This is a genomic window from Vreelandella profundi (assembly GCF_019722725.1).
Lineage (GTDB): Bacteria > Pseudomonadota > Gammaproteobacteria > Pseudomonadales > Halomonadaceae > Vreelandella > Vreelandella profundi.
Genome location: NZ_CP077941.1, coordinates 1550138 through 1607808 on the forward strand (window position 1 = coordinate 1550138; position 57671 = coordinate 1607808).

The window sequence follows — 57671 nt, forward strand, 5'->3', positions numbered from 1 at the left end:
TCGCTGTTTATAGCCTTTCAATAGCTTTAGGGATCTTCATGAATGCAGTAATTCTGGCGGTGCTGGTGATGGTGGCGCTATCGCTGGCGCGTGTCTCTGTGGTTTTCGCGCTGGTGCTAGGCGCCTTAGTCGGTGGCTTAGTGGGTGGACTGACGCTTGAGCAAACCATGGATGCGTTTAATAACGGCGTAGGTGGCGGTGCCCAAGTTGCGCTGGCCTATGCCACGCTGGGCGCTTTTGCGGTGGCTATTTCACGCTCTGGTTTGCCGGATATGCTGGCGAATCGTCTGATTGCGTTACTGGGCAAACAAACGACGCTGGCACGTCAAACGCGAGTTAAAGTGCTGCTGCTAACGGCGGTTCTGCTGGTCGCTATCTCTTCACAAAACGCTATTCCTGTGCATATCGCTTTTATACCCGTGCTTATTCCACCGCTCTTAATCGTGATGAATCGCTTGAAGCTAGACCGGCGCGCGGTGGCCTGTGCGCTCACGTTTGGATTAACGGCGCCTTATATGCTGCTGCCGGTAGGTTTTGGAGCGATCTTCCTTAACGATATATTGCTGGCTAACTTAAATAGTGCCGGTGCGCCGTTAGGCTTAGAGATTACCCGTGGCATGGTGCCTATGGCCATGGCGATCCCGGTAGGCGGTATGGCGTTAGGGCTAATCGTCGCGCTATTTTGGAGCTATCGGCGCCCGCGTGACTATCAGACTCAAGACATTGCCAACGCGAATGTGATGGAAGGACATACGCCCGCCAAGCCTCATATGCTGGGGCTGATAATGTCGGGCTTTGCCATCGTCGCAGCGCTTGGACTGCAGCTTTATAGCGGCTCAATGATTTTAGGGGGCTTGGTCGGTATCGGTTTGCTCTCGCTTGGCGGAATATTCAAGTGGCGGGAAGCGGATGATCTGTTCACTAGCGGCATGCGAATGATGGCGCTGATTGGTTTTATCATGATTTCTGCGGCGGGCTTTGCCGAAGTGATGAAAACCACGGGGGAAATCGACACGCTGGTATCGGGCGCCTTTGCAATTTTGGGTGATAACCGAGGCTTAGCCGCGCTGGTAATGCTGCTGGTCGGGCTGTTCATAACGCTGGGGATTGGTTCATCGTTCTCAACCATTCCCATCATTGCCGCTATTTTTGTGCCCTTGGCAGTGCAGTTTGGCTTTTCGCCCATGGCCACGGTAGTGCTGGTAGGTACGGCAGCGGCGCTGGGAGATGCGGGCTCACCTGCGTCTGATTCAACCCTAGGGCCGACTTCCGGTCTTAATGTGGATCGTCAGCATGATCATATTTGGGACAGCGTCGTACCTACGTTCCTGCACTACAACATTCCGTTAGTGGGCTTTGGCTGGCTGGCGGCAATGATGCTGTAGGCATGCTGCTTTGACATGAAAAGGGACAACAGGCGTTGTCCCTTTTTTCTGAGTAATCATGCCTCACTGCTTAGGCAAATAAGACTCAAAAGCGCTTAGTAGGCCTCGCAGCAGAGAAAGCTCTTTGCGGCTAGGCTGCGCGCGGGCAAAGAGTGCTTGAAGCTGCTCTTCAGTGCGGGCGTGGGGTTGGGTTAAAAAGCCACTCTTTTGCATTAACTCCCCGAGATGCGCTTGGAAGTGTAGAAACTGCTCACGGCTAGGGGGTGTCGCTTCCAGCGGCCGTTGATATGCGAAATCGTTATCTGCGCTTTTACGCCATGCACGGTGCACTTCGTACGCTAAAATTTGCACCGCTTGAGATAAATTCAGAATGCCGTAATCGGCATTGGCCGGAATGCTGACCTGGTGGGTACAGCAGCGAATCTCATCATTTGTAAGCCCTGAGCGCTCTCGCCCAAACACTAATGCTACCGGCCCGGTTTGCGCGTTCTGAATAACGTCCACCGCCATATCATCGGGTTCATCATAGTGTGGCAACGGTAGGCTGCGCAGGCGTGCGCTTGCTCCCACCACTTGAACGCAGTCGATAACAGCGGCGTCTAGCGAGCTGACAACGCGGGCATTATCAAGCACATCGTTAGCGCCCGCGGAAAGGCGCGTGGCTTCTTCATCAGGGTATGAGCGTGGGTTAACCAGTACCAGCTCAGTCAAGCCCATGGTTTTCATTGCCCGCGCCGCAGCCCCAATATTGCCTGGGTGGAAGGTCTGTACGAGCACGATACGAATATGCTGCAACATGCGTTATCGCCCTATAGCCTTAAAAAATCGGCCTGATAATAGCACGTTGGCTTAGCTGAATGGACGATAAGTTATGCGGCAGAGTTACTATCGTTTAGGCCTCTATAACGCAACAACCCCGCACAGGGCGGGGTTGTTGGTGATGACATTAACAGCTAGTCATCTTGAGCAAAGGGCTCAGGGTTGCATTACATCATGCCGCCCATACCACCCATTCCACCCATGTCAGGCGCGCCTTCTTTCTCTTCGGGGTCTTCTGCGATCATGCACTCAGTGGTGATCATCAGGCCGGCAACAGAACCAGCGGACTGCAGCGCAGTGCGGGTTACTTTTGCGGGGTCAAGAACGCCCATTTCGAACAGATCGCCGTATTCGCCGGTCTGTGCGTTGTAGCCGAAGTTGCCTACTTCATCTTTAACGCGATTAATCACGATGGCAGCTTCTTCACCAGCGTTAGTCACGATTTGACGAAGCGGTGACTGCATAGCGCGTAGCGCCATGTTGATACCGTGGTTTTGATCTTCGTTTTCGCCAGTCAGGCCTTGTACTTTAGCCATAACGCGAACGAGTGCGGTACCACCGCCAGGCACTACGCCTTCTTCAACAGCTGCACGAGTAGAGTGCAGAGCATCTTCAACGCGTGCTTTCTTCTCTTTCATTTCCACTTCGGTCGCAGCACCAACGCGGATAACAGCAACACCGCCTGCTAGTTTGGCAACGCGCTCTTGCAGCTTCTCTTTGTCATAATCAGAAGACGTGTCTTCGATTTGCGCGCGGATCTGATTAACGCGAGCTTCGATATCGTTTTCTGCACCAGCGCCGTCGATGATCGTGGTGTTTTCTTTAGACATGGTCATGCGCTTAGCTGTACCCAGGTGATCCAGGGTCGCTTGCTCAAGCGTCAGGCCAACTTCTTCAGAAATAACCGTGCCGTTGGTCAGGATAGCAATGTCCTGCAGCATGGATTTACGACGATCGCCGAAGCCAGGTGCTTTAGCAGCAGCGACTTTAACGATACCGCGCATGTTGTTAACCACCAGCGTTGCAAGCGCTTCGCCTTCGATATCTTCAGCGATAATAGCTAGCGGCTTGCCTTGCTTAGCAACGGCTTCAAGAACCGGCAGCAGCTCACGGATGTTGGAGATCTTTTTATCCACTAATAGGATGTAAGGATCTTCCAGTTCAACCGTCATGGTGTCCTGGTTGGTTACGAAGTAGGGAGACAGGTAGCCGCGGTCAAACTGCATACCTTCAACAACTTCTAGCTCATCTTCAAAGCCACGGCCTTCATCAACGGTGATGACGCCTTCTTTACCTACTTTTTCCATCGCTTCAGCGATGATTTCACCAATACGCTTGTCGCCGTTGGCAGAAATCGTGCCGACCTGAGCAATCGACTTGGTGTCGGTGCAAGGTACGGACATTGCTTTGATTTCTTTAACAGCGGCCGCAACGGCTTGATCGATGCCGCGCTTAAGGTCCATCGGGTTCATGCCGGCAGTCACGCCTTTCAGGCCTTCAGCAATGATTGCCTGAGCGAGAACGGTAGCGGTGGTGGTGCCGTCGCCAGCAGCGTCAGAAGTCTGTGAAGCAACTTCTTTAACCATCTGGGCGCCCATATTCTCGAACTTGTCTTTCAGTTCGATTTCTTTAGCGACAGATACGCCGTCTTTAGTAACGGTAGGGGAGCCGAAGGATTTTTCCAGCACCACGTTACGGCCTTTCGGGCCTAGCGTTACTTTTACTGCGTTGGCAAGAACATCAACGCCACGCGCCATACGTTTGCGTGCGTCATCAGAAAATTTAACTTGTTTAGCTGACATAGTGGTTACTTCCTAAATTGAATTCAAAAACGTGAAAGTAAATAGTTGAAATGAGGATTAACCTTCAACAACTGCAAGAATATCGGTTTCACTCATGATCAGAACTTCTTCGCCGTCGACTTTTTGTTTCTCAACGCCGTAGCCATCTTTAAAGATCACGTTGTCGCCGACTTTAACGTCTAGCGGACGTACTTCGCCATTTTCAAGAATGCGACCATTGCCGACGGCTAGTACTTCACCACGGGTCGGCTTTTCTTGTGCATTACCAGGAAGCACGATGCCACCAGCAGTTTTCTGTTCTTCTTCAACGCGACGGACGATGACACGATCATGTAAAGGACGGATGTTCATTCACGTTCTCCTAAGTAGGTTGAAGCCCTGATTGGGGCAGCTAGCTAAAAAATGTTCTCGTGGGAGAGTCCCGCGAGACGTGAAGACCTTTCGGTCTTCATTGTTAATGGCGGCTGCTACATTAAGCAGTCACCGAATTTATGTGCTGGCTAAAAAGTGGGGGCTGCAGGTAGCCTTTCAAGGGGGAGGGCAATAAAAAATTGCTTTTTTGCAGGTTTTCTTCCAAACGACGCGTTATCGATGGCGCGAAGGCTCATCGCGACTAATGAAATCGCCCTCAATGGGACCGTCTTGATCAGGTGAGGCAGCGGCGGAGTCTTTCGCCCGCCCATCAAACCACTCGTCACCTTTGTCGGAGCGTGTTGAGCGTGAGTAGGCAGATGATGCATGCGGGCCTTGCTGTTGCCCGGCAATGGTTTTAATGCCTAGCCACGTTAATGCTTTAAACATTAAATGGCGCGCACTGGGAATCAGGCATGCAAGGCCTAGTGCGTCCGACAGGAAGCCCGGCGCCATCAGTAGGGCGCCGCCAAAAATAAGCGCAGCGCCAGTCAGAAGCTCGCTAGAGGGGATTTCACCTGCCTGCATGCGCTGGCGTGCGCGCGCGAAGGTTGAGACGCCTTCTTTACGAATAAGATGTAACCCGGCAAAGCCTGTGCCAAGCACTAACAATAGGGTCGTGATCAGGCCTATTTGGCTGCCAATTGAAAAAAGCACAACAAAATCTAGTAAAGTGAATAGCGATATAAAAATCAAAATAGGCATGGTCAACTCCAAAAAAACGACTCTATAACAGTCGTAGCCAGCTAATATGGTGCCAGAAATACAAATAACAAGCAGCTAAAGATGTGCGTTGTCGCGTTGGTTGCCCTCGGTTTAGGCTAGTAAATCCCGGGTTATGCGGCGCACATCTTCCTAAAAGGAGTCAGTAATGGTAGTTACCGATAAAGTCATTGCTATAACCGGTGGCGCACGAGGATTGGGCTATGCCACGGCCCTGCGCTTAGGCAAACAGGGCGCACGCGTGGCGCTGCTGGATATGAGTAGTGAGGCATTAGATCAGGCGGTATCTCAGCTGTCTGCTGAAGGGATTGATGCTCAGGCCTTTGTGTTAAACGTTGCGGAAGAGGCTTCCGTTATCCAGGCATTCGCCGACATTGCAAAACGCATGGCGCCGGTAAGCGGCTGCGTGAATAACGCAGGCATTACCCAGGACGCACTGCTGGTTAAAGCGAAAGATGGCCACGTTGAAAAGCGTATGTCACTGGAAAGCTGGCAAAACGTCATTAATGTTAATTTAACCGGCGTTTTTCTGTGCGGGCGTGAAGCAGCTACTCAGATGATTGAAGCTGGTAATGAGGGAGTGATCGTCAATATCTCAAGTATTTCTCGTGCGGGCAACATGGGGCAGAGTAACTATGCGGCAGCAAAGGCGGGTGTGCATGCGTTGACGGTAACCTGGAGTAAGGAACTGGCGCGCTATGGCATTCGTACCGGCACCGTTGCGCCTGGATTTGTGGCCACTGAAATGACCGCTGGTATGCGCCCTGATATGTTGGAGCGCATTACCTCTAGCGTGCCGTTAAAACGTTTGGGGGATCCCGACAATATTGCCCAAAGTGTCGCTTTCATTGTTGAAAATGATTATTTCAGCGGGCGCATCATTGAGTGTGACGGCGGATTGAGGCTGTAGATTTTACTGAGGTATAGTTTTTACACCGGCTCTGCCTGGGCGGCCGTTATGGCCGCCCTACAAGCATAATTGAAACGCCCGCAACATCAATTAGCAATTAAACAGCGCAAAGGTTTTGCATTAAAAAGTAGCCGCGGCTGATTTTGCCGTGCTCTCGGTTTTGCTTGAGTAAGTGCAGCAGCGCAACGAGCAGGCACAAAAAAAGCACCTCATGGGTGCCTGATATGTTGACTAAGCTATGCCTAAACTAGGCTATATAGAGACCATTTGAAGACAATTGGTAAAGCTAACTTCTTGAAAACTAACAAGTAATTGGTGCGGATGGGGAGACTCGAACTCCCACACCTTACGGCACTAGAACCTAAATCTAGCGTGTCTACCAATTCCACCACATCCGCGAAGACGAGGCGTATATTATCATTTTTATGATACAAGTCAACGCCTAGTTGGATATTTGTTTAAATGGGTTGAGGGAGCGCTATGTTTTTGAAGCAATACCTGCAAAGAGGAAATCATTGGATCAAGCAAAACATGCCGGGCTATTGCGACTTTTGCCTGGCCCCTGCGGCGCAAGGGAGTGGGTGGTGTGATGCTTGTGCCGATGAGCTTCCTTGGAATTTATATGCCTGTCGCCAGTGCGGTGAGCCGGTGACGCAGGGCCAGCGATTATGCGGGCATTGCTTAACAGAGCCGCCGGCATTTTTGGCGACTCAGGCGGGGTTGCTGTATCAGGGCGTCATTAAAGAGCTTATACATGATTTTAAATTCAACGCCTCACCGAGGGCTGGGGTATTGCTTTGCGAACTGATGTTAATGACCCAGCCCCAGCTAACTGGGCAAGCGTTCGTGTCAGTACCGATGCACCCTGCAAATGCCCGTGAGCGTGGATTTAATCAATCATACTGGCTGGCGAAACAGCTCAGCCACAGATTGGCTGTTCCATTACACACTGCTCAGCGAGTTAAGAGAAGCCGCTCCCAGCGCACGTTGAATCGCCGCGAGCGGGCATCAAATTTAGCCGATGCTTTTGCATTTCAGATGCCGCCACCGCAGCATTTAGTGATTATTGACGATGTAATGTCCGATACCTAAGGCACAACACTCTGTACTGAAACCCATCTCTCTATATTTTAGTATTATTTTCAATTGCTTATGGTTTATCGTTGAAGGCTGAACGGATTGCAGTGGTAATAAAAGAAGCCTAAGATGAATTCATGACTTTTGAGCATACAAATGGGAGCAAATCATGGTGATAGAAAGTGTTGTGGCTGGAGTCGTTGCCAATATTGTTTACGAAAGCACAAAAAAAGGGCTATCCCTTACAAAAGCTTACTTCGTGAGCGAGCTTGCCAAAGCAGTCAATGAAGAACAGGGCAAGCTTGATCACATCGCTGATGAACTAGTCAAGCTAGACCAAAGTGTAGATTTGGAAGATTTAAGTGAAAAGGGGATTATTAAAAGAATGGAGGAGTCTCCTGAGTTAGTGAAAGCACTGAATAATATTAAAACCGAAAACGTAGGTAATACGATTAATCAGTATCATTACGGTTCAGGCGATAATGTTGGTGGCGATAAAATTTGTTAACAAAAGGAATTGGTTGTGTTTAAAAATATTATAAAAATGACTCACTCGCTATTTGGGGAGAGAAAAAAAATTACAGGAAATAATGTTTCTGGCAATAGGTATGCACTTGAAAAAACATCACACAACCAACTACATAATGGCAATGGTGATAATGTTGCTGGCAACAAATATGAGTTAAAAGATTTAATGCCCGATGAGCTTAAGAGTTTATCTATAAATATTTTTAATGATGTCGGAAAAGGGGATTTTCCTAATGCAAAAAATAGTATAAAAGCTATTGAGAGTATCGGTAGAATCGGCAAAGAATCACAGCCCTATTTAGAAGCTTTAAAGCTAATTTCTGACTTAACAGATTCTTCAGAGGCAGAGATTGTTCATCCTAGAATTTCTAGAGCTTTTGCAGAATCAAACTCTTCTAAAGATAAAGATATGTTCTTAGCAGCCATGATTAGATTAAGGCTGCTACAAAAAAATAAAGAAGGTGCTATAGAGGTTTATAAAAATGAAAGCAATCCAGGTTTTTTATCTAAATGCCAATATTTTGAGTTTTTGGCAGTTGATGAAGAATTAGAGGTTGAAGCTAATGGCTCATTTAATAGCGATATAGAAATACTAGCAGTAATAAAAGGTTTTCTAAGGAATGAGAATAGCAGGGGTGCATTTAAGCTTGCGGAAAAAGCTAAGAGAGATTTTGGTGGTTACGAAACAGAAGTTGTATATTTACAATCAATAAGTGTTGAAATTGGTAATGATTTAGACGGAAGAGGATTTTGGTTTATTGAAAAAAGTCTAAAAGATAAAATAGTTAAAATTAGCGAGGAAGTTGCTAATTTAATAGATAAAGCCGAAGGGAAAGATAAAAGGTTATACAGTCTTGCTGTTCCAATTTTGACTTATTCTTCTTCAGCAAGTCAAGGGTTAAGCAATGCTTGTTGGAAATATATTGAGAAATGGGCGAATGACTTCCCTGAGTTTGCTGCCTTTTTATATGCAACTGAGAAAGAAGATTATAGTTATTTGAATGATGATATAAGAGAAGGCTTTCTTCTTAGAGAAAGTGGAGCTAGGCGAGATGAGCTTAGGGGCAAGGTGCTTTTATCTCAAGAGCTAGAAATAACTGATATATTATTGGTAATTGAATACCTTGATATAAGTGTAATTGATAAATTGATAGCAAAAGAAGATGAGATTTTTATATTAGGAGGTGATGATGCTACTAAGTCTTTTGTTAAATTATTGTTGTATTCAGCATCAAACACTTTGCATTTCGGATACAAAAGAAAAATACCTAGTTTAATTCGAGATTTTTACAATAATGATGGAGATTTTAGAGTAATCAATCCCTGGCTGTTAGAAAAATTGGTTAGGAATCTTCATAGGCATGATCTCTATATTGATTCATATAGCATATTAGAACCGATATTGCCCTTAAATAATCCTTGGTTATCACCAATAATGAAAGAATATTTGATTGCTTTGTATAATGGCAATCAATTTAAAAGCTTTCAAATTATTTTAAATAAACTTCATGCAGATGCTCAAGCGTCAAGTTTTTATTGGTCTGTTAAGGCACATTTTCAAGCAAATAAAAAGCAGGCTCCTGATTCTTTAAAATCCATTAATCGAGCTCTTAGTCTTGAACCAAATTCAACAAGCTTTCTACTTCAGAAAGCCAGAATTTTATTAACTTTCGATAAAGCAGACAATATTGAAGCCTTTTTAGATAATATTGATATTTCTGTAATTGATATTGATCATGAAGATTCAATTCAACTGCTAGCATTGATGTATCATTTTGTAAGATTTAGCAAGGTTGAAAAAATAGCAGTGAATTTGTTTCTTCGTGATCCGGTCAAAGCATCAAAAATAATTACGGATCTTCACTTTGGTCATACTATCTCAAGAGTAAGTTCTAAAGAATTAGAGCCAAGTTATAAAGATGTAGGAAACTCAATATCTGGTTTTGAGTTTTCACAAATGGATAACCGTAGAAGAGTTATTGTAATTGATAATTACAGGTATTCTTCAAATCAATACGTAGTTCATGCTGATACCAATTTAGGTAAAGCCTTGCTCAGCCTTAATGAAGGAGAAACAGATGATAGTTTAGTAAATGGTTTAACATTACATAAAAAAATGCCCCCCTATGTAGCTGCTTTTCAAATTTCTTGCACAATAAGGCATGAAATAAATGACGGCGGTGACTCTTTTTACATGTTAAAAGTCCCGGAGAATGGAAAAGATCTATTAGAACATATGGGAAGTATGCTTAAAAAGTTTTCATCAGAGAAAAATTTAAATGTATTTGGAGACCCAAATATACCGCTTTTAATGAAAGGGAAATCAATTAACTATAATGAGCCTGCTAAAGCTGCATTTGAATTATTTATTGATGCCTCAATAGTAAAAATGATTTTGCCTGTAGAAAAGCTAGCTGCACCGCCGATAAAATTTATTACTGATGCTTATACAATCATTTACGTAGCTCTCACTGGCATTGCGGAAAGCTTTTGTGAAACAGATTTTTATGTCACGGAAGAAACCAGTCTTATTATAAAAAATTATCGTGAAACTATCACGTCCGCAGATTATATGACAATTGCGGTGAATAGTGATGGTAGATTTTTAAGAACGTTTGCTAAAGATATTGAAAGAGAATTTGGTGTATTTTTAGAAGGGCTTGATCAAATTTTGAAGTCTGTAAAAGAAATTGAAAACAATGATATGCTGGAAGAAGACTTCCCTCGTGATCTTAATTTCTTGAAGGGCGGGATAGATGATTCAGTAATACATACAATCATTGCTGCATATTCAGTCAGTCTCCCATGGCTGACAATAGATAATGCCATAGGAAGCCTTGTTTCGAGGTATGATATTGATGTTTATCCAATGCATATTTTTGCTTCAAAATTGTCCAAGAACACTACATTAAGCAAAAAAATAAATGGGTTAAATTTACATGCATTTAGTGGTTTGCCTTTCCCTGTACACAATGAGGATTTGCTCAGCCTGCTGTTTGAATTTAATGCTTTAAGTCTTACCATTTTGAAAAAAATACTTATGATACACCAGGCTGCTATTCTTGAAGATGAAGGTCTAAATTATTGTCTGGATGGAATGCCGTTATATATTGTATTTAAACTAGAGAGAAACAGCCTGCCTTCTGTAGTTCAGGCAGCAATTTCTTTACTGAATACAGTATTCAGACTTCAAATATCACGGAAAAATAGGTATACCGCTGAGTTCAAATTAGCTCAATCTATTCGCTATTCTTTAATAAAAGCACATGAGGCGGGTGTTAATCTAAAAATATTAGATCCTATATATAATAATTTTATTTCTGGCCATTTTCTAGATGGTAGTATGGTGCTTAAATATTTGCATCAAGAAAATAATGTTTCTTATGATGCTGTCGAATAATTTATATCTATTCTGGAGACACATAACGATAATGTTAAAAAATAATGCTTACTCTAGCGAAATCGCTATCTTAAATATCTATTTTGGATATAGCTTATAATTAGACCCATTCGCATCGATAAAAAATAGAAGAAGGAATTCAATGATTTTTTTTGGTAACAAAGTAAATGGTAATTACCTTCGTGACGTATTGCCATCAAAAAATAGCGATGTTGAGTCTGTAAAAGCTGCCATAGCATATGGTAGCGATGCATCGACACTTCTTGCGAATTGCTTAGCCAACAAGTTCCGCCTCGATATTTGGATGCGGTATGACCATACAGTTCCTGTTTCACCTAACCTTTTAAGAAAATTGCTGACAAATGTTGGGAACAATATTTTCTGTAATTTGGTTCCCGATATTCTCCATTCCAAGGTTGTTTGGTGGAAGGGGTATGGGGCATACATAGGATCTGCCAACCTCACAGACCGAGCTTGGGTTACAAATATTGAGTTCGGTGTATTCCTTAGCGAAGAAGAGCTTTTAGTTGATAACTCGCTTGCTCAGATTGAATTATTTTTTGAAAATCTTGCTTCTTATGAAGAGATTTTTCCATTATCGGAAGAGGTTATAACCGAGCAAGAAAAGCTATATAAGCTAAGGCAAAGTCAGATGAAAGCTATTGACGAAGCTAGCCTGAAGCAAAGAAAGCATAAAGTGTGGGAAGGGCCTGCTACTCATACTACCCCTGAGAAAGCCTATGATGCTCATAGAAGCCGTTTCATTAAGGAGTGGGGCGATGGCATTAGCTATCTGAGAAATATTGCTAGCAAAGCTCCTGCATACCGGCCTGCATGGCTCAATGAAGGTGTGCCTGCTGAATGGCAAGCTGATCAGTTCTTACATGCCTACTACCACAACGAAGTGAAAGATGGTGCAAAGCACCCTTATGAAGACTTCTATAGCAAAAATAAAGCCGATCCAGCTAAAGCCTTGGAAGCTGGACTTCAATGGTGGTCAAGGCTTCCAGGGCCACCATCCAATGAAGATGATAACTGCCATCGTCGTGCTCCTGTCATATATGAATTGCTGTCAAAAGAAAACATAGGCAACTTGACCGTTGAGGGGTTTGCCGAAATCTGCAAAGCCAACCACTCTACTGCCGATCACGTTAAACGCATGCGGTTAGCTGTTCTATGCATTGATGATGCACATACTGGCTTAGATGGGCGAGTAGAAGCCTTTGCGGAATGGTTGTGGGCAAAGAAAAATAATTCAGGGCAAACCATCAAAGATCTACTGATTTACGTCATGGATTCAGGTAGGCCAGAAGACTTTGTCGATATGCTATTTGAAGCTGCGTATAGCGAGAACCGGAAGTTCCCGCATTTTGGCATCAATCAGATATCAGAAATGACCGGCTGGGCAAGACCTGAGCTATGTCCGCCTAGAAATGGTAGGACGAGTAAAGGACTGAGAGCACTTGGGTATGATGTTAAAATCCACTAAAAAATAATGCTGTTTTTAGGGGAGTTGCTGCTGAACTTACTACCTCAAGAGACTTTATAATAACCTAGAGTTTTTTTATCAAGGAGTGGATTGCTAAGAGGGCACTGAAAAGATGCATCAGTGGGTCTATTTCATTAATCGATGGCTCAAGCGTGGTTTGCCTGGCTATTGTTCATTTTGCCTGGCACAGGCATTAGCGGGGCGAGGGTGGTGTGCAACCTGTTTGTGCGAGCTGCCGTGGAACCTGCATGCCTGCCGCCAATGCGCTGACCCTGTTGCTCATGGTGCGAGCCTGTGTGCGCACTGCCTAATTGAACCACCAGCATTTTCTACGACCCAGGCGGGCCTGCTGTACCAAGGGCCTATTAAACAGCTAGTGCATGATTTTAAATTCTATGCCTCTCCGCGGGCGGGCACACTATTAGCTGAACTGATGCTGTTAACTCCGCCCGTGACCCAGGGTGATGCACTATTGTCGGTGCCTATGACCACTAGACATGCCCGCACGCGAGGGTTCAACCAATCGCATTGGTTGGCCGAACAACTCAGTCGTCAGCTTGGGGTGCCAATGGTGACTGCCAAACGAGTAAAGGATTCCCCCTCTCAGCGAACGTTGAATCGCCGCCAACGGGCTACCAATCTGGCGGGCGCCTTTGTATTTGAATCACTGCCCCCGGCTCATATCACAATAATCGATGAAGTTGTTACTACCGGTTCGACCGGACATGCGCTGGCAACTGCTGCGCTCAAAGCAGGTGCGCAACGCGTCGATATTTGGGCCGTTGCACGGACACCGCTAGGCACGAGTTGAAGCATCACCACGGCATGTGGTGATTATCCCAGCAACAAGTAAAACTATATAAGCTAAGGCAAAGTCAGATGAAAGCTATTGACGAAGCTAGGCTGATTCTAAAAAAGCAGAAATTATGGGGAGGGCCTACTACTCATACTGGTAAAGTAATAAAGGGCTTCGTTTTCTCGGATACACTGTAAAAAATTACTAGCACCCCAAAAATTTTTACTTCAGCTAACCAAAATTCTACCCACTACCTCAAAATGATGTTGAGAACTTCAATTACTGAAGTTTTAATTTTTTGTTCTCAATAAATCTAATAAAATCATTTTCTTAGAAGTGGGTTGTGCCGGTGGTGCTCACTTGCTCATTTTTTACAGTAGTGCCTTAGGTGCTGCAACGTTAGAAATAATTGATATTTTCTTTTAAAATCAGTGAAATAAAAGATGGGCCACTTACGTTTTGGTTAGTGTGGTGACTACCGGTGCTACTGGGCATGAAATGGCGTGTGCCGAGCTGGAGACAGGTGCTAAGCGCGTCGATATTTGGGCAGTAGCGCGGACGCCCCTGGGCAAGGGTTGGTAGAATAGGTTTTTTGCCGACCCAGGAGTGACCTATGTCACACCCGTTTAGCTCTCTTTCGCCCGATTTAGTGATGTCAGCAGCCGAGTCGCTTGATATTTGGCCAGCGGGAGAGCCTTTCGCGCTAAATAGCTATGAAAACCGCGTGCTAATGTTTCGCGATGAGGATGGCAAAAACTGGATTATTAAGTTTTATCGGCCTGACCGCTGGTCAGAAGCGGTAATTCAGGAAGAGCATGATTTTTTACAAGAGCTAGCTGACAACGATGTGCCGGTCGTGGCACCTTGGCGAAACGCTCAGGGCCAGTCGCTACATCAGTTTAAAGTATTTAATTTTGCGTTATTTCCTCACTGTCCTGGTCAGGCCCCGGAGTTAGATAACCCTGCTCACTTATTTGCGATGGGCGAGGTGCTGGGGCGCTTACATGAAATCTCCGCTAAACAAGCTTTTCAACATCGCCCGCGATTAGAGATGGCGAGCGGCATTCTTGACGCTCAGCAGCGTGTGCTGGCAAGTGAGCGATTGAGTGGTCATCAGCGTCGAGCGTATGAAAACGTCATTACGAAAGTACATCAGCAGCTTTCAAAGCACAGCGTACCTGCTAGTAGCATGATTCGGTGTCATGGTGACTGTCATTTAGGCAATGTGCTCGGCCGCGATGAGCAGTTTACGCTGGTCGATTTTGATGACTGTCTTATGGCGCCCGCGATTCAGGATATCTGGATGATGCTTCCCACCGACGACCCGCAGGGCTGGGGAGCACACTTGAATGAGATTACCGAAGGATATGAGGAAACGCTGCCGTTTCCGACGGAGCAGATGTCGTTAATTGAACCGTTAAGAAGCTATCGGTTGATTCGCCATACTGCTTGGCTGGTATCGCGTTGGAATGACCCCGCTTTCCCGCGGGCGTTTCCGTGGTTAGCGGATAGCGGTTACTGGGATCAGCATATCCGCCAGTTAGAGCAGCAGAGCCTGCAGTTAGAAGCCCCGCGTTGGCTGGCATAGCGCGGGTGGTGTATAGCCGATCAGCATGTGGGGCCGGATTATTTCTTCGCATAGCCTTGGCAATAGCGACGCTGCCATAAATGAGAGGCTTACGTTAAAATAGGTTATTCCAGACAATAATGGTTCAGCAGTCTTTCTAGCTATTTTTTGTACATTAACTGCTGGCCAAGACACGCGTAAATTTTATATTTAGACGGGTCTAATATTAATTCGCGTAAAGAAAGAATTGACGTAGGTGTCAGTTTTTTTGCATTTGTGCACCGTTCTTGATGAGGCTTAACATGTCCGATGATATTGCTCACCACTATCGCCAGATAATCACTGCTTTGGGAGAAGACCCCGATCGGGAAGGATTGCGGGATACGCCAAAGCGGGCAGCGAAAGCCATGCAGTTTTTGAATGCGGGCTATAATCAGTCGCTGGGGGAAATTATTAACGGTGCCGTGTTTGAGTCGCACACAGACGAAATGGTGCTGGTAAAAGACATTGAGCTTTATTCAATGTGTGAGCACCATCTGCTGCCCTTTATTGGCAAGTGCCATATCGCCTATTTACCTAACGGCAAGGTGCTGGGGCTATCTAAATTTGCGCGCATTGTTGATATGTTTGCACGCCGTATGCAGATCCAAGAAAATCTCACCCTACAAATCGCTGATGCCGTTCAAGAAGTCACGCAGGCAAAGGGCGTCGCAGTGGTCATTGAGGCTCGCCATCTTTGCATGATGATGCGTGGCGTAGAGAAGCAAAACTCCAGTATGACCTCGTCCGTTATGCTAGGCAGGTTTCGTAGCGACCAGGCGACCCGGCAAGAATTCCTAATGCTGATTAACTGAATCTGATGCCGATAGCCGATGATAAAGGCGCGCTAGAAACTTGGTTTATAGGGGTGTTTCGTCTTAGCATGAAGTGTTAACAAGCCTACACGGCCAACATTTGGTCAGGAGTCTTTCATGGAAGCGCTTAAAGAAACGCAGCTGTATTGTCCCTTTGCCTATATCGACGGCAGCTGGGTTGCGGCCGATAGCGGCGAGCAGATCACGGTCTTGAATCCGGCAACCGGTGAAGTTGTCGGCAATATTCCGCGGTTAGGTAAAGTTGAGACTGAGCGGGCGATCGATGCAGCTGATGCTGCCCTGCCTGCATGGCGAGCGTTGACCGCTCAGGAGCGCGCCGACTTATTATTAAAGTGGCACGATCTGATGCTTGAGCATCAGCACGACTTAGCCATGCTGATGACCTACGAGCAGGGCAAGCCGCTTAAAGAAGCCGCGGGCGAAATTGCCTATGCCGCAAGCTTTTTGCGCTGGTTTGCTGAAGAGGCCCGGCGCGTTTACGGTGAAACGATTCCCGCGGCAAACGCGAATCAGCGTATCGTCGTGACTAAGCAGCCAGTAGGTGTTGTGGGCGCGATTACCCCTTGGAACTTTCCGGCGGCGATGATTACCCGTAAAGCGGGTGCGGCACTGGCCGCTGGCTGTACGATTGTCGTCAAGCCTGCGAGCCAAACGCCGTTTTCAGCCACGGCATTAGCGCTATTGGCCGAGCGTGCGGGCATTCCGCGCGGGGTGTTCAACGTGGTGCCGGGTAGTGCCAGTGACATTGCGCAAGCGATGACGCAGTCGCCGAAGGTGCGCAAAATCACCTTTACCGGTTCTACCGAGGTGGGTAGTAAGCTGATGGCGCAGGCAGCTGAGCATATTCAGAAAATCTCGCTAGAGCTGGGTGGCAACGCGCCGTTTATCGTCTTTGAAGATGCGGATTTGGATGCCGCGGTAGAAGGTGCAATGGCGGCCAAGTTCCGCAATGCGGGGCAGACCTGCGTATGCACCAACCGCTTTTTAGTCCAGTCCAGTGTCATCAACGCGTTTTGCGAAAAGCTGGCGGCGGCGATGGTTAGCGAACTGCATGTTGGTGATGGCACCAAGGCGAATATCAATATTGGCCCGTTAATCGATGAAAAGGCGGTTAAGAAAGTCAGTGAGCACGTGCAGGACGCGATTGATAATGGCGCTGAGCTGCTGCTGGGTGGGCATCCCCATCCACTGGGCGGTAATTTCTTCACGCCGACACTGATTAGCTTTGCCACGGATAAAATGAAGGTCGCTCACGAAGAAACGTTTGGCCCGCTGGCCGCTGTGTTCCCGTTTGACGATGAGCAAACTGCGATTGAAATGGCCAATGACACTCAGTATGGCTTGGCCGCGTATTTCTACTCGCGTGATCTGGCTCGGGTGTGGCGCGTTGCTGAAGCGCTCGAATATGGCATGGTGGGGATTAATACCGGTTCCATTTCGAACGCAGCGGCACCGTTTGGCGGGGTTAAGGCATCAGGCTTAGGTCGTGAGGGCGGTCATCAAGGGTTGGAAGAATACCTTGAAACAAAATATCTATGCATTGACCTTGGCTAGCGCTTGGAGGGCTGTTTTTTAATTGACAGTTACCGTCACAAATAAGCCCCCACTGGCGCTCTGCCAATGGGGGCTTGCTATATGCTGGCTAGCCAGCGGTGCTACCGAAAAAGCTTAGTGGCGGAAGTGGCGCATGCCGGTAAATACCATGGCAATGCCTGCTTCATTGGCGGCATCGATCACTTCCTGGTCGCGCATTGAGCCACCCGGTTGAATAACCGCGGTAATGCCCGCGGCGGCGGCGGCATCAATGCCATCACGGAACGGGAAGAACGCATCCGAGGCCATGACCGACCCAGGCACTGAAAGGCCTTCATCTGCGGCTTTGATGCCCGCAATTTTAGCGGAATAAACACGGCTCATTTGTCCGGCGCCCACGCCCACCGTTTGACCATCTTTGGCATAAACAATGGCGTTGGACTTAACGAACTTAGCCACTCGCCAAGCAAAGGCTAGATCGCGCAGCTCTTGCTCGCTGGGAGCGCGCTGGCTGACAACCGTCAAATCCTCGCGTGTCACCATGCCCTCATCGCGTTCTTGTACTAATAAGCCACCGTTGACCCGCTTGAGGTCAAAGGCAGGCTGGTGTTCGCCTGACCAATGCTCGCTGACGTCAAGTAAACGAACATTCTGCTTGTTGGCCACAATGGCGGCAGCGTCATCGCTAATCCCGGGGGCGATAATTACTTCGACAAACTGACGGTCAATAATTGCCTGAGCGGTTTGTGCGTCCAGCGCTGTGTTGAAGGCAATGATGCCGCCAAATGCGCTGGTAGGGTCGGTGGCGAAGGCTTTTTCATAAGCCGCTAGCGCTGTTGAGCCAACGGCCACCCCGCAAGGGTTGGCATGTTTAACGATGACGCAGGCGATCTCTTTAAAAGCTTTGACGCATTCAAACGCTGCATCGGTATCGGCGACGTTGTTATATGAAAGCGGTTTGCCCTGCAGCATTTTTGCGGTGGCAACGCTTGGCTCGCTAGCCTGCGGATCAACGTAGAAAGCTGCCTGCTGATGGGGGTTTTCGCCGTAACGCATATCCTGTTTTTTATGCATTTGAAGATTAAAGGTGCGGGGAAATGCTTCGTCAGCAGCGTCAACCTTGCGGCCCAGGTAGTCGGCAATAGCGCCATCGTAGCCGGCGGTGTGTTCGAAGGCTTTGACCGCTAAATCGAACCGCGTTGCCGTGCTTACTTGACCATTTTGAGCGGCCAGCTCACCCAGCACGCGGGTGTAGTCAGCGGTATTCACAACTATCGTGGTATGCGCATGGTTTTTAGCGCAGGCGCGCACCATAGTAGGGCCGCCAATATCGATATTCTCGATAGCATCTTCCAGCGTGCAATCAGGCTTGGCTACGGTCGCCGCGAAGGGGTAGAGATTAACGACCACCATATCGATAGGGGTAATGTCGTTTTCGGCCATGACCGCATCATCCTGCCCGCGTCGTGCCAAAATGCCGCCGTGAATTTTGGGGTGAAGCGTTTTGACACGGCCATCCATAATTTCGGGAAAGCCGGTATGTTCAGACACTTCTTTCACCGCAATGGCATTTTCTTGCAATAGCCGGAAAGTGCCACCGGTTGAAAGCAGTTCAACGCCGTGCTCAGTCAGGCCGCGGGCGAATTCTACAATGCCAGTTTTATCAGAAACGCTCAGAAGGGCGCGGCGGACGGGAGTAGCGTTACTGTCAGTCAAGGTAGAGTTATCAGCCATGAGGATGCTCGTGTGCAGCGTTGTGAAGTCAACGTGGGTAAATAAAAACAACAACGCCCCATCGTTATGGGGCGTCGCCTTCGATAAGTCCGTAAAGCTTTAGCTTTTTACGCAGGGTGCCTCGGTTCAGGCCCAGTGCATCAGCGGCCCGGGTCTGGTTGCCGTCAGTGTGCTCCAAAACGCAGGCCAGTAAGGGGGCTTCTACTTCGGCCATCACCATGGCGTATAGGTCAGTTGCCTGGCTGCCATCGAGATGCTCGAAGTAGCGGCGCATCGCTGTTTCCACGGCCTCTCGTAGAGGCTGCGGCGGTGTGCTCGCCGCTGGGTTAGCCAGCATGCCGGTGAGGTGAGAAACAGTATCGCTAGAGAGAAGATCGCGTTCGGTCATGCAGCATAGCTTCCTTTGGCTAGCAAACGTGTGGCGGCATCGGGAGCCATCGCGTCGTTGATCCAATCAAATTGCGTTTCGGGTGATGCTAACGCATTGAACTGCTGCTTCAGCGCGTGCTGTTGAGGCGGCGTAAAGCGCGGATCGTCGCTGAGGTACCAGCCGACATGCTTGCGCGCTATGCGTACGCCCATGGTGTCACCATAAAATTCATGCAGCGCGCCAACGTGCCCATTAAGCACCTGCTGGCGCTCGGCTAGGCTGGGTGGTGCCATTCGCGTGCCATGCTGGAAATAGTGGTTAATCTGTTGAAATATCCACGGATTTCCTTGCGCACCACGGCCTACCATGACGGCATCAGCACCGGTATAAGCGAGTACGTCGGCGGCTTTTTCAGGGCTTGTTATGTCGCCGTTAGCAATCACCGGTATCGAAAGACGAGATTTGATGTCGGCAATCGTGTCGTACTCTGCCTGTCCAGTATAGCGCTGTTCGCGATGTCGGCCATGTACGGCGAGCGCTTGAATGCCTGCGGCCTCGGCCAGCTGAGCAATTCGCAGGGCGTTGTTCGATGCCGCGCACCAGCCCGTGCGGATTTTAAGCGTCACGGGAATATCAACGGCGGCCACTACCGCCTGCAAAATCTCAGCGACCAAGGCCTCATCGCGTAGCAGGGCAGAGCCTGCCGCTTTATTACACACTTTCTTAGCAGGGCAGCCCATATTGATATCAATAATCTGAGCGCCTAGTTCAGCATTCAGGCGAGCTGCCTGGGCAAGCATCTCGGCATCGCCACCCGCAATTTGCACCACGCGCGGGTCCGGCTCGCCCTGGTGGTCCATTCGCAGCTGTGATTTACGCGTATGCCATAGGCTAGGGTCTGACGTGACCATTTCGCCCACCACCCAGCCAGCCCCCAGCTGTCGGCATAGCTGACGGAATGGGCGGTCGGTAACGCCGGCCATTGGTGCCAGGATTACGCGATTTGATAATCGGTAGCGACCAATGCTGGGTAGGTTGTTCATAAGCGTCATGGAGTAGGGCTATATAGGTGCTGATCTGGCGACGAGTAAGCGCTTTCAAGGGTGCGTATGATACGCCTACTCGCCGTTAGGTTGAAGGCCGCAGGGTGCTTTAATCCGGGCGCTGGCCTGAGAGTCTCACCCAGCCTTCACGAATAATTGGCTCATGCATGATAATGCCCTGCGCCGTGTAGGCCTGCTGAACATCGTCGGCCTGGTTGGCTAAAATGCCCGATAGCGCAATGCGCCCGCCCGGGGCCAAGTGTCCGGCAATCATCGGCGCTAGCTCAACCAGTGGGCCCGCCAGTATATTGGCGGTTACCACAGGGTAACGAACGTCATCGCTTAACTGCTCAGGGTAGTAAAGCGAAAGCTGCTGTTCGGCGATGCTATTACGTTCTGCGTTATCACGGCTCGCTTGCAGTGCCTGGGGGTCAATGTCGGTAGCGTCGGCATGGTGTGCGCCAAGCTTTAGGGCGGCGATAGCCAAAATGCCCGAGCCACAGCCCACATCAAGCACAGGCTGCTGCGCTAAGTGGCCCGCCACTGCAAGTTCATCCAACCATTCTAGGCACAGCGCGGTAGTCGGGTGCGTGCCGGTGCCAAACGCAAGGCCAGGATCGAGAATCAGATTGACCGCGTCTGCCTCAGGCGGCTCGTGCCAGCTGGGCACAATCCATAGCCGCTGGCCCATGCGTAGAGGAGTGAAATCATCCATCCACTCACGCTCCCAGTCACGATCGGCGAGTAGCTCATACTCGATCGTGGGGCAGGGCTCGCTCGCCATTTGTTCCGACCAAGCAGCCTCGATGCGCGCTAGCATATCGTCAACGCCTTCAAGGTCATCATAAAGCCCTGTCAGAATCGTATCCTGCCAAAGCGGAGTGGTACCGCGCTCAGGCTCAAATACCGGATCATCGTGGGCATCTTGAAGGCCAATGGCGGTCGCGCCTTCTTCGAGCAGCAGCTCTTCAAGAAATTCTGCTTGCTCGGGTGCGACATGAGCTTTGAGTTGAAGCCAGGGCATGCAGATTCTCCGCAAGGCGATTTTAGAAATAGAGACAGTAAAGACAACTACAGTAAAGACAGTACCGCAAAGACAACTACGGGGTGGACTTGGCCACCCCGTTGGGTATCGAACATAGCGCTGGAGTGGCGTTAGCCGCCGAGTTTCTTTTCCAGGTAGTGGATGTTGACACCGCCTTCGCGGAAGTGGCTGTCACGAACCAAATCTTTCTGCAGGTCGATATTGGTTTTGATGCCTTCCACAAGTAGTTCATCAAGCGCATTGCGCATGCGCGTCAGCGCTATTTCGCGGTCTGCACCCCACGTGATCAGCTTGCCGATCAGTGAGTCGTAATGGGGAGGAACGGTGTATCCCGTGTAAAGATGCGAGTCCATACGCACACCTAAGCCACCCGGCGAGTGAAATAACGTCACTTTCCCGGGCGAAGGCATAAAGGTACGGGCATCTTCGGCATTAATCCGGCACTCGAAGGAATGGCCGGCGATCTTCACGTCTTCTTGGCGAATAGACAGCGGAAGGCCAGATGCAATGCGCAGCTGTTCTTTGACGATATCCACGCCGGTAACCATCTCAGTAACCGGGTGTTCGACTTGAACGCGGGTATTCATTTCAATGAAGAAATACTTTCCGTCTTCGTACAAGAATTCAAAGGTGCCGGCGCCACGGTAATTGATTTTAATGCACGCCTGGCGGCAGGCTTCAAGCACCTGCTCACGAGCTTTCTGATCAAGACCGGGGGCTGGGGCTTCTTCAAGCACTTTTTGATGACGGCGCTGAAGAGAGCAGTCGCGATCATACAGATGGATAGCGTTACCTTGGCCATCAGCCAGCACCTGCACTTCTACGTGACGCGGTTTCTCAAGGAATTTTTCCATGTAGACCGTGCCGTCACCAAACGCCGCCTGTGCTTCGGTACGCGTAACGGTAATCGACGACAGCAGATGGCCTTCAGTATGCACCACGCGCATGCCACGCCCGCCGCCGCCTGACGCCGCTTTGATGATGATCGGATAACCGATACGCATAGCCGTCGCTAGATTGACAGCATCGTCATCGCCGAGCGGGCCATCAGAGCCGGGAACCGTAGGAACACCGGCTTCTTTCATCGATTGAATCGCGCTGACTTTGTCACCCATCAGGCGAATCGTTTCTGCGCGGGGCCCGATGAAGGTAAAGCCGGAACGCTCTACCTGCTCGGCAAAGTTGGCGTTTTCCGATAGAAAGCCATAGCCCGGGTGAATAGCCGTTGAATCAGTCACTTCAGCCGCGCTGATAAGGGCCGGTATATTCAGGTAAGACTGCGCTGACGATGCCGGTCCGATACAAACGGCTTCATCTGCCAAACGAACGTGCATGAGTTCACGATCAGCTTTGGAGTGTACCGCCACGGTTTTAATGCCCAGTTCTTTACAGGCCCGTAGGATACGAAGGGCAATCTCGCCGCGATTCGCGATTAATACCTTGTCCAGCATGGGAGAGTCCACCCGTGTTGAAAATGAAAGATTAAGCGATAACGATCATAGGCTGATCGAATTCCACCGGCTCGCCATCTTCCACCAGAATAGCTTCCACCACGCCGTCACGGTCAGCTTCAATCTGGTTCATCATCTTCATGGCTTCAATGATACATACGGTATCACCTTGCTTGACGGTGTCGCCTACTTCCACAAAGGATTTAGCGCCCGGTGCAGGGCTGCGATAAAAGGTGCCGACCATCGGTGAATTTACCGCTTCACCACGGTAGCTAACGCCGGTTGATTCAATATCAGCAGGCGGTGCGCTTGCGACCGGCGCATAGGTAGGCTGAGCATACTGGGGCATTGGCTGCTGCTGCCAAGTAGCACCGTTCGGATGGCGGCTGATGCGGACTGATTCTTCGCCTTCTTGAATTTCAATCTCACTAATATTGGATTCTTCGAGAAGCTCAATCAGTTTCTTAACTTTGCGGATATCCATGGCATAGCCCCATCAATGTCATAAAAGGTAGTCACAGAGCAAACTCAGCCTCTAAGCGGAGATGCTATGCGGCGCTGAATTAGCGCAGTAAACCAGATTTTAAAATGAAGAGAACGCGGCATGTTAGCGAACGTTACCTCGTTCTCAACCCTAAAAAGGAAGTTTTTAGCTAATATGGGAGCGGAGTTTGCCGAAAAAGTGCCACGATGTCCAGCAGCAGGCCCAGCAACCCCTGAAGTAGTGGAACACGAAGCAAGTCGGCATTTGTCCGCCGATATCCACGATACCTAGCCTTTTTTGCATGTCACTGAGCCGCTATCCACTGGCTGACAGATTCAAGATGTTGCTGAAGCTGGTCGGCGGTGACTTCGCCCTGAATACGAGCATCGCGCAGCTCCTGACCTTGATTAAAAAATAGCAGGCTGGGTGGGCCAAATAAATTGAATTGGTCCAGCAGCTCACGGCTGTTGCTATCAGTGTGCGTTACATTGGCGGCAATCAGCTTATAGCCGCTTAGCGCTGCGGTGACGCGTGCGTCTGGATATACATCGCGTTCCATTAATTTGCACGAAATACACCAGTCGGCAGTAAAGTGTACAAACACCGGCTGATGGTTGCTTTTTGCATTGGCAATTTCATCCTCAAGAGCGCTCAGTGTGTCGACTTCAGTGAAGCTGAGTGCCTGTGCCTGTTCGGCGTTTGTTTGATTGGAGGCTGCCGCGAGTGGGCGCAGCGGGTTGTTGCCCCCTTGCGCGGCTCCAATCACCAGCAGTACTCCCCAGGTTAGCAGCATAAGCGCAAGTGTTTGGCGCGCACGCGACCAGCCCTGTGGCTGGTTGACGTTTAAGGCGCCTAAAGTGAGCGCACTTCCAATCGCTAGCGCAGCCCATAGCAGCAGCGCGATAGGCGCGGCGACCAAACGCTCTATCATCCAAATCGCCACCCCTAGCAGCAGCAGTCCAAAGCCAATTTTCACGGCGTTCATCCAGGCACCGCTGCGTGGGAGCAAGGTCGCGCCGAAGGTGCCGACTAAAAGAAGTGGCACACCCATACCCAGGCCCAGTGCAAACAGCACTGCGCCCCCAAGAACCGCGTCCCCGGTAGACGAAATAAATACCAAGGCGCCTGCTAATGGCGCCGTAACGCAGGGTGATACCACTAGCACTGAAAGGGCGCCCGCCACCGCTAAGCCTGCAGGGCCGCTGCGCTGAGCGCGCGTCTGCCAAGCATCAATGCGATTGGTTAAGCGTGGCGATAGATTAAGATTAAATGCGCCAAACATTGCCAGCGCAAAAAGTGCGAAGAGTACCGCGAAGGTGATTAAGACGGGAGCCGACTGCAAGCGAGCCTGAAGGTTCAGCCCGGCACCAAACAGCCCCATCAAAACGCCCACAAGCGCATAAGTCACTGACATGCCTAATACATAGCTTGTAGAAAGCACAAATGCCCGAGAGCGAGTAGGGTTCTGGCCGACCACAATCGATGACAGAATGGGGATCATCGGCAGCACACAGGGCGTAAAGGTAAGCCCTAAGCCCGCGATAAAAAATAGTCCCAGCGCCAATGGCAAGCTTGCACTGCTAATCAAGGTGCTGAAGTGGCTGTCTTCACTTTGGGGAGCTGAAAAGCCGCCTTGCGTTGCAGTGCCAGTATCATCTTGCGCTGAGGCGTTGGCCACTGGGTCGGAGCCGCTATTATCGGCCTGCCAGTCAGCGAATTGGCTGGGTGGCTGTGTTTCACTTGCCTGAAGGTCCGCCTGTTCCGGGGGGTAGCAAAGACCTGCGTCCGCGCAGCCTTGAAAGGTCAGGGTAATATCAAGCGGGCCTGAATAGGTGGTGTTTAAGGGAACCTCAAAGACTACTTGATCCCTGAATACATACACATCTCCCATGAACTCATCGTTAGTAAAGGTGCCTTGGGGAATGTTCGGCTCGCCTAGATCGGCGCTCCCGATTTGACTGCTAACCGCAAATTGATGCCGGTACAGGTAATATTCGTCAGCAATATCAACGCCGATATAAAGGGTGTCACCATCGTGCCAGGCAGCGGGTTCAAATGCCTCCATCACGGGTAAAAATGTGTCTTGATTACTAGATGAAGAAAACCACTGGGCGTGAGCCATCAGCGGTAGCCCGATAAGTAGAAGGGCGAATAAAGCAAATTGGCTCAGGCGCTTAAAAGGTAACAAGGTGCATCCTTAATCAATAGCATCGCAATGAAGGTAAATAGCATACCGCAAGCATAAGCGTCTGGCGTGCTCACTGCGGTGACATGACGCGGCTACGCGTGCGCTAGCCCGTATCGCTAGGCTGATAACGCAGAAGACCGCCCGAAGGCGGCCTTTAGATGCATTAAGCGGTTATGAATTCCCGCTTAGGTGCTATTTATTACGCTTTTTGATAGGCGCTAACGGATTTTTCAATCGCTTTGCGCGCAGCGTCGGCACCTTCCCAAGACTCTACTTTTACCCACTTGCCTTTTTCTAGATCTTTGTAGTTCTCGAAAAAGTGAGCGATTTGCTGACGCAGCAGTTCAGGTAGGTCAGTGACTTCCTGAATGTTGTCGTAAAGTGAGCTCAGCTTGGCATGGGGCACACAAATCAGTTTGGCGTCCTCACCGGCTTCATCGGTCATGTTCAAAATGCCAACCGGGCGGGCACGGATAATGCTGCCAGGCTGAACGGGATGCGGTGTGACGACTAGGGCGTCAAGGGCATCGCCATCGTCGGCGAGAGTGTGCGGAATGAAGCCATAGTTGGCGGGGTAAAACATGGGAGTGGCCATGAAACGGTCAACGACCAGCGCGCCCATATCTTTATCAATTTCATATTTGATTGGATCGTGGTTAGCGGGAATTTCGATCACCACGTAAACGTCGTTGGGGAGATCCTTTCCGGCAGGGATATTATCGAAGTTCATCGTTGATTCCTTGATAGTACAGTGGCTGAGTCTTGCTGCGGCTAAGCAATCGTTTCAGAGTCTTTGATGGCCGGAATTATACGAATATGGCTACACGATTGCCAATGCGACATAACAAGAGGCCGAGAAAGGTTGGCGATTTTATAACATTTCAACGCTTAAATAGGGTTGAGGCACTTTGAATCGGGCGATAGAGACGTTTGGTGAGCATCGCTCTTGGTTCACAGCGTGTATTATAAGCGCTCGAGTCGATAGCCTAGGAGGATGCCTTGTCGCACGCCCAGTTGCTCATCAGTTATGGTCAAGCGTTTGTCGCCCCCGACCGGCGCCTACATCGCAGTTCAATGTCAGTACGCTTTCCTGAGGCACCGCTACTGCGCGCAAAAGGCGGCTGTGCGGTAATTAGCGATTCGATTTCACGCAATACCATGGCCAAACAGGCGGGCGATCTCAGCGTACGTGGCTTTCTGGCGGACTACTTTTCTACTCCTGATCACTGGGATGTCAAAACATCTGCCACCCGCGTGCTGCGGGCACTGAATAGCTGGTGCTATAGCCAAAGCCAGCATGTTAAAGAAGGCAGCTTCGTTTCCTCTATGTCCGCCATGGTCTTTCGTGGCCGTGAAGCTCATCTTTTTCATATGGGCGATACGCTGGTCTTTCGTCTGCGCGGCGCAGAGTTTGAGCAGCTAAGTCGCGACCATGTGACGGACGTGGGCGGCTACCGCTATCCTTCGCGGGCGCTCGGCATGGACGGCAGTGTCGACATTGATTACACCCATATCGCGTTAAAACAGGGTGATTTGTTTCTTTTTACTACGCAGGGGGTGCGCGGCACGCTGCTACCTTCAGACTACGTGCGCTTGATTCGCCAAGACGCTAGTGATCTAGACGCTGCCTGTGAGCGTTTAGCGGATGAGGCAAAGCAGCGTGCCCAGGAGCGTGGCTATGGAGGCGATCAGTTTTGCTTCCAGCTGGTTCGCATAGATGAATTGCCAGAGGAAACAACCGAGCGTCCTGGGCAGCTCTATGGCGATTTGCCCATTCCGCCTGAGCTGGCGCCGGGGGATCGCTTAGATGGCCTTGAGGTGCTCGCAGTGCTGTCACGAACGGCTCAGTCTAGGGTTTATCGCGTTCGCGATGTGCACAGCGAGCGCGAAATGGTAATGAAAGCGCCCAGCCCCGAGCTTTCATTACGCAACGCCTACCTTGAGCATTTTATGCTGCAACAGTGGGTCGTAGAGCGGGTTAATTCTCCCTTTGTCGTCAAAGTGATGGAGCGGGCTCGTTCGCGTCGCTACCTCTACTACCTTATGCAGCATATAGAGGGGGAGACGCTGCGCCAGTGGGCAGAGCGCCATCCGCAGGCGAGCCTGGTTCAGCGGCTTGATATCGCCAATCAGCTGGGCAAGGCGGTGCAGGCTCTGCATCACCGGGATATTATTCATCAGCAAATTGGTCCTGATAATATTCTCATCGATCTACACGGTAAGCTGGTGTTGACAGACTTTAGCGCTTGTCACATGCGTGATGGCGAAGGGCATCGGCATTCTGGAGAGTTGCTTAGTCAAGTTGGCCTTAACGAGCACACCGCCCCAGAATATGCCCTGGGCGATACCATCGGCCGTCGCAGCGATCAATATTCGCTAGCATCCACCGTCTATTGGCTGTTGACCGGTGCTTTGCCCTACACCTTGACGCCGAACCGGCTGCGCAGCCATACCGATCTTGAAGAGCTAACGTTTCGCAGCGCGCGCACGACGAATCCTGAAATTTCCCCCGACTTAGACGATGCGCTGCGCCGGGCGTTGGACCCGCAGCGAGCGCTGCGCTTTAGGCGCATGTCAGAATTTATGCACGCAATACGCGTGCCGCTCGGGCGTCGCTCTGCTCAAGATGAGAGTCGTCAGGAGCCGCGCCGTTTCTGGCAAGGCGTGGCAGGGATTTTACTGCTGCTGCTGGTGCTTTCCTGGCTATTACGCTAAACGCAAAGTATAAAAAAACGGGGCGATGACTAACGTCATCGCCCCGTTTTTGATGGTGCTTTTATCGCTAGGCTTTTTATCTCTAAGCTTTTTACAGCGTAAAGACCGGCAGCTTACGCTCAGCTTTGGCTAGCTTCAGCTTGGCTACTTTAGGAAGGCCGTTTTCAAACGGTGGGAAATCTTCACCTTGGATAAGCGGTGAAAGATAGTCGCGGCACGCCTGCGTAATGCCAAGTCCGTTAGCGCTAATAAAGTCGCGGGGCATGAATTTCTCTTGATTAGCCACCTGAGACAGCGGGGCAGAAATCACATCCCACTGGTAAGGATTCTGAGAAATGCGGCGAATGGCCGGCATCATGGCGTTTTTGCCAGCAAGCGCCAGCGTTACCGCTTCGTAGCCGACCGCGTAGGCTTGCTCAACGTCGGTTTTAGACGCCAAGTGGCGCGCGGCACGTTGAAGGTAGTCAGCGACCGCCCAGTGATATTTGTAGCCCAGATCTTGTTTGATCATGCCGGCAAGCGTCGGCGCTACGCCGCCTAACTGGCGATGGCCAAAGGCATCGGTGTTGCCCGCATCGGCCAAGAAGGTGCCGTCTTCGTAACGGGCGCCTTCTGACACCACAATCACACAGTAACCGTACTGCTTAACGCATTCTTCAACCCGCGCCATGGCCGCTTTACGGTTGAAGGGGATTTCCGGGAAGATAATTAGGTGCGGCGGCTCGCCTTCCTCTTGACCTGCTAAGCCACCCGCGGCGGCAATCCAGCCGGCATGGCGACCCATCACTTCAAGCACGAACACCTTAGTGGACGTTGCGCACATAGAAGCGATATCCAACGACGCTTCAAGCGTTGAAGTTGCAATATACTTAGCAACGCTGCCAAAGCCCGGGCTGTTGTCGGTGATCGGTAGATCGTTATCGACGGTTTTGGGCACGTGGATGGCGGTGAGCGGGTAGCCCAGCTTTTCGGAAAGCTGCGAGACTTTTAAGCAGGTGTCGGCGCTGTCGCCACCGCCGTTGTAGAAGAAGTAGCGAATGTCGTGCGCTTTAAAGACTTCAATCAAGCGCTCGTACTGAGCACGATGCGTATCGATATCTTTCAGCTTATAGCGGCACGAACCAAAAGCACCACCGGGGGTGTGGCGCAGTGCAGCAATCGCTTCGTCAGATTCTTGGGTAACATCGATGAGGTCTTCGGTTAGAGCGCCAATAATGCCGTTATGACCGGCGTACACCTTGCCAATTTGATCGGGCGCTTGGCGGCAGGCTTCAATAACGCCACAGGCGCTGGCGTTAATGACGGCGGTGACGCCACCGGACTGGGCGTAAAAGGCATTATGCTGGGCCATGGAACGTCTCATCTCTTGAAAACGGATAGGGTGAATCGTAATCAGATGCCATCACTAGACAAAACGACTAATGATGGCCGGTTCAGCTTTTAGATCATGTAGCGTGGCAAAGTTTAGCGCAAAGCCATGATGGCTGCATCAGCGGCGATCGCTGGTTAATCGGGGCCATCCATTTCTTGCTCGCGCTGGGCTAGCTCCCAGCCGCCAAGGTCTTTGTAGCGATTAACCATGGCGCAAAATAGCTCAGCGGTACGCTCGGTATCGTAGCGAGCGGAATGCGCGGCTTTATTATCAAACTCAATGCCGGCAGCCCTGCAGGCGCGCGCCAGCACCGTTTGACCATATACCAAGCCTGCCAGCGTTGCCGTGTCAAAACTCGAAAACGGATGGAAGGGGTTACGCTTAATGCCGCAGCGATTAACCGCTGCGTTCAAAAAACCTTGGTCAAATGCCGCGTTATGGCCCACCAGAATAGCCCGCGTGCAGTCATGCGCTTTCAGCGATTTACGAATGGGGCGAAAAATCTCTCCCAGCGCGTCAGCCTCGCTAAGCGCCACTTGGCGACGCAGTGGGTCGTCTAGATTGATACCGGTAAAATCGAGTGCCGACTGCTCCACATTAGATCCTTCAAAAGGCTCAATATGGTAAGCATAGGTAGCATCAGGAAGCAGGTTGCCTTCTGGATCCATGGTTAGCGTGACGGCGGCTATCTCAAGCACAGCGTCGCCTTGGGCATTAAATCCCCCGGTTTCTAAGTCAATGACCACGGGTAGGTAACTACGAAAACGTTGGGCCATTAATTCGCGGGCAATTGCCTCGCTCATGCAGCTCTCCTTAGTAAAGCGAGTAATCAGTCAATATAAGCGGTGTGCCACCGCTTTGAATGGATTGATTCTAGCAGCTTTACCCCCCAAGCGTCGTTGGCGGTATTCGCTGGGCATTGAGAACGCTATACTCAAGGTCCGTTGCAAAGATATATCGGTTAGCCGTGTGCTAATTGATAGTGCCTTTTTCGCTAATGAATTTCGTATAGTCAATGAGGAGCAAAGAATGTCCGATGTCAAAAAGGTTGTGCTGGCATATTCAGGCGGCCTGGACACATCCGTTATCGTTAAGTGGTTGCAAGAAACTTACAACTGCGAGGTAGTTACTTTTACTGCCGACATCGGTCAGGGCGAAGAAGTCGAGCCAGCCCGCACTAAGGCGCAAGCCCTTGGTGTAAAAGAAATCTACATCGAAGACCTGCGCGAAGAGTTTGTCCGCGACTACGTCTACCCCATGTTTCGCGCCAACACTATTTATGAAGGCGAGTACTTGCTAGGCACGTCGATTGCTCGTCCGCTGATCGCTAAACGATTGATTGAGATCGCCAATGAAACCGGTGCCGATGCCATTTCTCACGGCGCCACCGGTAAAGGCAATGATCAGGTGCGCTTTGAGCTTGGTGGCTATGCGTTAAAGCCGGGCGTTAAAGTCATCGCCCCTTGGCGTGAGTGGGATTTAACCTCGCGTGAAAAATTGATGGCCTATTGTGAAGAGCACAATATCCCCGTTGATTTTGCCAATAAGAAGAAAAAATCGCCTTACTCCATGGATGCCAACCTGCTGCATATTTCTTATGAAGGCGGCATTTTGGAAGATCCGTGGGCCGAAGCAGAAGACGATATGTGGCGCTGGAGCGTTTCTCCTGAAGCCGCGCCTGATAAAGCAACCTACGTTGAACTGACGTTTGAAAAGGGCGACATTGTGGCCATCGACGGCGAGCCGTTGAAAGCCCACGAAGTGCTTGAAAAACTCAATAAGCTAGGTGGCGATAACGGCATTGGCCGTTTGGATATTGTCGAAAACCGCTATGTGGGCATGAAGTCTCGCGGCTGTTACGAAACGCCAGGGGGCACCATTATGCTGCGTGCCCACCGCGCTATTGAGTCACTGACGCTAGACCGCGAAGAAGCTCACCTGAAAGATCAGCTGATGCCGAAATATGCAGAAGTGATCTATAACGGCTACTGGTGGAGCCCTGAGCGTCGCATGCTTCAAGCGGCTATCGACGAAACGCAGAAAAACGTTGCTGGCGTCGTGCGCATGAAACTTTATAAAGGCAATGCGACCGTTGTTGGCCGTAAATCTGACGAGTCGCTCTTTGATGAGTCAATTGCGACCTTTGAAGATGACGCGGGCGCCTATAACCAGAAAGATGCAGAAGGCTTTATTAAGCTTAACGCGCTACGTCTGCGGATTGCCGCAGGCAAAGGGCGTAAACAAAGCTAATTAAGCGCTGATACAACGCTGCATTTACCTTGTAGGGCGGTAGGTACAAACGGCCGTCCTACAAGAAAAGGAGTGACGATGCTTAAAAAAATCTTATCCGGGCTCTTTGGTAATAGGCCCCCAACTGCCTCAGGTGCTACCACTGACGCCGCCGAGCCTGTGGAATATAAGGGCTACTGGATTGTGCCCCAGCCCGATAATAAGAGCGGCCAATACCGCGTGAGCGGTTGGATTCGTAAGCCGGGTACGTCAGAAGAAACGCTCGAACATCGTTTTGAACGTTCCGACATGCTGCCTAGCCGTGAAGCCTGTGACGCCATGATGCTTACTAAAGCACAGCGCTATATTGATGAAGTGGGTGAAGCCATGTTCGAGCCAGACCCACGTCATGATACAGAAATGAATAGCACGGATATGAATAGCGACGACCGCTAGCACTTTTTTTTAAAACGTCGACGTGCCTCTTAGCGTGATAAGCCGCGAATTAGCTGTTCGGCGCGGCGGGTAGCTCTAGTGTCAAGCAAGCGCCGCCTAAGTGTTTAGCATCCTCCACCCAGAGTCTTCCCCCCAGATGCACGATTATTCCCCGGCTGATCGGCAGGCCTAGACCGCTGCCTCTTGGCCGACCACGGGGAATATCAGCATCCTGCTGTAGTTGATGGAATTTTTCAAATACCCGCTCGCGCTCATCCATGCTGATACCCGCACCGTTATCCTCAACGCTTAAGCGGTAATGGTCACGATGGCGATATAGCGCCAGGCGTACTTTGGGCTGCAGTCGATCAGCAAACTTACCCGCGTTATCAAGTAAATTGATGATAACTTGCTCTAGGCGATCCTGATCGCCAACGATCATTGCCGGGTCGACCTCTAAGCTGATGTCTAGGGTAACGCCGCGTTCTTCATGTAGATGCGCAATAGCATTAATGCTTTGCCGAGCCAGCGCGGTCAGGTCAAGTGGCACCGGGTTTAGCGTTAGGCGGCCACTTTCTAAACGCGCAAGGTCCAGTATCTCTTCAATTAGACGTGATAGCCGCTGGCTTTCATGTACGATCACGCCAAGAAAATGCTGGCGCTTCTCGCTGGGGAGCTGGTCGCTATCTCGCAAGATTTCAGCGAAGGCGCGGATGGACGTTAGCGGTGTGCGCAGTTCGTGACTGACCATGGCGACAAACTCATCTTTTAAGCGGTCTAGCTCGCGCAGGCGCTCGTTGGCGCTGCGCAACTCTTCGCCAATCTGCACCAGCTGCTGAGATTTTTGCTCTAACCGGCGGTTGTACTCTAGCGTTTGTGAGGTAGTGTCAAGAATGCTAAGAATCGACTCAATATCCAGCGCTTCACCGCGCACCACTGAGTTGATCAGCACCCGCGCGGAGGCGCTGCCCAATGACCCGGCGAGGGCCTGCTCTGCGCGGGTAATGAGCTCAGTGGAAGCCGGTTGATCCGCCTCAAACACGCTTTTGTTATTGCTATAGCTGAAGATGCGGCGAGTGGTTTGAAGGCCTAGGTAGCGAACAAGTAATTCGTTCAGCGCGCCTTGAGTAGTTTGCCCGCGCCATAGCGGGGCAGTGGTCAGGTTAGGGTGCATAGCCTCAGTGAAGAGCGCGGCTTGGGTTTGCTCAAGGGGCGTAGGGCGGGTAAACAGCGACACGCCAACTAAAAGCCCGACGTTTACCAGCATGCTCCACAGCAGTGAGTGGCTGTAAATATCCCAGTTTTCGAGCCCGAATAGGGCGTAAGGAGTGAGCCAAGTGATCCCCCAAGGGCCTTCGGTGAGCAGCGCAGCGTTCAACCACCCTGACTGAGCAAAGCCCGGAAGCAGTAGCGTATAGCACCACACTAAAAAGCCGGCGATCAATCCACACGTGGCCCCTTGGCGTGTTGCGCCGCGCCAGTAAAGGCCAATCAACAGCGCCGGGGCAAACTGGGCTGCCCCCGCGAAGGACACAAGTCCGATGGTGACGAGGCTATAGGAATCACCAATCAGGGCGTGGTAGAGATAACCGAGCAATAGAATAAGCACAATGGCTACGCGGCGAATACCCAGCAGCCAGCCGGCAAGCTCCCCTTTAGTGCTCAGGTGTAACCGCCGTGAGCGCAGCAGTAGCGGCATCACCAGCTGATTGCTCACCATGGTGGAAAGCGCAATGGTTTCGACAATCACCATGCCGGTGGCCGCCGAAAGGCCACCGATAAACACTAATAGCGGTAAACCTTCCACGCCTGCTGAGAGCGGCAGCGTTAGCACAAAGCTGTCAGGGTCGCCTGCGCTAGCGCCTAGCAGCATGCCCGCCAGGGCAATGGGTATGACGAAGAGATTAATCAGCAGCATATAAAGCGGAAATAGCCAGCTCGCCCGGGTTAAATGCTGCTCATCAACGTTTTCAACGACTAACACTTGGAATTGGCGGGGCAGCGTTAAAAATGCCAGAAAGGCCAGCACTAGCATGCCCACCCATCCGGTAACGCCACCCGGCACGCGATCGAGCCGCATGCTGTCTACTAGCTCAGGCGTGGCCGCCACCTGCGAAAATAGCGCGCCGGGCCCTTCAAACATCACAAAAACCACGAAGATACCGACCGCCATAAAGGCCACCAGCTTGACCAGCGATTCTAAAGCGATAGCGGCAACCATTCCTTCGTGGCGTTCGCTGGCATCCAGATGGCGGGTGCCAAAAAGGATAATAAACACGGCCAATACCAGCGCGACCCAAAGCGATTTATCCATCCAGAAGCGTTCATCGATCAGCGTGGTATCGGGCGTGTAGGGGTAGTTAATTAGCACCGCGTGACTAACGGTAATGGCTTTTAACTGCAGCGCAATATAGGGCGTGATGCTGATCAGCGCCATTAGCGCTACCAGCGCACCTAAGCCGGCACTTTTGCCATAGCGGGCACTAATAAAGTCGGCAATAGAGGTGATGCGTTGGCGTGCAGCGATACGCACCATTTTGCGAATAACCGAGGGCGCCAGCAGCATGGCCAGCGTAGGGCCTAAGTAGATAAGCAAAAAACTAGGACCATACGCTGCGGCTCGGCCCACGCTGCCATAAAATGTCCAGGCGGTGCAGTAAACGGCAATAGAAAGGGCATAGACAGTGGGTGACCCGATCAGCGAGCGGCCCTGCTCAGCCCGCCGATCACCCCAAGCGGCGACCACAAAAAGTAGCGCAAGGTAGCCAAAGGCTGTGCCAAGAATAATCGGCTCAGTGCGCATCGTTAGCGATCCGCATGATGTTCCATTAGCCACGCAGTTAAGCCGATCACGACGGCCCAAGCGCTAAATAAATATAGTGGCAGCCAGCCCACATGAAGCGTGGTTAAGCGGTCTACGACGATAATCAGCGGCGGGCAGAACAGCAGCAAGGCAACGGCCACTAAGGCCATTAAGCGTTCTGACTTACGTGATTTTTCGCCGCTGGGTTTCATAAGACGCTGGCATCCTGTCGGTCAAGGGCATTCGCTTGCAGCGCTAGCAGCTGTTCAAGCGTATCAATGCCACGTGCTTCTAGACGAGGCAGCAGCGCTAGCCACAGCTTGGCCGTTACGCGTGCATCCCCCAGAGCGGTATGGCGAGTGTCGGGGGGGAAGGTTAGGCCATAGCGCTGAGCAAGGCTGTCGAGGTCGTGGCCGACCAACGCTTCATCCAGCGCTCTAGAAATCAACAGTGTGTCGATCACCGGTATATCAAAGGCGATGCCCTGGTGGCTTATCGCAAGTAGATCAAAGGCGGCATTATGGGCAAGCAGTACGGCTTCACCCACGTAGTCGCGAAAGCGAGTGAGCACGACATCTAGCAGCGGCGCGCCCGCTACATCAGCATCGACAATGCCATGGATGGCGGTACTCGCGGGCGGTATTGGGCGCTGTGGATCGACTTTTTGATCGAAGGTCTCGCTGGCCAGCAGGCGCGCATTGACTAAGCGGCAGGCGCCCAAGCTGATGACAGTGTCCCCTCGGCGCAGCTCAAGCCCGGTGGTTTCAGTATCAAACGCGACCACTTCGAGGCTGCGCAGTGAGCGGCTGGCGAGTGCTTCGCTGGGTGGCGGAAGATCGGCTATGCCAAAATCGTGAAACTCAGGGCGGGGAGGCGCAATTTCACGCGGGGCTCCCACGCGCTCCATGGCGGGTAGCGGCAGGCGCAAGCGTGCATATATGCCGTTTTCGTCGGCAAGGCTCCAAATGTCGCTAGCGTGCTGGCGCAGCACATCCGCAACGCTTGGGTTTAGCGGTAGCGAGGTTAAGGGCTGCTGCCGCCATTCGGCCAGCTCATGCTCCGGTATCGCTTTGCCGCGCCAAATAAGATCTAAATAGACGCGTTTATTGCCCAGGCACATTTCACCTTCAAAACCGCTGTCAGGTAGGTAATTGCTGAGATGCTTTACCAAGGAGTTAAACAGTGCGATTAATGCGGGCGCATCGCCTTTAAACCAGGCAGGCATCCCCACAGGGGTAATTAAGCGCCGTTCAGGATCAAGGCGTTCATCCAGCGCTTGCCAGAAGTCGTTGGACCACATGGGCGTCAAGCGCTCACCTTGATGCTGCATATCGTCAAGCAGCTGGCCGATTTTTGCGACGTGCTCGCCAAGCGTAGCGCCTTCCTCTTGGATAACGCGCTCGAAACGCTGACGTAATAACGATGTGCTGGGATCATTTTGATCACGTAGCTGAATCAGCGCATCGGCAGCGCTGGTCAAGCTCGCGGTATGCTGACGGATTGGCGTGAGTATCTGGGCAAGCTCTGCTCTCACGCCCATTTCATTCGACCAGGATGCCGTTGCATCACTAAAGGTGAGCAGCGTTTCGCCGTCACTGCCCGGCACGCGGCGCAGTATCACTTTTAGCCAGCGATTATCGCAGGGCACCAAAAGCTCGCGCGGTGAGCCATCGCGAGGTAGCTGGCTAAGCGCTTGCGGAAGGCTGCTAACAGGGAGTAGAGCTTCCAGGCGTTTACCTAAACCAAGCCCCGTATTGTCGATAAAAAAATCTTCAGCGGCTTGATTGAATAGCATCACGCGCCGGTGGTGATCGCACAGCAGCAGGGGCGTTTCGAGGACTTGCAGCAGCGTTTCAAGCTCCTGGCGAATACGCGCAGCGCTGCGTGCCCCTTCCGCGTGGGCGGTTGCTAGGCGGCTGCGATCTGCTCGCCAGTTTTCGCTGACGCGGCGTAAGTCTGGCCCAAGCCCTTTAAGCCAGCCTTCAGGCAGCTGTTCATCGTGGGCATCAGGGTTGCCAACCAAGCATACAAGCTGAGCTTGAAGATGCCGCAGCGGGGTAAACAGCATGCGTTCAAGTATCAATCCCGCGACAAAAATCGTGGCGCCACCAGAGAAACTGCCGATCCAAAGGGCTGCTCTTGCCCATCCAGCAGGCGCCAGCTGAGTATCCAGCCAGGCGGCAAAAACAGCACCGCCAAACAGGCTAATACCGCTAAGCAGAAGCCATAAGCCAACAAGACGCTGGCGCTTGGGCAGCCCGCCTCGCGTCATGGCTGCTTTCCAGCCAGCAGCGCTTTAACTTTTTGCACCAGTGATTGGGTCGAAAACGGTTTAGTGATGTAGTCATCGGCGCCCAACGCCATGCCTTTTTCACGCTCTACGTCGCGGCCATGCGCGGTTAGCATAATAATTGCAAGATGCGCTGTGGCGGCATCGCCACGCAGGCGTTCTAATACGTCAAAACCGCTCATGCCCGGTAGGCTAATGTCGAGCAACAGTAAATCGGGCTGGCTATCGTTAACGCGGGCCATGGCCTGCTCGCCGTCTTCAGCCGTCACTACTTCGAAGCCTGCCTGCTCCATCAGAAATTCCAGCGATAGTACGATATTGGGTTCGTCATCGACCACAAGCACTTTGGCCATGAAAGTCTCCTGTCTTTATCAGTGGTAGTGCCGGACGCACCGTGTGCATAGCGCTGGGTGCACGCGTGATCAATCGTTAACTATGCAGTGTAGTGAGCTAGAGGAGTGCGGCCAAGACGACCTTGGCCGAATGCTGGTAAATGAATTTTGCTAAATAACTAGGCGGGCTAAGAAGGCTTATATCGAGATTTACGCTGCTTTAAATACAACTTTAGAATCAACTCCCGCGATTAGCACCGTATTGTTATGGACTTAACCGTTATCTCATACCACTCTGTAAAGTGATAAGAGCAGCAATTCCCAGGTTTATTAAATAAACAATAACAACAAACCCAAAGGAGCGGCGCCCATGAGTGCTATTTTCCTTCTAGTGGTGGGTCTTGGCGCAATGGCCGTGGGGTACTTTGTGTACTCCAAGTTTATTGCGGAGAAGATTTACCAGCTGGATCCTGATTTTAAAACCCCTGCCCATGAGTTTGAGGACGGCATTGACTACGTGCCGACCAATCGATTCGTCTTATGGGGCCATCACTTTACCTCCGTTGCGGGAGCAGCGCCGATTGTGGGGCCTGCGATCGCCGTTATATGGGGCTGGGCGCCGGCTTTTTTGTGGGTGGTGTTTGGCACCATTTTCTTTGCCGGTATTCATGATTTCGGCGCTATTTGGGCCAGCGTACGCAATCGAGCTAAATCGGTGGGAGCCTTAACTGGCGATGTCGTTGGTAAGCGTGCTCGCAGTATCTTTATGATCGTGATCTTCTTAGTGTTACTGATGGTTAATGCGGTCTTTGCCGTGGTGATTGCTGGGTTAATGATGAACTTCCCAAGCGCGGTAGTACCCGTTTGGGGCGCTATTATTGTGGCGCTAATTATCGGGCAATTGATTTATCGACGGATCATGAGCCTGGCGGTGGTGTCAGTTATCGGCGTCATTGCACTCTACGCGCTGATCGGTATTGGGCCTTCAGTGCCTATTCAAATGCCTGCTGAAGTGGCCGGTGTCTCAGGCAATGCTATTTGGATTGTTATTCTGTTCGGTTACGCGGCGATTGCGTCATTGCTGCCGGTGTGGATGCTGCTGCAGCCACGTGATTATATTAACGGTCTGCAGCTCTTCATTGGCTTGCTAATTCTTTATGGGGCCCTAGTGCTGTTGAACCCGGTGCTAGTAGCGCCCGCATTTAATAACGATGTTCCTGCAGGCACGCCGTCGCTGATACCGTTGCTATTCGTCACTATTGCCTGCGGGGCCATCTCGGGCTTTCACGGGCTTGTTTCATCCGGCACAACGTCTAAGCAGTTGAATAAAGAAACCGATGCTCGTTTTGTGGGTTATTTCGGCGCGGTGGGCGAAGGCATGTTGGCGCTAGCTGCTATTTTGGCAGCGACCGCTGGTTTTGCCACCTACGGTGATTGGCAGGCGATGTATAGCGCCTTCGGGCAGGGCGGCGTCAATGCCTTCGTACAAGGTGGCGCCTTTATCATTCATAACGGTCTTGGCTTGCCAGAAGTGACCGCGGCGACGCTACTCACTGTGATGGCGGCGCTTTTCGCGGGCACTACCATGGACACGGGCCTTCGCCTACAGCGCTACATTTTTCAAGAGTGGGGCGATATTTACGATCAGCCGTGGATGAAAAAACCATCGATTGCCACGGGGCTAGCGGTAGGCACCTGCTTGCTGCTAGCGTTTGGCGCAGGCGGTGCTGATGGTTCGGGGGGGCTGATTATCTGGCCGCTATTCGGCACCACCAACCAGCTACTGGCAGGCCTAACGCTACTCGTCATTACCGTCATGCTTGTACGCCTGAAGCGCCCTATGTGGTATACGCTGGCGCCGCTATGCTTTTTATTGGTCATGACGATTCTGGCGCTACTGATACAGCTGCGCACGTTCTGGAACCAAGGCAACATGTTCCTACTGGTGATGGATATTGTGGTGCTGGTGGCGGCTATTATGGTGGCGATGGAATGTGCCTCCGCGCTCAAGCGCTCACGCGCTGAAATGGCTGCCCAGGGTGATTAACGTAAGCATAACTGAAAGAGAGTAATCGCTATGCATGATGACCCGATGCAGGGGTCATCGCCGCGTCGAGACAAGTTACGGGCCTGGCTGAATCAGGCCCGTTTCTTTTCTGAAGAGGTATATAACTCGCGCTATCGAGGCGCTATTGCGCGAGCGCGACGCGACGAAGACGACCTGTTTATGCTGTTGGTGTTCTCTGAAATGATGGGCTTACAGAATCCGGCCTCGTACTACACTCTTGAGCTTCAGCCGCTGTTACTGGAGCGTTTCCATGACTGGCACACGCGAATGGGCATGGAGCGTTCGCCGCTGGACCATTTCCGCTGCTGCTGACGGCGATTGTCTTGCCTTAAAGAGCGCTACGTTGAACAAGTGAGGAATGCCATGCAAGCAGTACTCAATCGCCGCCTGCTGTGGGTAGGTGGCAAAGGCGGTGTGGGTAAAACCACGGTAGCAGCTTCTTTAGCCGTGCTTGCTGCCAGTCGGGGAAAGCGCGTACTGGTGGTGTCGACCGACCCGGCACACAGCTTAGGCGATGTCTTTGATCGCTCCTTAGGTGACGCGCCGCGGCGCCTGCTGCCCAACCTGGATGCGATGGAAATCGATCCTGATATCGAAGTGGAGGCCCACCTTCAGCGCGTGACCCAGCAGATGCGCCGTTACGCTGCCCCTGAAATGATGCAGGAACTGGAGCGCCAGATGCGTTTAACGCGCCAGTCTCCCGGCACTCAGGAGGCCGCGTTGCTAGAACGGCTAGCGCGGCTAATGGTCGATGACACCGCTCCCTACGATCTGATTATTTTCGATACGGCGCCGACCGGCCATACCTTAAGGCTGTTAACATTGCCTGAAGCCATGGCCGCTTGGACCGACGGGTTACTGGCCCACAATCGCAAGTCCGCAGAGCTTGGGAAGGTGCTTGACCACCTCACTCCAAAGCGGGGTCGTGATGTGGCAACACCTTTTGATGATCCTAGTGAAGACCCTTTGAATGATTTAGACGATCGTACCCGTGAAGTGGCCACGACATTGATCAATCGACGCCGGCTGTTTCATCAAGCGCGACGACGCATTGAAGACACCAGCGCCTGTAGCTTTCTGTTTGTGATGACGCCTGAGCGGCTGCCCATTCTCGAAACCGATCGCGCCGTTCGAACGCTCGAAGAAGCGCACATTCCCGTGGCAGGAACGCTGGTTAACCGAGTCATTCCCACGGATGCGGACGGTGCCTTTTTACAGGCGCGGCGTGAGCAGGAAGCTAGCTATCTTGCACGCATCGATACGCTATTTGCGCGATTCCCGCGGCCTAGTTTGCCGTGGCTACCTACCGATGTTCAGGGTATTGAGGTATTAGAAATGCTGGCGGGTAAGCTTGAGCAACAGGGGTTTTAATGCGGGTCTTACTGTTATCTGCCTATGAAGCGGTTAGCCATCGATACTGGGCGCACAGCTTGATGGCGCAGCTGGATGATGTTTCATGGACGCTATTAAGCCTTCCGCCGCGTCACTTCGCTTGGCGAATTCGCGGTAACCCGCTGAGCTGGATGTTAAAAGAGCATGCTACTCTCAGCCAGTCGTTTGACGTGGTGCTGGCCACCTCGATGGTCGATCTGGCAACGTTAATTGGGCTGTTTCCGCACCTTGGTCAAGCGCAAAAAATCGTCTACTTTCATGAAAATCAGTTCGCCTATCCGGAATCCAGCGATCAGATGCCGCAAGTAGAGGCCAAAATGGTCAATCTCTATACCGCTTTGGCAGCCGATAGCGTTGTATTTAACAGCGCCTATAATCGCGATTCTTTTATTGATGGCGCACGGGCATTTCTGAAAAAGATGCCGGAAAATTTGCCTGCCGCCAATCCGCTTGAAGCGCTGCGTAAATGCGCTTATGTCCTACCAGTGCCCTTATCAATAAGGTCAGCCGCTTTGCATGAAACGCCTAGACGCCCCCAGCTTGTTGTCTGGAATCACCGCTGGGAGTATGACAAGAACCCGAATGATTTTTTTGAGGTGCTGTTTGCACTAAGTGCTGAAGGCGTCGCATTTGAGCTTGCCGTGCTGGGGCAGCGTTTTCGTCAATCCCCCGACATTTTTGAGCAAGCGGAGCAGCGTTTAGCAAAGCATGTGGTTGCCTGGGGCCCGCAGCCAGAGGCTGAATACCGCGAGCTGCTGGAAGGTGCGGGCATTGTGGTCTCAACCACCTGGCATGAATTTCAGGGACTGGCCATTATGGAAGCAGCCCAGCGTGGGGCGCTGCCGCTAGTGCCAGACAGGCTCTGTTTTCCGGCGCTTTATCCGCCGGCCTATCGCTATGACGGTACGCGGGAGGGGCTTTATCAGCGGCTTTACGCCTGGCTGACCGACTCAGCAACGCGCCCGGCGCCCCTGGCGACCACTGAGTGGGAGTGGCCCGCCTGGCGCGACGCGTATCGCCAGCTATTAGCCGTCAATGCCTAAGCCGAGCGCTGGCGTAAGGTGTTAGGTATTAGACAAGCTCCGTTTTATCTTTAAAGTCGCATAAATCTTCAATGATGCAGCTGCCACAGCGGGGCTTACGCGCAATGCAGGTGTAGCGCCCGTGCAGTATCAGCCAGTGATGCGCATCGTGAAGAAACGCTTTGGGCACATGGCGCAGCAGCTTTTGCTCTACCTCGACCACGTTTTTACCTGGTGCGATGCCGGTACGATTAGACACTCTGAAGATATGCGTATCGACTGCCATAGTGGGTTGGCCAAACGCCGTATTAAGGATCACATTCGCCGTTTTACGGCCGACGCCGGGCAGAGCTTCTAACGCTTCGCGAGTGTTGGGTACATTGCCATCGTGCTGGTTGACAAGCATATGACAGGTTTTCATCAGATTTTCGGCTTTAGTGTTATATAAACCGATGGTTTTGATGTGATCTTTAAGCGAATCGATCCCTAAATCAATGATCTCCTGGGGCGTATTGGCCACCGGATAAAGTCGCGCAGTGGCTTTGTTAACACCGACATCTGTCGATTGAGCGGATAGCAGCACGGCGGCAAGCAGCTCAAACGGCGTATGCCAATTAAGCTCAGTGGTCGGATGTGGATTTTCTGCCTGCAGGCGGGAAAAAATTTCATGGCGCTTTAGGGCATTCATGGATGTTCTCTTAAAGGATAAAACCAAACGGCCTATTAAACCGACGCGTTTATTAATGCGTGTCGATTATTTAATCGTACCGGTCACTCTTACGCGCCGCTCTGCGCGAGGGGTCACTACCGGGCTGGCTCGGGCAATTTTGCGCTGGTCGAGAACATTTTTCAGCGCGATCAGCATCCCTGCCACAAAAAAAGCCCCCGGCGGCAGCACAAAGAATAGAAACTGATAGTCATCGGCAATCGTAAGCTGCCAGCCGGTTGCCGCCGAGCCGAAAAGCAGCGCCATATCGCTAAACAGCGTACCTTTGCCCAGCAGTTCACGCAGTGCGCCCAGCAGTATCAATACCGCACCAAAACCTAGGCCCATCATCAAGCCATCCAGGGCTGCCGGCAGCACTGGCTGGCGCGAGGCAAACGCATCAGCGCGACCCAGAATGGCGCAGTTGGTGACAATCAATGGAATAAAAATCCCCAGCACTTGGTAAAGCGGGTAGGCATACGCGGCCATCAGTAGTTCAGCGCAGGTAACAAAGGCTGCAATCACCATGACGAAGGCAGGTAGGCGTACCGCGCTGGGTACCTGGTGGCGAATCAGCGAAATGGTGGTGCTGGCAGCCACCATCACCAGCAGCGTGGCAAGCGCTAACCCCAGTGCGTTGACAACGCTAGTGCTCACAGCCAGCAGCGGACAAAGCCCTAGCAGCTGCACAAGCGCGGGGTTATTGGACCACAGGCCCTCGCGAGCAAGCTGCTGCCATTGGCTCATGGCGCTGGATTTCATTTGTTTGGCTCCTCATTGGCAATCGCTAGCGGCGTGTCGGCGGCGTATTGCAATGCCTTGTGCACCGCATTAACCACGGCGCGAGGCGTAATGGTGGCCCCCGTAAAGGCATCAAAATGACCGCCGTCTTTATCAACCGCCCAATAGCCGGGTGGTAGGCTGGCCAAATTCAAGCCGTCAAAATCGGTGATCCAATCGCTGCGGCGGCGCTCAATGTCATCGCCTAAGCCCGGCGTTTCCTGATGCTGGGTAACGCGCACGCCGGTAATCCGCTGCTGTCCATCAATGCCAATCAAAAGGCGAATTTCGCCATTATAACCCTGGCGTGTCACGACCGGGAAAACCAGCGCGCTGCGGCCTTTATCGCTAATCCGCCAGCCCTTTGCACCGGCAGCTAGCCCCAGCCGTTCGGCGTTGGGGAGCGTGAAAGTACTCTCTAATACGCGCTTCATCGGCGTATTCGCTAGCACGCTAGGCAGTACCTGCTGAAGCTGACGCTGCTGGTAAGCTAACTGATGCGTTGCTATGCGGTCGGCGGTTAATGTGCGCGTGACAGCAACACTACCGGCGGTTACCAGTGCAAAGGTGCCCAGTGCGAGTGCGCCACGCTGCATGGCTTGGCGTGGCGTCATCGCCGATCTCCGCGTGATGCGTGGCCCGTTGGGCGAGGCACGCTATACAGATCCAGCAGCGGTACGCAGAGATTCATTAACAGCACCGCAAAGGCAACCGCGTCAGGATAGCCACCCACGCTGCGGATAATCATGATCAGTGCGCCAATACCGGCCCCATAGATAAGCTTTCCACGTCGACTAGTGGCCGCAGAAACGGGGTCGGTGGCGATGAAAAAAGCCCCGAATAGCGTGGCACCTGTGAGTAGATGAAATAGCGGAGAGCCGGCGTGGCTTGGACTACTGAGGTAGAACAGCGTGGCGAGCAAAATCATGCTGCTCAGCATCGCTACCGGAATGTGCCAGCTGATTATGCGCTTCACTAATAAAAGTACGCCCCCAACTAGCCAGGCGACAGCGATTAAACGCCAGGCGGTCAGCGTTCCTGAGGGCAGTGGCTGAGCTGCCCAGAATTCGCTGGCAAGCATCGCCTCGCTTTTATGTTTAAACGCATCCAGCGGCGTGGCGCCACTCAAGCTATCAAGCTGGGCTGTCGGTAGCGATCCGCTAATGTGAGCCCATAAATCGGTGGGTACAGCGCCTTGAGGTGGCGCCCACAGCGTCATATAGGTGGGAAATGACACTAGCAACAGCGCATACCCGACCATGGCGGGATTAAAAGGATTGTGCCCTAATCCACCGTATAGCTGCTTGGCTACGATGATGGCTGCCACCATGCCCACGCCGATTAGCCACCAGGGGCTGGCAGGCGGTAGCGATACGCCGAGAAGAACACCGGTCAGCAGGGCGCTTGAGTCATTCAGGGTGACGCGTATCGGTCGTTTGCGTAGCCGCAGTATGGCAGCTTCAAAGGCCATGCCAAACGCTGCGGCTAGCAGCACGTTGCTGAGTACGCCAAGGCCAAAAAAATAGCTCATCGTGACGATGCCCGGCAGGGTGGCGATGATCACCCAGCGCATGATATTCGCAGTTGAGGGCCTTTTGGCTGCAGCGTTCTGGCTGTCCGTCTGAGAGGCCTGCATCATGCTCATAATGATTCCTTGTTCTGAGCGGGCGCGGGCGTTTCAGTAGCCTGCTGCTTGCGTGCCTGGGCAAGCTGTATGTCGGCAGCGCGTAAGTTTTCCTGCGCGGTCGCAAGCTGTATTTCGAGATCTTCAAGAGACTGTTTTGGGTCTTCTTGGGCCACCCGTGCCAAGGTTTTTTCGGCTTTTCTGACCGACGCTTTGGCAGCGGCATGAGCGATTCGTAAACCGCGTAGGTCGACTTCTCCGCTGGTAGCGGAGGCAGCCGCCGTCGGCGTTCGGCGGTTTTGTGACTGGCGTGCCTCTCGCCGGGCCTGCTTTTCAGCCTCTTCTCTAGCAATCCGCGCTTGGCGAAACTCAAAGCGGTGCTTGGCATGCTCGGCTTTCAGCGTTTCTATACGCTGATGGCGTAGGCGGTTTTTGGCATCGCGATAATCATCGACCAGCGGAATGTGGCTCGGGCAGACGTAGCTACAGGCGCCGCATTCAATGCAGTCAAACAAATGATAGTGCTGCATTTTGGCATCGTCTTTGGCGCGTGCGTACCAGTGCAGCTGCTGCGGCAGTAGCGCCACGGGGCACACGCTTTCGCACTCGCCGCAGCGAATGCAGGGCGATTCTGCGGGAGCCTGCGGCAGCTCATCGAACGTTGCGGCGATTAAGCAGTTGGTGAGCTTCGTCACCGGTGTATCTAGCGTCAGCAGCGGGGAGCCCATCATGGGGCCACCTTGAATGACATGGCTCAGCTGAGCGCGGTCAAGGCCTGCCTGCTCCAGCAGCTCCCGAACAGAGGTGCCCAGGCGCACCCAGCGATTGCCAGGTTGTGCTAAGGCGTCGCCTGTCAGCGTGACCACTCTGGAAACCAGTGGCTGCCCGTCGCGTACAGCCTGTAGGCAGGCCAGTAGAGTGCCAGGGTTATGACAGAGCACGCCAACGTCTGCGGGCAGGCCACCGCTCGGCACGTTAAGATCGAGCAGCTTTTTAATCAGCTGCCGCTCGCCGCCGCTGGGGTAGCGCGTAGGAATGACCTTGAGTTGAACGGCCAGAGGTTGGCTAGTTGAAAGCACCTGGCGAAGCGCTTCAATGGCCTCAGGCTTGTTGTCCTCAATACCAATGACGATGTGCCGTGCACCGCATAGTTTGGCTATTAGCTGTGCGCCTTCTAGCACATCACCGGCATAGTGGCGCAGCGTGAGGTCATCGGCCGTGATGTAAGGCTCACACTCTGCGGCGTTAATCACCAGCGTATGAATCGAATGCTGTTCCACCACCCGTGTCTTAATGTGGGTGGGAAAGCCTGCGCCGCCTAACCCGACTATGCCGCTGTCGTTTAAGCGCTCTAAAAGGGCAAGTGGCTCGCTAAGCTGCCAATTCATCTCAGGCAAGCGCTGCCAGTCATCACGTCCATCGCTGTCGATGGTGATTTGGGTCGCGCTAATCTCGACAATGACGCCGCTAATGCTGGCATGTAGGTGGCTTGAAATCATGCCTTCTTGACGGGCGATAATGCTGCCAACCTTCACCACATCGCCTTCGTTCACGCAGGGTGTGGAGGGCTGGCCGCTATGCTGCTGAAGCGGCAGTATCACCTGGCGAGGAAGCGGTGCTTCAAGCAGCGCCGATTGCTGAGATCGATGCTTGCGCTCCGGCGGGTAAATGCCGCCTGGAAAATCAAACGCGGTCGGCATGAACATCCTCAGGCAGCGATAATCGATCGCTGGCAATGACGTTAGGTGAGTTCGCCATCAGTGGCTGCCAATAGTTGAGAGGCGTGCTGCGCGTAATCATATCGATACAGTCGACGGGGCAAGGGTCCAGACACAGGTCGCAGCCGGTGCATTCATCTTCGATCACGGTGTGCATGAGCTTGGCGGCGCCAATAATGGCGTCGACGGGGCAGGCTTGAATACATTTTGTGCAGCCAATGCACTCCGCTTCGCGAATAAACGCTACCTTAGCTTCGCTTTGCACTTCGCCATCCAGCGGCGCTGGCTCCCGGCCTAGCAAATCAGCCAGGGCGTGAATCGTTGCTTCGCCGCCTGGGGGGCATTTGTTAAGCGCATCGCCCTGGTTTATCGCCTCTGCATAGGGGCGACACCCCGGATAGCCGCATTGGCCGCACTGGGTCTGCGGCAAGAGCGCATCAATTTGCTCAACCAGCGGGTTGTCTTCACGTTTGAAACGCTCGCTGGCAAGACCTAAAAGGGCACCAAAACCAATGCCTAAGCCCGTTAGCACCGCCACCGCGCTAGCAATACTGATGACATCCAGTGTGTTAATCATTGTGCGTTGCCTTCATCCCTGCACTAATCCAGAAAAGCCCAGAAATGCCAACGACATCAGGCTTGCGGTAATCATCGCAATCGCAGCGCCTTTAAACGGCGCCGGGATGTCTGCCCCCGCTAAGCGTTCGCGCATCGCGGCGAACAAAACCAGAACCAACGAGAACCCTAGCGCCGCCCCAAGCCCGTAAAGCGTGGTATGAAAGAAGCTAAGGTCGCGGTTTAGCGATAGCAGCGCGACGCCTAATACCGCGCAATTAGTCGTGATAAGGGGCAGGAAAATACCCAGCACTTGATGCAAAAGCGGGCTCAGCTGGCGCACCATAATTTCAGTGAATTGAACTACAGCGGCAATGACCACAATAAAGCTGATAGTGCGCAGGTACGTTACGTCCAGCGGCACCAGCAGACCGTGATACACCACAAAGCTTGCTGCCGATGCCAGGGTCAGTACAAAAGTGGTGGCCAGCGACATGCCCATCGCCGACTCCAGCTTATTGGAGACGCCCATGAAGGGGCACAGGCCCAGAAACTGGACTAATACAAAGTTGTTAACCAGCGCAGTGCTGATCAAAATAATAAATAGCTCACTCATGATGGCGTATTGTGCGAACAAAACTCGACAGTTGCTAGGGGGAAGATTGAATGATTGATGAGGAGCTAGCCTATGGGTTGGTCGGCACTAACATCGTAGGAAGTAGCAGTACGAATGTTTAAAAACGTAAAAGGGCAGAGCGCAACGTCTCTGCCCTTAACATCGCGTGCTTTATATACGTTACGTGACGCGCTGGCCTGGTTCTGCACCGTTGTCAGGCGTTAGCAAATAAATGCCTTCTTCATTGCCACTGGCGAGCACCATGCCTTCTGATAGGCCAAAGCGCATTTTGCGCGGCGCTAGGTTAGCCACCATAACCGTTAAGCGCCCTTCAAGTGCTTCTGGGGAATAGGCCGAGCGAATGCCGGAGAACACGTTGCGCGTTTCGCCGCCCAAGTCGAGCGTCAATTGCAGCAGTTTGTCAGCGCCTTCGACGTACTGAGCTTTAACGATGCGAGCGATGCGCAGGTCAATCTTGGCAAAGGCTTCAAAGTCAATTTCGGCAGCGATGGGTTCTTTTGCCAACGGGCCTTTCGGCGCTTCTTTGAGTTTTTGCTCTTCCACAAGATCTTCCTTCGACGCTTCAATCATCGCATCGATTTTATCGCGCTCAACGCGAGTCATTAAGGGTTTGAATTTATTGATCGAATGGCTGGTCAGTATGCGTTGACGGCTGTGCCAGTCTAATGAATCAACGTTAAGGAACTCACGCGCCTGTTCGGCCATGACCGGAATGACCGGGGCAAGGTAAACCATTAGCTGGCGGAACAGGTTAATGCCGACAGAGCAGATCTCAAGCACGTCGGCTTCGCGGCCTTCTTGCTTAGCCAGTGCCCAGGGCTCTTTTTCAGCGATATAGGTGTTCGCCTCATCCGCCAATTCCATAATATGGCGCATGGCACGGCTGAATTCACGGGCTTCAAAGTCTTGGGCGATCTCGTCACCGGCCGCAATAAAGCGGGCGACCATTTGGGGTTCGGCGCAGTGCTCCGCTAGCTGGCCGCCGCCGAGCTTTTTCACAAAACCGGCGCAGCGACTGGCGATATTCACCACCTTGCCAACCAGGTCTGAATTTACACGCGCGGCAAAATCGTCCAAGTTTAAATCCAGGTCATCCACTTTGGACGTCAGCTTGGCGGCGAAGTAATAGCGCAGATACTCAGGGTTGAGATGATCCGCGTAGGTGGCGGCCTTAATGAAGGTGCCGCGAGATTTTGACATCTTGGCGCCATCAACGGTTAGAAAACCGTGGCAGTTAACGGCAGTGGGCGTGCGCAGATCTGCACCATGCAGCATGGCCGGCCAGAACAGTGCGTGAAAGTAGACAATATCTTTGCCGATAAAGTGATAAACCTCGGCCTCAGAGCCTTTCTTCCAGTAGCTGTCGAAATCGATGCCTTCTCGGTCACACAGGTTTTTAAAGCTCGCTAGGTAGCCAATCGGCGCATCTAGCCACACATAGAAGTATTTGCCCGGCGCGTCGGGAATCTCAAAGCCAAAGTAAGGAGCGTCGCGAGAAATGTCCCACTCGTTAAAGCCAGACTCAAACCATTCCATCAGCTTATTGCGAATTTGCGGCTGCACGTGGCCGTCATCAATCCAGCGCTGTAAGAAATCCGCAAAGTCGGGCAGCTTAAAGAAATAGTGCGTCGAGGTGCGTACTTCGGGCGTTGCGCCGGAAATAGCCGAGACGGGGTTAATCAAGTCGGCGGGGGTGTACGTTGCGCCACACTTCTCACAATTGTCGCCGTACTGATCATCAGATGCGCATTTAGGGCAGGTGCCTTTGATAAACCGGTCGGCGAGAAACAGCCCTTTTTGCGGATCAAACATCTGCTCTATATCGCGCGTTGCAATATGACCTTTATCGCGCAGGCGCTTATAAATCATCTCGCTGAAGTGGCGATTTTCCGAGGAGTGAGTCGAATGGTAGTTGTCGAACCCAACGCCAAAGCGAGCAAAATCCGTCTGATGATCTTGAGAAACGCGCTCAATCAGCGCTTCCGGCGAAATGCCTTCCTGCTCAGCACGCAGCATAATAGCGGTGCCATGAGCATCATCTGCACACACGTAGTAGCACTGTTGGCCACGGCTTTTCTGGAAACGTACCCAGATATCAGTCTGGATATATTCAAGTAAGTGACCGAGGTGAATAGCTCCATTGGCGTAAGGGAGGGCGCTAGTCACCAAAATATTGCGCGTGGCGGTGTTAGACATGGTGAAGGTTAGTTCCGAGTGAATAAGAGTGCGGATAAGGCGGTAACAAAAAAGACGGCGACGTCGCTAAATACTTCGCCGATGGCGCTATCGTGGTTAGCGCTTAATACAGCGCCTGCTCTTCTTGAACCACTTCACGCAGTAGCTCTAAAAAAAGCTTGTCGGCGTCAGAGTGCTCAGCGGGATCTTCTGGAATATGCACGCTGGTGGTGTCAGAGATTTCGTTAGCGATACGCACCATCGCTGCGGGGCTGTTGCCCTCGGTTAGCTGCTGACGTGCAATGGCCAGTGATTGCTCGAGAATTTTCGGGTCTTCCAGCAACTTGCGAATGAAACCACGTAGCTCGTTGATGACACGTGTTTTCTGGATTTCTGAAGCGGACATGGGCGTCTCCTTAAAATCGCGATTGGCGTTAGCACCAAGCGCGACCAATCAATATTCTGACCATAGCATTTTTTTAGCTAACGGGCATGGCTTGTCTGCTATGAAGAGCTTGGCCTTAAAGCGTCAGGCGGCCCGCTTTATGCTTAACAGGATTTGCATATTGAGCCAGCCAGTAAGGGCGTAGCGGCGCAGGCACCTCGGCCAGTCGGGCATTGAAACGCTCTCTGTCTTGTCGAGTGATGGCCTTGCGTGCCACCAGCTCAGGCGCTTCACCGAGTGCTTCTAAGGCTAAGTAATGGCTTGGGAAAAGCCGATAGCCGCCGATAACTTGGCGATCAATTTCAGCAGCTACTTCGTCGGGCGTTGCCATGTCCGAGCCAACCGGGCTGCCAAAATGCAGTCTTACGCGCCCTTTAGAGCCGGTAATGCCGGCCACAATAGAGCGAATATCTTCAAATTCACCCTTAGCGTAGCTGCCCTGAGTATCGACATCATGCAGTTCCTGGGCTTTTTGCACGTCGCAAGGATCATACTCATAGCTAATCGATACGGGCACTAGCTTGAGTTCGGCGACGGCTTCGCCAAAGACCATGTCGCGCTCTGATAGTCGCTTGGCCATGGTTAGCATTTTGATAATGGCCGGCTCAGTGTGGTCGATGCCGTTCTTGGCGCGGCCTTCACGCTGCGCCATCCAAATGGAGTGCTGGTCTTCGGTAATGGTATGGCGAATATAGGCTGAAAGCTGCTGATAGGCCGCCAACATGGCTCGTTTGCCACGCGCGCTGCGCGGAACGATGAAGCTTTTGTTGAGCCGCATCAAATCGGTGACATAGGGCTTTTTAAGCAAATTGTCGCCAATCGCGATACGTACCGTGTCGCGATTAGCCTGGTACAGCGCGTAGTTAACGAAGGCCGGGTCCAGGGAAATATCGCGGTGATTACCAATAAAGAGATAAGCGCCTTTGGGGTCGAGTTTATCAAGGCCGGTGACTTCAAACGCATCCGTCGTGGTGCGAATCATGCGCTCCATATAATGCGCAATGCGCATTTGGAAATCATAAATCGTCGAAACATCTTTGACTTCACGGCGCACTGCCCGGCTAGCAAGTGCACGTGCAAGCGAAGGGGCCCAGCGCGCTAGGCGAGGTAGACGAAAGCGCGTCAGCGCATCCAGCAGCTCGTTATCGCGGGAGAGCCTGGCAAGCACATCGGCCACTTCATTATCCATAAATGGCCGAATGTCGGCCCATGGATCTACCGAGGTAGAGACGTTGGTAGCGTTATTGTGTTGAGTCATGCGAACCGTTGGCTAATAAATAAAAAGTGTCGACGAATAGCATCGAGGCGAAGGGATGCGCTATCCCTGTAGAGAACAAAAGCCCTATTGAGAACCAAGGCCCTATGGAGAGCTGAGAGCCCTACGCAGAACTGAGAGCCCATTACTGAGCCGCAGGTTCCCGCTGTGTCTCGCCGCCTAACCATTCTATCAAGCGAGGGATGTCCTCAGACAGTGCTTGCGCCATTAGAATAAAGTCCGTTTCCAGGCGCGCAAGGGCGTCGTCGCCGTCGTCAGCATGGTCGGCTTCTTCAATGAGTGCATCGCCAAATCGCAATGATTTCAACGCAAGATCGTCATGTAACACAAAGCTCAAGCGTCCTTCCAGGCTAATGGCGAGCTTGCTAGCTTGGCGGCCGCTTTCAAGCAGCTGCTGAATCTCATCGCTATCAAGATCGACCTGGCGGGCCCGCAGCACGCCATCATCGCCTTTCGCTTTGAGCTCTACCTGATCGCCTAACTGCAGATCGGCGGGGCGGCTGGCGGCGTCGCCTAGCCACGTAGTCATCGCACGAATTGGAAGCGTTTGCGAGCTGAGCGGCGTGACTTTCAGGCTGCCTAGCGTTTCCCGCAGCAAATCAAGAATATCCTCGGCTCGGGTGCGCGAACTGGCGTTGATGCCAATTAATTGGCCACGAGTGTCCCACCAGAGATCGATTTTCTGACTGCGCACAAACGCGCGGGGCAGCAAGTTTTCGGTTACCTGCTCTTTGAAAGCGGTTTTCTCTTTACGAGTCACTTTGCGGCCTTCGCTGGCCTCGATGTCTGCTACCAGCTCGTCAACTTCTTCTTTTACGACGGAGGCAGGCAGTAGGCGCTCTTGTCGCAGTGCTGAAAGCAGGCGGTGCCCTTGGATTTCATGTGCTAGCTGCCCGCTACCTAAGCGTCCTGCTGGCGCTGTCCAGCCAAGCCTGCGTGCATCGGCGTTGCCTAGTGGCTTGGAAGAATGCTCGTCTAAAGCGCTAGCGAGCGCATCGATGCTCATTTCAGGCGCGTCGTGCAGGCGGTATAAATGCAAGTGCTTAAACCACATGAGGCCAATCCTGTTCAAAAGGTGGCACATTATGGCGAAAGAGTGGCATTCCTACCAGCACGCTACCGGCAATACGCATTGTTGCGCATGTTTCAAACTTGTGTTTGATTGGCTTTTTAAACAGCTAAAGAGAGAGTAAATGCTATGACAGCATCGTTATCGCGAGTTCAGTTACGCGTGCGGGGTTATCACCTAGATGGCTATGGCCACGTTAATAACGCCCGCTACCTTGAATTTATGGAGGAGGGGCGCTGGGATTTTTTTGATCAATACCCCGAAATGATTCAAACGCTTCATAAGGCTGGAAGAGCGTTTGTTGTCGTCAATCTGAATATTGATTATCTAGCCGCGGCGCGCCATGGTGATGATTTGGAAATTCTCACCGGTATTGTCCACCTGGGAGAGCGCAGTGGGCTATGCCATCACCGTATTATCCGTAATGACGGTACGCTGATTGCTCAGGCGGATTTAACGTTTGTGCTATTAGAGCAAAAGGCTAATAAAGCTGCCGCCATTGCGGGTGATGTGCGTGAAACGCTGAGCGCATTAACGGTCACAAAAGAGGCATTTATCCTCTAAAAGGCTTTGCTGGGCTCTCTGGCTGCCCTTGGTGCTTTTGCGGTGGTATGATGGGGAATATTTGCGCGCCCAGATGCTGCGCCTTCATGGGCGGTATTTTTAAGCGCTTTCAACTCTCGCAGTGCCAAGGATCTGACTTTCATGGGTGACATCGCCAGAGAAATCTTGCCCGTCAATATTGAAGACGAGCTTAAGCAGTCGTATCTCGACTATGCGATGAGTGTCATTATCGGTCGCGCGTTACCCGACGTACGTGACGGCCTAAAACCGGTTCACCGGCGTGTGCTGTTTGCCATGCATGAACTGGGTAATGAGTGGAATAAACCGTATAAGAAGTCGGCGCGTGTCGTTGGCGATGTTATCGGTAAATACCACCCGCACGGCGATAGCGCGGTTTACGACACCATCGTTCGTATGGCTCAGCACTTTTCAATGCGTCACGTGCTGGTCGACGGTCAGGGTAACTTCGGTTCTATTGATGGGGATAACGCGGCGGCTATGCGTTATACCGAGGTGCGCATGTCGCGCCTTGCTCATGAGCTCCTAGCTGATCTTGAAAAAGATACCGTCGATTGGGTAGACAACTACGATGGCACCGAGCGTATTCCCGCCGTGCTGCCCACCAAAGTGCCCAACCTGCTGATCAACGGCTCGTCCGGTATCGCTGTAGGCATGGCGACGAATATTCCACCGCATAACATGCGTGAAGTGATTGCCGGCTGCTTGGCGCTCATCGACGACTACACGCTGTCGGTGGACGACCTGATGGAGTATATCCCTGGCCCTGATTTCCCCACCGGTGCGATTATCAATGGCCGCGCGGGCATTTTGTCTGCCTATCGTACTGGCCGTGGGCGTATTTACGTGCGCGCCTGCCATACGATTGAGCATCACGATAAAACCGGTCGCGACCACATTATCATCACCGAATTGCCATATCAGGTGAACAAGGCGCGGTTGATTGAGAAAATCGCCGAGCTGGTAAAAGAGAAGAAAATTGAAGGCATCGCCGAGCTGCGCGATGAGTCGGATAAAGACGGCCTGCGCGTGGTGATTGAAATCAAGCGCGGCGAGTCCGGCGAAGTAGTGGTCAATAACCTGTTTGCCCAGACGCAGCTACAGAACGTGTTCGGGATTAACATGGTGGCGCTTGAAAACGGCCAGCCGCGCACGCTGAATCTCAAAGAAATGCTTGAGGCATTCATTCGCCACCGTCGCGAAGTGGTGACTCGGCGTACGCTTTATGAGCTGAAAAAAGCGCGTGAGCGCGGCCATCTGCTTGAAGGTTTGGCTGTCGCCATCTCGAATATCGATGAAGTGATTGAGCTGATTAAAGCCTCGCCCAACGCGGCAGAAGCGCGTGAAAAGCTGCTGGCTAAAATCTGGCCGCCTGGCCAAGTCACCGCGATGCTGGAGCGGGCGGGCGCTACGTCATGTAAGCCAGAAGAGTTAGACGAAGGGTTCGGCTTAAACACGGCAGCCACGTCGTATCGTCTGTCGCCTGCCCAGGCTCAAGCCATCCTTGAGCTGCGCTTGCATCGTTTGACGGGTCTTGAGACAGAGAAACTCCTTGATGAGTATCTGTCTATTCTGTCGAAAATTGCTGAGCTGACCGAGATTTTGGCCTCGGCAGATCGCTTGATGGAAGTTATTCGTGAAGAGCTGAACGCCGTGCGCGATCAGTTTGCTGACGACCGTCGTACTGAAATCCAGGCCAGTCATCTAGATCTTTCGATTGAAGATTTGATTGCAGAAGAAGACATGGTTGTCACCGTGTCGCGCTCTGGCTATGCCAAGACGCAGCCGCTGTCGGATTATCAGGCGCAGCGTCGTGGCGGTCGCGGTAAGTCCGCAACGGCGATGAAAGATGAAGATGTCATCGAGCACCTGCTGGTGGCATCGACGCACGATACCGTGCTGCTGTTCTCTAACCGCGGCAAAGTGTACTGGCTGAAAGTGTATGAAATGCCGAACGCTAGCCGTGGCTCACGCGGTAAGCCGCTGGTGAACATGCTGCCGCTAGAAGAAGGCGAGGCGGTCAACGCTATCCTGCCGGTACGTGACTACGATCCGGAGCACTATATTTTCTTCGCGACAGCCAAAGGCACCGTGAAACGCACCAGTCTTGAGCAGTTCTCGCGGCCGCGCAGCGTCGGTCTTATTGCGATTGATCTGGAAGAAGGTGACCGCCTCGTCGGTGCGGCCATTACCACGGGTGATGACCATGCCATGCTGCTGTCGTCTAACGGCAAGGCTATTCGCTTTGAAGAGGGCAATGCCCGTGCCATGGGCCGTACCGCCCGCGGTGTGCGCGGCATGCGTTTGGCGGGCGATGCGGAAGTCATCAGCCTGATTATTCCGAAGAGTCAGCAGATTGATGCGGAAGCTGATGCCGAAGGCGAAACGCAAGACGCCTCAGCTGAGAGCGCTGTGGCCGAAACGGCCGACGGTCAGATCTACATCATGACCGCCAGTGAAAATGGCTACGGCAAGCGTACGCGTCTTGAAGAGTTCCCGCTGCGTGGCCGCGGTGGTCAGGGTGTTATCGCTATGCAAACCAGCGAGCGTAATGGCGCGCTGGTGGCGGCGATGCAGGTTTATGACAGCGATGAAATGATGCTGATCACTGACCGTGGAACGCTTGTGCGTACCCGCGTAGAAGAAGTTTCTACCACGTCGCGTAATACCCAGGGCGTGATGCTGATTCGCCTGGGTAAAGAAGAGAAGCTGGTCAAGACGGTTCGCGTTGATGAACCGGAAGAAATCGATGGGCCGGAAGAAGCTGATGAGCTTAGCGCTCTTGTTGAGGGCGATCTTGAAGAGAGCGGCCTTGAAGATGCCGAGGCAGGCGAATCATCCGATGATGCACAGGAAACGGGGACTGATGACACGTCATTATAATTTCTGCGCAGGGCCTGCGGCCCTGCCAGTAGCCGTGCTTGAACGGGCGCGTGAAGAGTTGCTGGATTACCAAGGCCGTGGCCTTTCTGTTATGGAAATGAGCCACCGCAGCGATGAGTTTATCGCCATTGCAGAGCGTGCTGAGGTCGATTTTCGCCAGCTGCTGAGCGTGCCGGAGAACTATAAAGTACTGTTTTTGCAAGGTGGCGCTAGCATGCAGTTTGCCATGCTGCCGATGAACTTGCTGGGCCAGGGCGGTAGCGCCAACTTTATCCAGACGGGTATCTGGGGTTCAAAAGCGCTCTCTGAGGCTAAGCGACTTGGTTTCGAGTGTCATGTGTCGGCCAGCAGCGAGCCCAATGGACATACCGCGGTGCCCGCACGCGATAGCATCAAGCTGAGTGGCGATGCAGGCTACCTGCATTACACCTCTAACGAAACGATTGGTGGCCTGGAGTTTGACTATACGCCCGACACGCAGCGCGCTGATGGCCGGCATGTGCCGTTGGTCTGTGATATGTCGTCAAATATTCTCTCGGGTCCCATCGACGTTAGCGAGTTTGGCGTGATCTACGCTGGCGCACAGAAGAATATTGGTCCTGCTGGTTTAACGCTCGCGGTCGTTCGTGACGATCTGCTAGGCCAGGCGCAGGCGAATATTCCCTCTCTATTTGACTATAAAATGCTGGCTGACGCAGGGTCGATGGTGAATACCCCGCCAACCTACGCATGGTACTTGGCCGGTTTAGTCTTTCAGTGGTTGAAGGATGACGTTGGCGGTTTGGCTGCTATGGACGCTATTAATCAACGTAAAGCCGACAAGCTGTATGCCGCGATTGACGCCAGCGATTTTTATAGCAACCCCATTGCCAAGGCCAATCGTTCGCGGATGAACGTGCCTTTTGTATTGGCCGATGCGGCGCTGGATAAAGC

The 57671-nt window shown here is 52.1% G+C and carries 49 protein-coding genes and 1 tRNA gene (1 of these 50 cut by a window edge); 20 read left to right on the top strand and 30 right to left on the bottom strand.

Features of this window, described 5'->3' with window-relative positions; translation table 11 throughout:
* The first annotated feature begins 38 nt into the window (after window positions 1-38).
* A complete protein-coding gene (locus KUO20_RS07100) occupies window positions 39-1385 on the top strand; it encodes a Na+/H+ antiporter family protein (protein ID WP_235042166.1) in 1347 nt (448 codons plus the stop codon).
* A 63-nt stretch (window positions 1386-1448) separates the two neighbouring features.
* On the opposite strand, the gene KUO20_RS07105 is transcribed toward KUO20_RS07100, so the two are convergent.
* The 4 genes from KUO20_RS07105 to KUO20_RS07120 all read right to left on the bottom strand — a co-directional run bounded on the left by KUO20_RS07105 (window position 1449) and on the right by KUO20_RS07120 (window position 5122).
* Window positions 1449-2183, bottom strand: a complete 735-nt coding sequence (locus KUO20_RS07105; RefSeq protein WP_235042167.1) for an RNA methyltransferase — start codon at window positions 2181-2183, stop codon at window positions 1449-1451.
* A gap of 188 nt (window positions 2184-2371) precedes the next feature.
* Entirely contained in the window at window positions 2372-4006 is a 1635-nt protein-coding gene (gene groL / locus KUO20_RS07110; RefSeq protein ID WP_235042168.1) for a chaperonin GroEL, read from the bottom strand.
* A 57-nt stretch (window positions 4007-4063) separates the two neighbouring features.
* Window positions 4064-4357 carry a co-chaperone GroES gene (locus KUO20_RS07115; RefSeq protein ID WP_096280288.1) on the bottom strand — a complete coding sequence of 98 codons (294 nt, stop codon included), beginning with the start codon at window positions 4355-4357 and terminating at the stop codon, window positions 4064-4066.
* 234 nt (window positions 4358-4591) lie between these two features.
* Entirely contained in the window at window positions 4592-5122 is a 531-nt protein-coding gene (locus tag KUO20_RS07120; RefSeq protein ID WP_235042169.1) for an FxsA family protein, read from the bottom strand.
* 166 nt (window positions 5123-5288) lie between these two features.
* Between KUO20_RS07120 and KUO20_RS07125 the strand changes: the two genes are divergently transcribed.
* Window positions 5289-6050, top strand: coding sequence for an SDR family oxidoreductase (locus KUO20_RS07125; protein ID WP_235042170.1), 762 nt, complete (start codon window positions 5289-5291; stop codon window positions 6048-6050).
* A gap of 313 nt (window positions 6051-6363) precedes the next feature.
* On the opposite strand, the gene KUO20_RS07130 is transcribed toward KUO20_RS07125, so the two are convergent.
* Window positions 6364-6448, bottom strand: a tRNA-Leu gene (locus KUO20_RS07130).
* Window positions 6449-6530: 82 nt separating this feature from the next.
* Here KUO20_RS07130 and KUO20_RS07135 point away from each other — a divergent pair.
* The 8 genes from KUO20_RS07135 to KUO20_RS07170 all read left to right on the top strand — a co-directional run bounded on the left by KUO20_RS07135 (window position 6531) and on the right by KUO20_RS07170 (window position 17336).
* Complete coding sequence (locus KUO20_RS07135) at window positions 6531-7142, top strand: ComF family protein (protein WP_235042171.1); 612 nt, start codon at window positions 6531-6533, stop codon at window positions 7140-7142.
* 154 nt (window positions 7143-7296) lie between these two features.
* Window positions 7297-7635 carry a GapS6a family protein gene (gene gapS6a, locus KUO20_RS07140; RefSeq protein WP_235042172.1) on the top strand — a complete coding sequence of 113 codons (339 nt, stop codon included), beginning with the start codon at window positions 7297-7299 and terminating at the stop codon, window positions 7633-7635.
* 15 nt (window positions 7636-7650) lie between these two features.
* Window positions 7651-11055 (top strand): GapS6b family protein, encoded by a 3405-nt coding sequence (gapS6b, locus tag KUO20_RS07145; protein ID WP_235042173.1) that lies wholly within the window; start codon window positions 7651-7653, stop codon window positions 11053-11055.
* Between the two features lie 142 nt (window positions 11056-11197).
* A complete protein-coding gene (locus KUO20_RS07150) occupies window positions 11198-12544 on the top strand; it encodes a phospholipase D family protein (RefSeq protein WP_235042174.1) in 1347 nt (448 codons plus the stop codon).
* 112 nt (window positions 12545-12656) lie between these two features.
* Complete coding sequence (locus tag KUO20_RS07155; RefSeq protein ID WP_235042175.1) at window positions 12657-13355, top strand: ComF family protein; 699 nt, start codon at window positions 12657-12659, stop codon at window positions 13353-13355.
* Window positions 13356-13953: 598 nt separating this feature from the next.
* Window positions 13954-14928 carry a serine/threonine protein kinase gene (locus KUO20_RS07160; protein ID WP_235042176.1) on the top strand — a complete coding sequence of 325 codons (975 nt, stop codon included), beginning with the start codon at window positions 13954-13956 and terminating at the stop codon, window positions 14926-14928.
* A 281-nt stretch (window positions 14929-15209) separates the two neighbouring features.
* Complete coding sequence (folE, locus tag KUO20_RS07165) at window positions 15210-15761, top strand: GTP cyclohydrolase I FolE (RefSeq protein WP_096280280.1); 552 nt, start codon at window positions 15210-15212, stop codon at window positions 15759-15761.
* Between the two features lie 117 nt (window positions 15762-15878).
* Complete coding sequence (locus tag KUO20_RS07170) at window positions 15879-17336, top strand: NAD-dependent succinate-semialdehyde dehydrogenase (RefSeq protein ID WP_235042177.1); 1458 nt, start codon at window positions 15879-15881, stop codon at window positions 17334-17336.
* A 114-nt stretch (window positions 17337-17450) separates the two neighbouring features.
* Here the strand turns inward: KUO20_RS07170 and purH are convergent, their stop codons facing one another.
* The 8 genes from purH to ppa all read right to left on the bottom strand — a co-directional run bounded on the left by purH (window position 17451) and on the right by ppa (window position 26360).
* Window positions 17451-19049: a bifunctional phosphoribosylaminoimidazolecarboxamide formyltransferase/IMP cyclohydrolase gene (purH, locus tag KUO20_RS07175; RefSeq protein WP_235042178.1), complete on the bottom strand. Its 1599-nt coding sequence runs from the start codon at window positions 19047-19049 to the stop codon at window positions 17451-17453.
* Window positions 19050-19113: 64 nt separating this feature from the next.
* Window positions 19114-19437 (bottom strand): DNA-binding transcriptional regulator Fis, encoded by a 324-nt coding sequence (gene fis / locus KUO20_RS07180; RefSeq protein ID WP_235042179.1) that lies wholly within the window; start codon window positions 19435-19437, stop codon window positions 19114-19116.
* Complete coding sequence (dusB, locus tag KUO20_RS07185) at window positions 19434-20471, bottom strand: tRNA dihydrouridine synthase DusB (protein ID WP_235042180.1); 1038 nt, start codon at window positions 20469-20471, stop codon at window positions 19434-19436. The genes fis and dusB overlap by 4 nt, the downstream gene beginning before the upstream one ends.
* Window positions 20472-20571: 100 nt before the next feature.
* Entirely contained in the window at window positions 20572-21486 is a 915-nt protein-coding gene (gene prmA, locus KUO20_RS07190; RefSeq protein ID WP_235042181.1) for a 50S ribosomal protein L11 methyltransferase, read from the bottom strand.
* Window positions 21487-21617: 131 nt separating this feature from the next.
* A complete protein-coding gene (gene accC / locus KUO20_RS07195) occupies window positions 21618-22958 on the bottom strand; it encodes an acetyl-CoA carboxylase biotin carboxylase subunit (RefSeq protein WP_235042182.1) in 1341 nt (446 codons plus the stop codon).
* A gap of 31 nt (window positions 22959-22989) precedes the next feature.
* The gene (accB, locus tag KUO20_RS07200; protein WP_235042183.1) at window positions 22990-23442 is read right to left on the bottom strand and encodes an acetyl-CoA carboxylase biotin carboxyl carrier protein; all 453 of its coding nucleotides are present in this window, start codon (window positions 23440-23442) and stop codon (window positions 22990-22992) included.
* Window positions 23443-23746: 304 nt separating this feature from the next.
* Window positions 23747-25630: a protein-disulfide reductase DsbD gene (gene dsbD, locus KUO20_RS07205; RefSeq protein ID WP_273543196.1), complete on the bottom strand. Its 1884-nt coding sequence runs from the start codon at window positions 25628-25630 to the stop codon at window positions 23747-23749.
* A 199-nt stretch (window positions 25631-25829) separates the two neighbouring features.
* Complete coding sequence (gene ppa, locus KUO20_RS07210; protein WP_096280264.1) at window positions 25830-26360, bottom strand: inorganic diphosphatase; 531 nt, start codon at window positions 26358-26360, stop codon at window positions 25830-25832.
* Between the two features lie 269 nt (window positions 26361-26629).
* Here ppa and KUO20_RS07215 point away from each other — a divergent pair, with 269 nt between their 5' ends.
* Window positions 26630-28345, top strand: a complete 1716-nt coding sequence (locus tag KUO20_RS07215; protein WP_235042185.1) for a bifunctional protein-serine/threonine kinase/phosphatase — start codon at window positions 26630-26632, stop codon at window positions 28343-28345.
* Window positions 28346-28436: 91 nt separating this feature from the next.
* On the opposite strand, the gene KUO20_RS07220 is transcribed toward KUO20_RS07215, so the two are convergent.
* Together KUO20_RS07220 and rnt are read right to left on the bottom strand one after the other, a co-directional pair.
* Window positions 28437-29696 carry a 6-phosphofructokinase gene (locus KUO20_RS07220; protein WP_235042186.1) on the bottom strand — a complete coding sequence of 420 codons (1260 nt, stop codon included), beginning with the start codon at window positions 29694-29696 and terminating at the stop codon, window positions 28437-28439.
* A 155-nt stretch (window positions 29697-29851) separates the two neighbouring features.
* Window positions 29852-30520, bottom strand: coding sequence for a ribonuclease T (gene rnt / locus KUO20_RS07225; RefSeq protein ID WP_096280258.1), 669 nt, complete (start codon window positions 30518-30520; stop codon window positions 29852-29854).
* A 226-nt stretch (window positions 30521-30746) separates the two neighbouring features.
* On the opposite strand from rnt, the gene KUO20_RS07230 reads away from it, so the two are divergent.
* A complete protein-coding gene (locus KUO20_RS07230; protein WP_235042187.1) occupies window positions 30747-31967 on the top strand; it encodes an argininosuccinate synthase in 1221 nt (406 codons plus the stop codon).
* A gap of 78 nt (window positions 31968-32045) precedes the next feature.
* A complete protein-coding gene (locus tag KUO20_RS07235) occupies window positions 32046-32402 on the top strand; it encodes an HlyU family transcriptional regulator (protein WP_235042188.1) in 357 nt (118 codons plus the stop codon).
* A gap of 49 nt (window positions 32403-32451) precedes the next feature.
* Here the strand turns inward: KUO20_RS07235 and KUO20_RS07240 are convergent, their stop codons facing one another.
* Genes KUO20_RS07240 through KUO20_RS07255 form a run of 4 tightly spaced genes read right to left on the bottom strand, consistent with a single transcriptional unit; the run spans window position 32452 to window position 37827 of the window.
* Window positions 32452-35184, bottom strand: coding sequence for a sensor histidine kinase (locus tag KUO20_RS07240; protein ID WP_235042189.1), 2733 nt, complete (start codon window positions 35182-35184; stop codon window positions 32452-32454).
* Between the two features lie 2 nt (window positions 35185-35186).
* Window positions 35187-35396, bottom strand: a complete 210-nt coding sequence (locus KUO20_RS07245; RefSeq protein WP_235042190.1) for a hypothetical protein — start codon at window positions 35394-35396, stop codon at window positions 35187-35189.
* Window positions 35393-37456 (bottom strand): 3'-5' exonuclease, encoded by a 2064-nt coding sequence (locus KUO20_RS07250; RefSeq protein ID WP_235042191.1) that lies wholly within the window; start codon window positions 37454-37456, stop codon window positions 35393-35395. Before KUO20_RS07250 ends, KUO20_RS07245 begins: the two co-directional genes overlap by 4 nt.
* Complete coding sequence (locus tag KUO20_RS07255) at window positions 37453-37827, bottom strand: response regulator transcription factor (RefSeq protein ID WP_235042192.1); 375 nt, start codon at window positions 37825-37827, stop codon at window positions 37453-37455. Before KUO20_RS07255 ends, KUO20_RS07250 begins: the two co-directional genes overlap by 4 nt.
* Before the next feature lie 349 nt (window positions 37828-38176).
* Between KUO20_RS07255 and KUO20_RS07260 the strand changes: the two genes are divergently transcribed.
* From KUO20_RS07260 to KUO20_RS07275, 4 genes are read left to right on the top strand one after another with little or no spacing between them, the layout of a single operon-like run.
* Window positions 38177-39853, top strand: coding sequence for a carbon starvation CstA family protein (locus tag KUO20_RS07260; protein ID WP_235042193.1), 1677 nt, complete (start codon window positions 38177-38179; stop codon window positions 39851-39853).
* Between the two features lie 30 nt (window positions 39854-39883).
* Window positions 39884-40186: a cory-CC-star protein gene (locus tag KUO20_RS07265; protein WP_235042194.1), complete on the top strand. Its 303-nt coding sequence runs from the start codon at window positions 39884-39886 to the stop codon at window positions 40184-40186.
* 51 nt (window positions 40187-40237) lie between these two features.
* Window positions 40238-41245 (top strand): ArsA family ATPase, encoded by a 1008-nt coding sequence (locus KUO20_RS07270; RefSeq protein WP_235042195.1) that lies wholly within the window; start codon window positions 40238-40240, stop codon window positions 41243-41245.
* Complete coding sequence (locus KUO20_RS07275; protein ID WP_235042196.1) at window positions 41245-42309, top strand: tRNA-queuosine alpha-mannosyltransferase domain-containing protein; 1065 nt, start codon at window positions 41245-41247, stop codon at window positions 42307-42309. The genes KUO20_RS07270 and KUO20_RS07275 overlap by 1 nt, the downstream gene beginning before the upstream one ends.
* A 28-nt stretch (window positions 42310-42337) precedes the next feature.
* Here KUO20_RS07275 and nth read toward each other — a convergent pair whose 3' ends face one another.
* The 11 genes from nth to KUO20_RS07330 all read right to left on the bottom strand — a co-directional run bounded on the left by nth (window position 42338) and on the right by KUO20_RS07330 (window position 53258).
* Window positions 42338-42976 carry an endonuclease III gene (nth, locus tag KUO20_RS07280; RefSeq protein ID WP_235042197.1) on the bottom strand — a complete coding sequence of 213 codons (639 nt, stop codon included), beginning with the start codon at window positions 42974-42976 and terminating at the stop codon, window positions 42338-42340.
* Between the two features lie 66 nt (window positions 42977-43042).
* Window positions 43043-43741 (bottom strand): electron transport complex subunit E, encoded by a 699-nt coding sequence (locus KUO20_RS07285; protein WP_235042439.1) that lies wholly within the window; start codon window positions 43739-43741, stop codon window positions 43043-43045.
* An 11-nt stretch (window positions 43742-43752) separates the two neighbouring features.
* Window positions 43753-44388, bottom strand: coding sequence for an electron transport complex subunit RsxG (rsxG, locus tag KUO20_RS07290; protein WP_235042198.1), 636 nt, complete (start codon window positions 44386-44388; stop codon window positions 43753-43755).
* Window positions 44385-45419, bottom strand: a complete 1035-nt coding sequence (locus KUO20_RS07295; RefSeq protein ID WP_235042199.1) for an RnfABCDGE type electron transport complex subunit D — start codon at window positions 45417-45419, stop codon at window positions 44385-44387. Before KUO20_RS07295 ends, rsxG begins: the two co-directional genes overlap by 4 nt.
* On the bottom strand, window positions 45416-47098 hold the full coding sequence (gene rsxC / locus KUO20_RS07300) for an electron transport complex subunit RsxC (RefSeq protein WP_235042200.1): 1683 nt from the start codon (window positions 47096-47098) through the stop codon (window positions 45416-45418). The genes KUO20_RS07295 and rsxC overlap by 4 nt, the downstream gene beginning before the upstream one ends.
* The gene (gene rsxB / locus KUO20_RS07305; RefSeq protein ID WP_235042201.1) at window positions 47082-47693 is read right to left on the bottom strand and encodes an electron transport complex subunit RsxB; all 612 of its coding nucleotides are present in this window, start codon (window positions 47691-47693) and stop codon (window positions 47082-47084) included. The genes rsxC and rsxB overlap by 17 nt, the downstream gene beginning before the upstream one ends.
* A gap of 12 nt (window positions 47694-47705) precedes the next feature.
* A complete protein-coding gene (rsxA, locus tag KUO20_RS07310) occupies window positions 47706-48287 on the bottom strand; it encodes an electron transport complex subunit RsxA (RefSeq protein WP_235042202.1) in 582 nt (193 codons plus the stop codon).
* A gap of 180 nt (window positions 48288-48467) precedes the next feature.
* Window positions 48468-50504: a methionine--tRNA ligase gene (metG, locus tag KUO20_RS07315; protein WP_235042203.1), complete on the bottom strand. Its 2037-nt coding sequence runs from the start codon at window positions 50502-50504 to the stop codon at window positions 48468-48470.
* Between the two features lie 103 nt (window positions 50505-50607).
* A complete protein-coding gene (locus KUO20_RS07320; RefSeq protein WP_235042204.1) occupies window positions 50608-50889 on the bottom strand; it encodes a hypothetical protein in 282 nt (93 codons plus the stop codon).
* A gap of 115 nt (window positions 50890-51004) precedes the next feature.
* A complete protein-coding gene (locus KUO20_RS07325; protein ID WP_235042205.1) occupies window positions 51005-52186 on the bottom strand; it encodes a 1-acyl-sn-glycerol-3-phosphate acyltransferase in 1182 nt (393 codons plus the stop codon).
* A gap of 142 nt (window positions 52187-52328) precedes the next feature.
* Window positions 52329-53258 (bottom strand): recombination-associated protein RdgC, encoded by a 930-nt coding sequence (locus KUO20_RS07330; protein WP_235042206.1) that lies wholly within the window; start codon window positions 53256-53258, stop codon window positions 52329-52331.
* A 144-nt stretch (window positions 53259-53402) separates the two neighbouring features.
* Between KUO20_RS07330 and KUO20_RS07335 the strand changes: the two genes are divergently transcribed.
* The 3 genes from KUO20_RS07335 to serC form a co-directional block, all read left to right on the top strand.
* Window positions 53403-53837, top strand: a complete 435-nt coding sequence (locus tag KUO20_RS07335) for an acyl-CoA thioesterase (RefSeq protein WP_235042207.1) — start codon at window positions 53403-53405, stop codon at window positions 53835-53837.
* Between the two features lie 141 nt (window positions 53838-53978).
* The gene (gyrA, locus tag KUO20_RS07340; protein ID WP_235042208.1) at window positions 53979-56738 is read left to right on the top strand and encodes a DNA gyrase subunit A; all 2760 of its coding nucleotides are present in this window, start codon (window positions 53979-53981) and stop codon (window positions 56736-56738) included.
* On the top strand, window positions 56722-57671 hold the 5' portion of the coding sequence (gene serC, locus KUO20_RS07345; RefSeq protein WP_235042209.1) for a 3-phosphoserine/phosphohydroxythreonine transaminase. It continues 154 nt past the right edge of the window; 950 of the gene's 1104 nt are visible here — the first part of the coding sequence; the start codon lies at window positions 56722-56724; its stop codon lies beyond the right edge, outside the window. Before gyrA ends, serC begins: the two co-directional genes overlap by 17 nt.

What these genes read in the sequence shown, in the direction of transcription:
- folE (WP_096280280.1), top strand. Translation starts at nt 15,210, where the DNA reads ATGTCCGATGATATTGCTCACCACTATCGCCAGATAATCACTGCTTTG.
- rsxG (WP_235042198.1), bottom strand. Translation starts at nt 44,388, where the DNA reads ATGACGCCACGCCAAGCCATGCAGCGTGGCGCACTCGCACTGGGCACC.
- KUO20_RS07285 (WP_235042439.1), bottom strand. Translation starts at nt 43,741, where the DNA reads ATGAGCCAATGGCAGCAGCTTGCTCGCGAGGGCCTGTGGTCCAATAAC.
- KUO20_RS07235 (WP_235042188.1), top strand. Translation starts at nt 32,046, where the DNA reads ATGCTTAAAAAAATCTTATCCGGGCTCTTTGGTAATAGGCCCCCAACT.
- rnt (WP_096280258.1), bottom strand. Translation starts at nt 30,520, where the DNA reads ATGAGCGAGGCAATTGCCCGCGAATTAATGGCCCAACGTTTTCGTAGT.
- KUO20_RS07125 (WP_235042170.1), top strand. Translation starts at nt 5,289, where the DNA reads ATGGTAGTTACCGATAAAGTCATTGCTATAACCGGTGGCGCACGAGGA.
- metG (WP_235042203.1), bottom strand. Translation starts at nt 50,504, where the DNA reads ATGTCTAACACCGCCACGCGCAATATTTTGGTGACTAGCGCCCTCCCT.
- KUO20_RS07135 (WP_235042171.1), top strand. Translation starts at nt 6,531, where the DNA reads ATGTTTTTGAAGCAATACCTGCAAAGAGGAAATCATTGGATCAAGCAA.
- KUO20_RS07115 (WP_096280288.1), bottom strand. Translation starts at nt 4,357, where the DNA reads ATGAACATCCGTCCTTTACATGATCGTGTCATCGTCCGTCGCGTTGAA.
- KUO20_RS07170 (WP_235042177.1), top strand. Translation starts at nt 15,879, where the DNA reads ATGGAAGCGCTTAAAGAAACGCAGCTGTATTGTCCCTTTGCCTATATC.
- rsxB (WP_235042201.1), bottom strand. Translation starts at nt 47,693, where the DNA reads ATGATTAACACACTGGATGTCATCAGTATTGCTAGCGCGGTGGCGGTG.
- KUO20_RS07260 (WP_235042193.1), top strand. Translation starts at nt 38,177, where the DNA reads ATGAGTGCTATTTTCCTTCTAGTGGTGGGTCTTGGCGCAATGGCCGTG.
- KUO20_RS07230 (WP_235042187.1), top strand. Translation starts at nt 30,747, where the DNA reads ATGTCCGATGTCAAAAAGGTTGTGCTGGCATATTCAGGCGGCCTGGAC.
- KUO20_RS07220 (WP_235042186.1), bottom strand. Translation starts at nt 29,696, where the DNA reads ATGGCCCAGCATAATGCCTTTTACGCCCAGTCCGGTGGCGTCACCGCC.
- rsxC (WP_235042200.1), bottom strand. Translation starts at nt 47,098, where the DNA reads ATGCCGACCGCGTTTGATTTTCCAGGCGGCATTTACCCGCCGGAGCGC.
- KUO20_RS07295 (WP_235042199.1), bottom strand. Translation starts at nt 45,419, where the DNA reads ATGAGCATGATGCAGGCCTCTCAGACGGACAGCCAGAACGCTGCAGCC.
- KUO20_RS07240 (WP_235042189.1), bottom strand. Translation starts at nt 35,184, where the DNA reads ATGCGCACTGAGCCGATTATTCTTGGCACAGCCTTTGGCTACCTTGCG.
- KUO20_RS07325 (WP_235042205.1), bottom strand. Translation starts at nt 52,186, where the DNA reads ATGACTCAACACAATAACGCTACCAACGTCTCTACCTCGGTAGATCCA.
- purH (WP_235042178.1), bottom strand. Translation starts at nt 19,049, where the DNA reads ATGGCTGATAACTCTACCTTGACTGACAGTAACGCTACTCCCGTCCGC.
- prmA (WP_235042181.1), bottom strand. Translation starts at nt 21,486, where the DNA reads ATGCCCTGGCTTCAACTCAAAGCTCATGTCGCACCCGAGCAAGCAGAA.
- KUO20_RS07250 (WP_235042191.1), bottom strand. Translation starts at nt 37,456, where the DNA reads ATGACGCGAGGCGGGCTGCCCAAGCGCCAGCGTCTTGTTGGCTTATGG.
- dusB (WP_235042180.1), bottom strand. Translation starts at nt 20,471, where the DNA reads ATGACGCTTATGAACAACCTACCCAGCATTGGTCGCTACCGATTATCA.
- gyrA (WP_235042208.1), top strand. Translation starts at nt 53,979, where the DNA reads ATGGGTGACATCGCCAGAGAAATCTTGCCCGTCAATATTGAAGACGAG.
- KUO20_RS07155 (WP_235042175.1), top strand. Translation starts at nt 12,657, where the DNA reads ATGCATCAGTGGGTCTATTTCATTAATCGATGGCTCAAGCGTGGTTTG.
- accB (WP_235042183.1), bottom strand. Translation starts at nt 23,442, where the DNA reads ATGGATATCCGCAAAGTTAAGAAACTGATTGAGCTTCTCGAAGAATCC.
- KUO20_RS07100 (WP_235042166.1), top strand. Translation starts at nt 39, where the DNA reads ATGAATGCAGTAATTCTGGCGGTGCTGGTGATGGTGGCGCTATCGCTG.
- groL (WP_235042168.1), bottom strand. Translation starts at nt 4,006, where the DNA reads ATGTCAGCTAAACAAGTTAAATTTTCTGATGACGCACGCAAACGTATG.
- KUO20_RS07105 (WP_235042167.1), bottom strand. Translation starts at nt 2,183, where the DNA reads ATGTTGCAGCATATTCGTATCGTGCTCGTACAGACCTTCCACCCAGGC.
- KUO20_RS07150 (WP_235042174.1), top strand. Translation starts at nt 11,198, where the DNA reads ATGATTTTTTTTGGTAACAAAGTAAATGGTAATTACCTTCGTGACGTA.
- KUO20_RS07330 (WP_235042206.1), bottom strand. Translation starts at nt 53,258, where the DNA reads ATGTGGTTTAAGCACTTGCATTTATACCGCCTGCACGACGCGCCTGAA.
- KUO20_RS07320 (WP_235042204.1), bottom strand. Translation starts at nt 50,889, where the DNA reads ATGTCCGCTTCAGAAATCCAGAAAACACGTGTCATCAACGAGCTACGT.
- KUO20_RS07255 (WP_235042192.1), bottom strand. Translation starts at nt 37,827, where the DNA reads ATGGCCAAAGTGCTTGTGGTCGATGACGAACCCAATATCGTACTATCG.
- fis (WP_235042179.1), bottom strand. Translation starts at nt 19,437, where the DNA reads ATGACCGAACGCGATCTTCTCTCTAGCGATACTGTTTCTCACCTCACC.
- KUO20_RS07120 (WP_235042169.1), bottom strand. Translation starts at nt 5,122, where the DNA reads ATGCCTATTTTGATTTTTATATCGCTATTCACTTTACTAGATTTTGTT.
- KUO20_RS07265 (WP_235042194.1), top strand. Translation starts at nt 39,884, where the DNA reads ATGCATGATGACCCGATGCAGGGGTCATCGCCGCGTCGAGACAAGTTA.
- accC (WP_235042182.1), bottom strand. Translation starts at nt 22,958, where the DNA reads ATGCTGGACAAGGTATTAATCGCGAATCGCGGCGAGATTGCCCTTCGT.
- ppa (WP_096280264.1), bottom strand. Translation starts at nt 26,360, where the DNA reads ATGAACTTCGATAATATCCCTGCCGGAAAGGATCTCCCCAACGACGTT.
- KUO20_RS07270 (WP_235042195.1), top strand. Translation starts at nt 40,238, where the DNA reads ATGCAAGCAGTACTCAATCGCCGCCTGCTGTGGGTAGGTGGCAAAGGC.
- gapS6a (WP_235042172.1), top strand. Translation starts at nt 7,297, where the DNA reads ATGGTGATAGAAAGTGTTGTGGCTGGAGTCGTTGCCAATATTGTTTAC.
- rsxA (WP_235042202.1), bottom strand. Translation starts at nt 48,287, where the DNA reads ATGAGTGAGCTATTTATTATTTTGATCAGCACTGCGCTGGTTAACAAC.
- KUO20_RS07335 (WP_235042207.1), top strand. Translation starts at nt 53,403, where the DNA reads ATGACAGCATCGTTATCGCGAGTTCAGTTACGCGTGCGGGGTTATCAC.
- KUO20_RS07275 (WP_235042196.1), top strand. Translation starts at nt 41,245, where the DNA reads ATGCGGGTCTTACTGTTATCTGCCTATGAAGCGGTTAGCCATCGATAC.
- KUO20_RS07245 (WP_235042190.1), bottom strand. Translation starts at nt 35,396, where the DNA reads ATGAAACCCAGCGGCGAAAAATCACGTAAGTCAGAACGCTTAATGGCC.
- nth (WP_235042197.1), bottom strand. Translation starts at nt 42,976, where the DNA reads ATGAATGCCCTAAAGCGCCATGAAATTTTTTCCCGCCTGCAGGCAGAA.
- KUO20_RS07160 (WP_235042176.1), top strand. Translation starts at nt 13,954, where the DNA reads ATGTCACACCCGTTTAGCTCTCTTTCGCCCGATTTAGTGATGTCAGCA.